This window comes from Hymenobacter sp. BT188, from assembly GCF_014333585.1.
Classification (GTDB): domain Bacteria; phylum Bacteroidota; class Bacteroidia; order Cytophagales; family Hymenobacteraceae; genus Hymenobacter.
This window is the reverse complement of the sequence record NZ_JACSCW010000005.1, coordinates 57,672-114,259: the sequence shown is the minus strand read 5'-3', so window position 1 is coordinate 114,259 and position 56,588 is coordinate 57,672. Positions and strand designations below refer to the sequence as shown.

Below are 56,588 nucleotides of genomic sequence, written 5' to 3'. Positions count from 1 at the left end.
AACCTCGCAGCTACCTGTTTGATGCTATGCATCTTACTCTCCGCACACATGTAGCGCAGCCGCCCGCTCAGGTTATGGCCGGTTTCACCCGCGAGCTATTTCTGCAGCTAGCCCCCCCGTTTCCTCCGATGCGCCTGCAGCGCTTCGATGGCAGCCGCCGGGGCGACCAAGTGGAGATTGAACTGGGTGTTGGCCCCATCAGCCAACGCTGGACCAGCCTGATTACCGACGACGGCGTCCTGCCAGATGGCACCCATTATTTCGTGGATGAAGGCCAGCAGTTACCGGGACCCTTGCGCTTCTGGCGCCACCGCCACCTCATGCAGCCCGCCCCCGACGGCGGCACCGAGATTATTGATGCCGTAGAATTTCGAACGGCCTCGCCGGTGCTGGATGCGCTGCTCTACCCCGTGATGTGGGCGCAATTTGCCTGGCGCAAACCTATTTATCGGCGGCTGTTTCGGTGAGGAATAATACGTATCTAAGCTGGGCAGCAGCCCACTTGTCTACCCTTTCTCGCTACTCATCGTAAGGGTAGACAAGTGGGCTGCTGGAAATTGTCGGCTAACTCGTGCTTTCGTAGTTCCCTTATAAAGCAACGCTGAAAGCGCCCTGAGTGATAGTTTTCGTGAGGGATGGATTGATATTGCCCGTGCCTGTAAAGGTGAAAGTGCCCTTTGTAACGGCGCTGTCAGGGTAGAAACAGTAATGGAGCCGTTGGTCGAGCGGCAGAGGCCATCGCCGGAGTGCGCCGCATACACATTCCAGCTATTCGGCGCCAGAGTATAAGTTCCTAGCCTTTTAGGCATCCGCAAAGTTATCCCTGCGCCCCCCCGGGAAGCGTCCAGGCTTCCTTCAACTGTAATATCAGGGCCGTCCGTCGTCTGCATGGCGAAAGATGTCGACGCGGTTCGGTCATCAACGGTCCAGGTGAGGATTGTTTGATTGGAGGGTGCCGGGTCCTGACGGAAGCAACCGATCAGAGCGGTCAGCAAGAGTGCTTTTGGTGCAGCAGTCCGGAAAAAGCGCTGGGTAAACGTCATATAAGTAAAGGCTACCAGAACAGTAAGACATCAGTCTCGATCAAACTAAATAAAACGGGTTCAAGCATTCCATCCTAGCAATTGCCTAACACCTTGGTAAGATAGCTTCTACCGGCGGTGGTGAGCTAAAACTCCGCACGGCTCCACGGTCATTCGATGCGCTGCTGTATTGGTTTCTGTAGACGCCAGCCCATTTACGGCGGCTGTTTCGGTGAAGGGGCCGAGTTTGACGTACTTTTGCCCCCCAGCACTCTTTTATTCCTCGCCGCCATGCCCGCCATCGTCATCCTCAAACCTGGTAAAGATCAATCCTTGCGTCGCCTGCATCCGTGGGTATTTTCGGGCGCCATTGCCCGCATGCAGGGACAGCCGCAGGAAGGTGAGGTAGTGATTGTGCACGCTTCCAATGGCGAACAGTTGGGCGTGGGCCACTATGCACCGGGCTCTATTGCGGTACGTATGCTGGGTTTTGGCCCCGAGGCTACAGAACCAGATGCCGCCTTTTGGGAGGGTAAGCTGCGAAATGCTTACCAGCTGCGCCAACGGTTGGGGCTTACCACTCAAGGCAACAATTCTTCTCAGCCGACTGCCGGAAAATCCCTACAGTCGGCGAAAGCCGACGCTACCGATGTGTATCGCTTAATTCACGCGGAGGGCGACGGGCTGCCGGGCCTGATTGTGGACGTGTACGGCGATGTAGCTGTATTGCAAGCTCACAGTGCAGGTATGTACTTGGCACGGCCGCAAATAGCTGAGGCATTGAAGGCCGTATTAGGCGACAAGTTGCGCGCCATCTATGATAAGAGCGCCGAAACAGTACCGGCCAAAGCTGCTCCTGAGGCGAAGAACGGTTATTTACTGGGCTCTTCTACTGGCACCGAACATCTGGTACACGAAAACGCCCATCCCTTTGCCGTAGACTGGGAAACCGGTCAGAAAACGGGCTTTTTCATCGACCAACGCGACAACCGCGACTTGCTGGCCCGCTACTCGGCTGGCCGCCGTGTACTGAATACGTTTTGCTACACGGGGGGCTTTTCGGTGTATGCTCTGCAAGCCGGTGCCACTTTGGTGCACTCCGTGGATAGCTCCAAGCGCGCCATCGAGCTAACCGAGCGCAACGCGGCCCTCACCGGATTGGAAGATAAGCACGCGGCCTATGCCCAGGATGTGTTCACATTTATGAAAGCCAGCGAGGAGCAATACGACCTCATCGTGCTCGATCCGCCTGCGTTTGCTAAGCACCTCTCGGCCCGCCACAATGCCCTGATGGGCTATAAGCGTCTGAACGCAGCCGGCCTGCGCCGCATCGCGCCGGGGGGCATTTTGTTTACCTTCAGCTGCTCGCAAGTAGTTAGCCGCGAGCTATTTCAGGGCGCCGTGCTGGCGGCAGCTATTGAGGCGGGCCGGCAAGTGCGGGTTCTCCATCACCTTACCCAACCCGCCGACCATCCAGTAAGCTTGTTCCACCCGGAAGGTGAGTATCTGAAGGGCTTGGTGCTGGCGGTGGAGTAGGAAAGGCAGAAGAGATTTATTGCAAAATTTCAAGCTAAAGAGCATGAAAACATAGATAGAATTATCTATGACGTAAACATATGCCATAGTATGTCGTATATTTGCGTCATACTTCATGGTTCCTTTATGACTTACGCCAAAACCACTGCCTTCACAGCGGAACAGCAGCAGCTAGCCCGCATAGCAAAAGCTTTGGCGCATCCGGCACGCGTCGCTATTATTCAGTTGCTGGCTTCTAAAAGAACCTGCATTTCCGGCGACATCGCGGCGGAGCTACCATTGTCGCGCACTACGGTGTCGCAGCATCTACAGGAACTCAAGGCGTTGGATCTTATTCGGGGCGAGATTGATGGCCTCACCGTTTGCTATTGCCTCAATACCGAACTGCTACGCCAGGTACATCAGCAATTCACAGCCTTTTTTGTCGAGGCGACGGCCACGGATAGCTGTGCGCCGGGTAGTGCTTGCTGCTAGCTTTTACTTCATTTCTAACCTTTCTGCACTTATGGAAACTGCTGTTTTTCCCCGCATGCACGTCTCGCTGTACGTGTCTGACCTGACCGCTACGGTCAACTTTTACACGGCTTTCTTTGGGCAGCCAGCCGCCAAAATTCGGCGTGGCTACGCCAAATATGTGTTAAATAAGCCGTCGTTGATTATCTCCTTCGTTGAAAATCCCGACCGTGTGGCCAGCAACTTTGGTCACTTGGGCTTCCAGGTCGAAACGGTGCAGGAGATGGAGCAACACTTGGAAGTAGCGCGCAAAACTGGCCTACTGCCCCGCGAAGAAATGGGCACCAGCTGCTGCTACGCCAAGCAGGACAAGTTCTGGGTAAACGACCCTGATGGCGTGGAGTGGGAAGTGTATTACTTCCACGAAGACGCCGAGTTCAACGACCCGCGCTATCAGGAAGAATATGACCAAGCCAACGGCAGCAGCAGTCAATGCTGCATCGCGTCGGCCGCCAAAGCCGCGACGGTTGCGGAGGAAGTGCTGACTACCGCACCTATGGCCTTCACGTTGGTAGACGCTACGCCGGCAAACTCAGGCGCAACGGCCTGCACACCGGGCGGCGGTTGCTGCTAACGCGACCAGATAATACCAGTCTTACTATGACATCTACTGCACTTTCACCCCAAGAATACATCCGGCAGCATAACCTGATCGGCATTCGCGCTGGTCAGGAGCGTCCTTCTTTCCTTAACATCTGGATGGTCGTGGTCGATGACCGCATTTTTGCTCGATCGTGGGGATTAGCTGAAAAAAGCTGGTTCACTACCTTCATGGCCGACCCGCTCGGTGCCATTCGCTGCGGCGACCAGGTAGTGCCCGTGCGGGCCGTAGTCCCCACCGATTTGCTGCAGCTGAATGAGCGCATAAGCCAAGCCTACCTCGATAAGTACGACTCGGGCGCCAACTCTCCCTATGCACAAGGCATCATCCAGCCTGAGCACGTGGCCCACACCGTCGAGCTTGTGCCGCTCTCCCCTAATACACCTTCAGCAACCTGATTCTGGGGGGCTTTTTCTGGTTGTCCTGATGAACACCATAGTATGAAAACCTATCAGCCTCCCATTTCAACTCCTGCGCCCCAAGCGGTAGCCCGGAAAAAGCTTTCGGGCCTCGATAGAGGTCTGACACTCTGGATATTCCTGGCTATGGGAGTGGGCGTGGCGCTAGGTTACTTTATGCCAGGTGTGGAGCGGGCCGTCGACTATTTTACGGTCGGCACCGTGAACGTGCCCATCGCCATCGGCCTGATTCTGATGATGTACCCGCCCCTGGCCAAGGTGAAATATGAGCAGCTGCCCACCGTTTTTAAGAACACCCGCATCATCGGCCTGTCGCTGGTGCTGAACTGGCTGGTGGGGCCGCTGCTTATGTTTTTCCTGGCTATCTGGCTGTTGCCCGACAAGCCCGAATATATGATGGGTCTGATTCTGATTGGCATTGCCCGCTGCATTGCTATGGTGCTGGTATGGAACGACTTGGCCGATGGAAGCCGGGAGTATGCGGCCGGGTTAGTCGCTCTAAATTCCATCTTTCAGGTGCTTTTCTACTCGGTGCTTGCGTGGCTGTTTATCACCGTGCTGCCGCCGTATTTTGGGCTGAAAGGCTACGCCGTAAACATTGGCATCTGGGACATAGCGCAGAGTGTGCTCGTGTATCTGGGTATTCCGTTTCTGGGGGGCTTTTTATCGCGCCTGATACTGCGCCGCCTCAGGGGCGACGCCTGGTATGAGCAGGTATTTATTCCCGCCATCAGTCCCATTACCTTGATTGCCCTGTTGTTGACTATCGTGGTCATGTTTAGTTTGAAGGGCGAGCTGATCGTGCGGATTCCCCTGGATGTGCTGCGCATAGCGCTGCCACTGGCGTTGTACTTCGGCATCATGTTCGTCGTCAGCTTTGTGGCCGGCAAGTGGCTAGGGGCCAATTATGCCGAAAATGCTTCCATCGCCTTCACGGCCACCGGCAACAACTTCGAGCTGGCTATTGCCGTGGCTATCGGCGTGTTTGGGCTGAACTCGGGCCAAGCGTTTGCCGGCGTCATCGGGCCGCTGATTGAGGTGCCGGCCCTGATTGCTTTGGTTAATGTGGCGTTCTGGTTTCGCCGCCGCTGGTATGCCGGCCGAACGGTGACCCTACAAGCTTAATTTTCGTGTTGCGGAGCAGAAGATTTTCCACCATTCGCAATGAACAAATCCATATTCCACGTCGCCAACATGGACTGTTCCGCCGAAGAACAGCTCATTCGGATGAAGCTGGGGGGAAATGAAGCCGTGGAAGGGCTGCATTTTGACTTGCCGGGCCGGCAGCTGACCATTTTTCACACTGGTGCCGTGGAGCCTTTGGCGAAAACGCTGGAAGGACTTCGGCTAAACAGCGCTCTAATCGCGACGGTGGACGCTGGCCTAACTGATCTGACCGAAGATGCGCCCGCCGACCGACGGCTGCTTTGGACGGTGTTGGGCATCAACTTCTTCTTCTTTGTGCTGGAAGCCCTGACTGGCTTTCTAGCCCACTCTCTAGGCTTGCTAGCCGACGCCCTGGATATGCTGGCCGATGCCCTGGTATATGGCCTGGCCTTATATGCCGTCAGCCGGGTCGTACGCACGCAAAAACGAGTGGCTAAGCTCAGCGGCTATTTTCAGCTTGCCCTGGCCGTGGGCGGTCTGGGCGAGGTCCTGCGGCGCTTTGCGGTCGGGGAGCAGGAGCCGGACTTTGGCCTGATGATGGGCATCTCGGCGTTGGCCCTAGTGGGCAACTCAGCCTCGCTGTATCTGCTGCAAAAGTCGCGTAGCCAGCAGGCGCATATCCAAGCCAGTCAAGTGTTTACCTCCAACGATGTAATTGCCAATATAGGGGTAATTGTGGCTGGAGGGCTCGTGTATGTTACTGCCTCTGCTTGGCCTGATCTAGTCATCGGCCTTGTGGTGTTCGCGCTGGTCGCGCGCGGAGCCTTCCGTATTTTTCAACTCGCTAAGTGGACTGTTCATCAGTGATTCAATTGTTTTTCAACCAAGACCACCATGCCTGATAAGAAAAACGTGTTGGTGCTGTGCACCGGCAATTCCTGCCGCAGCCAGCTTATGCACGGCTACTTAACCCAAAGTCTGGGCGAACAAGCCAATGTGTACAGCGCCGGCATCGAAACCCACGGCGTGAACCCCAAAGCCATTCAGGTGATGCAGGAAGACGGCGTGGATATCAGCCACCACACCAGCAACCATGTATACGAGTACGCGGCCGTGCCTTTCGATTACGTTATTACCGTCTGCGACAACGCCCGCGAGGCGTGCCCGGTGTTTCCATCTTCCGCCACCATGCTGCACCACAACTTCCCCGACCCCGCCAAGGCCACCGGCACCCATGACGAAATTCTGAACCAGTTTCGGGCCGTGCGCGACCAGGTAAAAACGTACGCTCAGGATTTCACGCAGCGCTATTTCAGTTAATTAATAGCACTCAACAGCCACACATGAACTCCCTTTTTCGCGACGTACTGGTGATTGGAGCGGGGCAGAGCGGCCTGGCGGTGGGCTACTATCTGCGCCGGACCGGTTACTCGTTTGTACTGCTCGACGACCAGCCCCAGCCGGGCGGTGCCTGGCCCCACGGCTGGGACTCGCTGCGGCTGTTTTCGCCGGCCGACGCCAGTTCGCTGCCGGGCTGGCTGATGCCGCGCCCCGCTGATAACAGCTATCCTACCCGCGACGCTGTAATCGAGTACCTCACTCAGTACGAGCAACGCTATGAACTGCCGGTACACCGCCCGGTGCGGGTAATTGCCGTGCGACGCGACGCGGTAGGGTTTGCGGTAGAAACTGATCAGGGCACCTGGCACACGCGGGCAGTGGTCTGTGCCACCGGATCGTGGTCCAATCCTTACATTCCGAGCTGTCAGGGGCAGTCGGATTTTCGTGGCCTGCAACTGCACTCGGCCCACTACCACACACCAGCGCCTTTCGCCGGAAAGCGGGTGCTGGTGGTTGGCGGCGGCAACTCGGGTGCGCAGATCTTAGCTGAAGTATCGCAGGTTGCCCAAACCAAGTGGGTAACAGAGCATGAGCCCCGATTTCTGCCGGACGACGTGGACGGCCGGGTACTGTTCACGCAGGCCACCCAGCGCTACCAAGCCCAGGGCGGTGCTGCGGCAGCGCCCCCGCCTTCTTTAGGGGACGTGGTAATGGTTGATCTGGTCAAAGAGGCCCGAAAACGGGGAGTGCTGCAGGCAGTGCGGCCGTTTGTTCGATTCACCCCGAATGGCGTTATCTGGTCTACCGGTGAAGCCGAAGCTTTCGATGCTGTGATCTGGTGCACCGGCTTCCGCCCGGCGCTGCCATTCCTGGCGCCCCTGGGCGTGCTACAGCCCGATGGTCGCGTGGCTACTGAAGGCACCCAGGCCACCGCGCTGCCGGGCCTGTGGCTGGTAGGTTATGGCAGCTGGACAGGCTTTGCCTCCGCCACACTAATTGGAGTGGGGCGTTCGGCCCGGGCGACTGTGACGGAAATTCAGCACTTTTTGACAACTTGGGCTCCTTCCTAATTCTTCGCTCCTATGAATTGCGACGTACCCGCTCTTTGGCTGGCGCATAAGGATGCGCTCCGCAACTACATCCGTAAACGTGTGCCCGACGAGGCGCAAGCCGCTGACTTATTGCAGGATGTGCTACTGAAGGTGTACGGCTTCTGTCAGGCGCGCTCCGGGGTGGCCAATATCCGCTCGTGGCTGTTTCAAATTGCCCATAATGCCATTGTGGATGCCGTGCGCAAAAATCGTCGGCTGCAACCGCTGGATGAAGGGTTTGATGTAGAGGCTGAATCTGAAAGCGAAGCCTATCAGGAAGCCGCAGATTACATTCTGCCCATGATTCAGCTGCTGCCTCCGGCTTATGCCGAGCCCTTGCGCCTGGCTGATGTGGAAGGTGTTAAGCAGCAGGATATTGCCCGGCAGCTAGGCCTGAGCTTGTCGGCCACGAAGTCGCGGATTCAGCGGGGGCGGGAGATGCTACGTGATGTGTTCACCGAGTGTTGTGTGCTCGAAATTGATGCGCAGGGACACTTGCTGGGCTTCGCGATTCGAAGTGATTGTGGCTCCTTGCAGACCTACAAACAGACGTTAGAAAAAAAGTAAAAAAGGCTGCGTCTTTTGATCGGGCTGGTCGTCATGACGGGGAATTTAATTTCTAACCCCACATAAACCGACCATGAAACGCTTCCACGTCAACGTCCGCATCAAAGACCTCACTGAATCGGTAGCCTTTTACACAGCACTTTTCGGCATGGCTCCCACCGTCTTGAAGGACGATTACGCCAAGTGGATGCTGGAAGATCCGCGCATCAACTTCGCTATTTCGCTTCACCCCGAAAATGCTGGCATTGAGCACCTTGGCATTCAGGCCGAAAGCCCTGAGGAGTTAGCTGAAGTATATAGTCGCCTCAAAAATGCCAAGTCTGCTATCCGCGAGGAAGGCAAGTGCACGTGCTGCTACGCCAAATCGGAGAAAAGCTGGATTACGGACCCCCAGGGCGTCGACTGGGAGGCTTTCTACACGTTTGGTTCGGCTACGGTGTACGGTGAAGGCCAGAATGCCCGACCCATCGCCCAGCCGCAAAATGCTTCAGCAGTGTAAAAAAGCCCCCCAGCCGACTTTGTGCACCACCGGATGCGCTTTGGTGAACCCAAAGGCAGGAGTGTTGAGTTAAGATGGGTGTATTTGGTTCTGCTCACTAACAATTCTGGTGTAGTAGTGGTAGAGTTCAGCAGCGTGCCTCGCCAACGTAGGTGGAGCGTGCTGCTGAACAGCTATTTTTAGGCCCATCAGGGCTACGTACACACCCAATTGGCGTGAAGCAAACCAGCATAAAAAAGCGTACATCCGCTTCTTCTCTCAAGCAACCCGCTGCCATTATTGGGGCGGGCATTGCCGGTATTGCTACGGCCGTGCGGCTGGCGCTCAAGGGGCACGCCGTCACGGTATTTGAGGCCCAGGAGTCGTTTGGGGGCAAAATGTACCAGTTTGAGCTGCCCGGCGGCTACCGTTTCGATGCGGGCCCATCGCTGTTTACTCTGCCCCAACTGGTAGACGACTTATTTCGGCTGGCTGGGCGCGACCCGCAGGACCACTTTCGCTACGAGCGGCTTGATCCCATCACGCACTACTTTTTCGCCGACGGCACGCGCCTGAAAGCCTGGGCCGATGAAGAAAGGTTTGCCGCCGAAGTAGAAGAAAAATTGGGTGTGCCCGCCGCCGACGTGCTGAGCTTTCTGCACCGCAGCGCCTCCGCCTACGAGGCCACGGAAAGCACATTTCTGCATAAATCGCTGCACAAAGCCGCTACGTATCTCAGCCCCGAAGTGCTGCGGGCGGTAGCGGCGCTGCCGGCGCTGGGCCTCACGGGCACCATGCACCAGCGCCACGCTAAAGCCTTCAACGACCCGCGCCTGGTGCAGCTTTTTGACCGCTTCGCCACCTACAACGGCTCCGACCCTTACCAGGCGCCCGCCACCCTTAGCCTGATTCCGCATTTAGAGCACGGAATTGGAGCTTTTTATCCTGTGGGGGGCATTTATAGTATTGCCCAAAGCCTTGTAGGTCTGGCCGAAGAGCTGGGAGTGGAGTTTCGCTATAATGAGCCCGTGGAAGAAATCCTGACCGCCACGAGTCGCGTTACCGGCGTGCGCACGCCCCAGGATGTGTATGACTTTGGCTTGGTAGTCAGTAATATGGACGTGGTGCCTACCTACCGCCGGCTGCTACCGAGGCAGCCCGCGCCCGAACGCACGCTCAGCCAGCCGCGCTCTTCCTCGGCCCTTATTTTTTACTGGGGAATCGCCCACGAATTTGCTGAGCTGGACCTGCACAACATCTTTTTTTCGCAGGATTATCAGCAGGAATTCAAAGCCATTTTCGAGCACAAAACCGTCAGCGCTGACCCGACGGTGTACGTAAACGTAACGTCCAAAAAAACGCCCCCCGACGCGCCTGTGGGCCACGAAAACTGGTTTGTGATGGTGAATGTGCCCCACCATCAGGGCCAGGATTGGGATGCACTTATTGCCCAAACCCGCCGCGCCGTGCTTGATAAAATAACCCGCACGTTGGGCGTTGCCGTAGAACCTCTCATTCGGGCTGAGCGGGTCTGGGACCCGCGTGGGATTGAGAAGCGCACGTCGTCTTTTGGTGGCGCTTTGTACGGCAGCAGCTCCAATAATGCGCTGGCGGCTTTTCTACGTCATCCTAACTTTTCACGTCAACTTGAGGGCTTGTACTTTTGCGGCGGCAGCGTGCATCCCGGCGGCGGCATTCCGCTTTGTTTGCTCTCGGCCAAAATAGCGGCTGAGTTAATCAAGGGCTAATAGTAATGGTTTGAAAGAGCGCCCGTTGCTTCTGAAAAACAACCAATGCCAGCCAATTGCCGCTATTAGGTTTTAATTGATAATTTCCTTCTCTGTGTCTTTTTCCGAATCCACGCAAAGCTTGCCCATCGCGCCGCCTACGGGCACCGATCCGGAGCAACGCCGTTTGCGCATAGCGCAGGGCATTCTGCTCCTGTTTCACGTCACGGGCTTTCTGGGCCTGGCGCTTTCCCAGGATCCCAGCTTTTTCCTGCAGTTTACACCCCTCACTCTGCTGCTAACGGCGGCGCTGCTGCTGGCTTTTCACCCCGATCATAGCCCCACATTTATCTGGTTTAGCTTGGTGGTGATGGTGGTCGGCTTCTTTGTGGAAGTGGTAGGCATCAACACGGGCTATATATTTGGGCAGTACACCTACGGCGATACGCTGGGCTTAAAGCTATTGGGTGTACCGCTGCTGATCGGGGTAAACTGGTGGATATTAACGTATTGTACTGGTGTGCTGGCTCGCTACCTACCACTGCCCAGCATTGGGCGCGCAGTGGTGGCGGCCCTGCTAATGGTGGGCCTCGATGCCTGTATTGAACCTATGGCCGGCCCGCTGGATTACTGGCAATGGCAATACGACCTGATTCCGCTACTCAATTTTAAGGGCTGGTTTATCATTTCATTTATTTTACAGATTTATTTCAACCGCACTCAGTTCACTAAACGTAATGCACTCGTGCCGTTTGTGTACCTATTGCAGCTACTATTCTTCTTCGGATTAGGGTTGGTGAAATAGAAGGATAAAAGTTAGAAATCATCTTGTTAATTAAGGAATGCGCGCGTCTGGCGCGCTTTTCCTATGGCTATAGTATGTTACAGACTTTTAAGAGCAATCTGCTGAAAGAGGCCCAGTTAGTGTTTGCCCGCTACGGCGTCACTCGACTATCTGAAAGCGAGTTGATAGAGGCTCTGCACGTAGCGCCAGCTACTTTCTATGGCATGTTTCGCGACAAGAACGACTTAGTCGTGCAGGCCATGGCCTACGATTTAGAGCGGCAAAAACAGGAGCATCAGGAGTTGTTTGCTAATTTCTCGACGCCCGTTGAGCGCCTATTGGCTGTGTATGCGCATGGCTTCAACGAGATAAATAAGGTGACAGGCAGCACCTTGCTCGAGATTCAGCACCTGCATCCCAAAGCCTGGACCATGATGCAAGATCATTTAAAAAACTACGGCTTTCTGATGCTCCGAGACCTCATACAGGAAGGAGTGCTTCATCAGCAGCTGCGTCATGATATTGATATTGAGCTGGTAACCAAAATATTAATGCAAATGCTGAACATGGCTTTAGACCATGAGCTTTTTCCCCCCGACCAATACACCCGTGCAGAAGTGATGCGTAGTGGGTTCTTCTATTATATACGGGGTCTGTGCACCGATTCGGGCCTGCGCCTGGTGTCTCAGCACTTTGCTAAGCTGTAAAAAGCCCCCCAGCCAATAGCGGGCAGTGGTGCAAAGCCTCATGTAATCAGCGCCTTAACCCGGTTGTATGCAAAACATTATCTTCTTCGGCGATAGCCTCACGGCTGGCTACCAACTACGCGCCCACGAAGCTTTTCCAGCCCTGATTCAGCAGCGCCTTGATGCGCTTAAGCTGCCTTATAAAGCGCTGAACTATGGCGTGAGTGGTGATACCACGGCGGGTGGCCGGCACCGCGTGGCCAGCGTGCTGGCCCGGCAGCCCGTCGGTGTGCTTGTGCTAGCGTTGGGCGCAAATGATGGCCTGCGCGGCATTCCGGTTCGCGAAACCACCCAGAACTTACAGGAAATCATTGACCTAGTAAAGCTCAAGCACCCCGAGGCCAAAATCGTGCTGGTGGGTTTGGAGTTTCCTTTCGACCTGAGTGCCTTTGGTAGCCACCAATACGGTCGCTACGCCGCTGAATTCAAGGCGTCTTTCCGCACCCTAGCCGATAAAAACAGCGTGGCCTTCGTGCCGTTTCTGCTGCAAAATGTGCTCGGTGTGCGTGCCCTGAATTTGCCCGATGGCGTGCACCCCAACGCCGAAGGACATAAAATTCTGGCGAATAATGTATGGGCTATCCTGCAAACGGTTCTCGTCTGAGCTGCTGATTGACTAATTAAAAAGCCCGTCATGCAGAGCGGCGCGAAGCATCTCGCGTGCTGATGCAGAAGTAGTAACTGTCATGCTGCGCTTGCCGAAGCATCTCTACACGAGTAGTAATCTCAACGAACCGGTAGAGATGCTTCGACAAGCGCAGCATGACGGTATTCTTGGTTGAGTTTAGTAGTCCAACGTCAGCACGCGAGATGCTTCGCGCCGCTCTGCATGACGAGCTTGTAATATGTGAGCGTAGTTCTAAGATATAAGAAAGCCCCCCAGAGTACCTCTGGGGGGCTTTCTTTTGCTTTGATTAATTGTTGATTACGCTTTGTACATCAATTCATAATACTCCGTAGCCATGCGGTTCGATTCGAATTCTGGCTCAACTTCACGCATACCGGTTTTTACTACTTCCAGGAATTTCTCGGGCTGGTCGTAGTAGAGCGGCACAATCTCGTTTTCCAATACGGTCAGCAGGCTGTCGGCTTCGAAGTCGTCCTTGTCGTGCTCAGGGCGGTTGAGCTCGGCGTGGGGGATGATAAAGCCGTTTTCGCCGTGGCGCACAAACTCTGGGATCCAGCCATCGGCGATGCTAAGGCTGGCGCTGGCGTTCATGGCGGCCGTCATGCCGCTGGTGCCCGAGGCCTCACGGGGGAAGCGGGGCGTGTTCAGCCAGATATCCGAACCTTTCTTCATGGCCGCTGATAAAGACAGCTCATAACCAGTGAGTACCGCGCAGTTTTTGAACGGGCGGGTTTGCCGGATGATGTCGTTGAAGAGGTTGATGGCGCCATAGTCTTTCGGATACGGCTTGCCCGCCCAAATAACCTGCACTGGCCGATCAGGGTTGGAAATCAACTTCTGAAAGCGCTCAAAGTGACGCAGGATCAGGTCGGCGCGCTTGTAGCCGGCAAAGCGGCGGGCCCACACTACGGTCAGGACCTCGGGGTCGAGAAGGGTACCAGTTTGGTCGGCTACAATGTCAAACAGCTGCTTTTTCAGCTCACGCTTACGGGCTTTTAGTGCCACGTCATCGTTGGCTGCCAGCGCCTCATGCAGTTCCTGGTCGCGCCAGTAGGTGCCGTTTTGGGAATTGGTGATGGGAATGATAGGGCAGATGCCCGCATTTTCGCCCCACATCTGGTTGGCCACAATGCCGTGCACTTTCGATACGGCGTTGGCTTTGCGCGAGAAGCGTAGGGCCGTAAGCGTATAGTTAAGGCGGTCATTTTCTACACCGGCCACGCGGGTTACTTCCTCGGCGGACACATTGCCGAAGAAGCTCATTTTGGCGAGCAGCTTCATGTCGTGCTCCTCGTTGCCGGCCAGCTCGGGCGTGTGCGTGGTAAACACCAGGCGCTTCTGTACTTCTTCCAGCTTGCGGCCGTGCTTATCGTAGAGATAAAAAGCCAGCGGCAGACCGTGGCCTTCGTTGAGGTGATAAGTGTCAACCTTCACGCCTAGTTCATCCAACAATTTGCCACCGCCCACACCCAGCAGAATGGACTGCGCCACGCGGGCCGCCGTATCGGCGTCGTAGAGGTGGTGGGAAATGGTGCGCGAGATAAAGTCGTTTTCCGGAATATCGGTGGTAAGGAAGAACATGGGGGCCGTGCCGAAGGTATCGGGGGCCAAATACATGGCCTTCACTTTCACCTCTACATCGTGAATGATGATGGGGAACACGAGGCCAGTGTCTTCTAGGAAGGAATAATGCTTCTGGCGGAAGTCGGCGCGCATGGTTTGGTCCTCGTTGCGACCTTGGTCGTAGTAGCCGAACGACCATAAAATGCCAATGCCAACGAGGTTCTGCTTTAGCTCATAGGCCGAGCGCATATGCGAGCCGGCCAGGAAGCCGAGGCCACCGGAGTAAGTTTTGAGGGCCTGATCCAGGGCAAATTCCATGGAGAAATACGCGGCCTGGGGGGCAAATTCGGGGGCGGGCGTGTACGGGTTGAATTTGAATGCCATAAGGGGAAAGGTCGGAATGAAATGGTAGGGGGCGGGCCAAGCTCGGCCTTAGCGGCGGCCAAGGTCAGCATTTCGTTTCAAAAAAAGCGGGAGCCGAATCAAATATTCGGCTCCCGCTGTAAAGCAGGATCGGGAGAAGAGAAGGAGTTACGAGTGACTATGCTCTAGCTTCTTGAGCTTTTTGTGGGTCTTTTCGGATATGTGCAGCTGGCGCTCCACCGCCGTACGGATGGCAGCGGGCAGGGTTTTGTCGTCGAGGGCATCCTGGTAGGCTTTGAGGGCCCATTCTTCGCCGTACACGTTGGAGCCCAGAATGGCTTTCTCATCGGAGCCAGTGATAAGGGCTTTCGCGTCCATCCAGCCGCGGTAGAATTTGCCTTTGAGCGTGGTGCCGGTTTCGGGCTCGCCGCCCAGCTTGCGCAGGTGGCCGTTCAAATCCTTTGAGAATTGTTGGCTCTGACTGACGAGTTGCTTGTAGTAGCCTTGCAGTTCGTGGTCCTTGGTTTCCTCCACCGCTCTTTTGTAGCCTTCGATCCGGTCATTTACGAAGAGCAGCAGTTCTTGCAAAGTGTCGATGCTGTTGTTGGTTTCGGTAGCCATAGTGTTGAGTAGTAAGGGTAAAGAATAAGTTAGTGCCCGATGAATCAGGTAGAATTAGCAAACGAGGAAGCGCAGAAAGGGTTGGTGTTTTAAGGGTAGTTGTTACCCTAAAAGAGAAGCATAATTCGCTCATAAATAGGATTTAGTAACTAAAACATAATTATGTCATTACACTTTGCCCTGCACTAAACCGGTACTTTTACCCGACAGCTCTTCTTTCCCATCCTTATCTCCGTCTATGAAACTATCACGCGTACTCACCGCCGCGCTGCTGGCCTTATCCGTAGCCTGCGCCAAAGTAGAAGACCTTAGCCCACAGGCTTCTACCGTCACGACTACCAACACGCCGCAAGACGTAAGCTCGGCCGGATTTCCCGAAACCTTCGAAACGGGTACCAAAACCGCTTACACCACTGGTTCCGTCACGCTCGGTTCGGGCTCCTGGACGCTGAATGACGCCCTTATCGGCAACACTACCGCCGATGCCAAAAGCGGCGCCCAATCGGCGCGGGTACGTAATGTGGGCTCGCTCACCATGAACTTTGATGCCACTACCGGCGCTGGCGCTGTGAGCATCAGCCACGCCAAGTACGGCACCGATGGCACCAGCACCTGGGAGTTGTGGGTATCGGTGAATAGCGGCGCTTACACCAAAGTAGGATCTACTATCACCACCAGTAGCAGCGCGCTGCAAACGGCCACATTCGCCGTGAACCGGAGCGGTAATGTGCGCCTGCAAATTCGGAAAGTGTCGGGTGGCACCTTCCGCATCAACTTAGACAACATTGCCGTGGAGCAATACGGCACCACTACCACGCCGCCACCGACCACGGGGGGCAAAAAGTTCTTGTTTGACGGCTCGCACGGCGAGCTGGCCGGCAATGCCGACTGGGTGCTCGACGTAGAAAACGGGGTTGCCGTGCGCTTCCCCTCACCGGCCCAAAGCGGCATCACGAGCACTACTCCCGAAACCTACTGGACGGGCGCTATTTCGGCTTGGGGAGTGGCACTGGCCAAGCTCGGCCACCAAGTAGAGCAGCTGCCAGTGGGCGCGGCTCTTACTTACGGCAATACTTCCAACCCGCAGGACTTGGCCAACTACAGCGTTTTTGTAGTCGATGAGCCGAACGTTCTGTTTACGGCGGCGGAGAAAACGGCCATTGTGCGCTTCGTGCAAAATGGCGGCGGTCTGTTCATGATTTCCGACCACGACATCTCCGACCGCAACAACGACGGCTACGATTCGCCGGATATATGGAATGATTTGATGGCGAACAACTCGGTGCAGGCTGACCCCTTCGGCTTCAAAGTAAACCTGGATAACTTCTCCGAAGATAGCCGCAACGTACGCGTATCCAGTACCAATACTATTCTAAATGGTTCGCAAGGTGCTGTTAGTCAGCTGTCTTTCCACAATGGCGCCAGCATGACCCTGAACCCAACGGCCAACTCTACCGTGCAGGGCCTCATTTGGCGCACCAACTCTACCCAGGGCAACAACCTGGCAATGGCCGCCAGCAGCACCTTTGGCACCGGCCGCGTGGTTATTGTTGGCGACTCATCGCCCGCGGACGACGGCACCGGCTCGCCCGGCAACACCGTGTACTACGGCTGGACCGAAAACGCGAGCCACTCGCGCCTGCACATGAATGCCTCACTGTGGTTGGCTAAGCTACAGTAACCTATAGCTTTACATTGCTTAAAAAAGCCCCCCAGCCTAGGTTGGGGGGCTTTTTTCTTAACTTAACAATGCTCGCAAAGACCTCCATCAATACTAGAGTACTTTCCGAATGTGCTTACCTTGCCACCCCACTCATGCCTATTCCTACTAACCCTATGAGATTTTTTCGCGTTTTGCTTCTCCTCACGTCTGGTTTGCTGACGGCTACCTCAGCTGTTGCCGTGGCCACGCCCGAGGTAGCGTCTATCACTGCATCGAAGAAAAAAGCCGGCCCCATCACCCGTATCGACCCCACGTTTTGGTGGGTGGGCATGAAGAATCCGAAGCTGCAATTGCTGGTGTATGGTCCAAAAATAGGCTCTAGTAAAGTCAGTCTGAAGTACGACGGCGTGACTCTGGATGGCACCCAAAAGCTGGAGAATCCGAACTATCTGCTCGTCAATCTGACCATAAATGCCAACACCAAACCGGGCAAGTTGCCGCTGGAGTTTCAGGGCGAGCGAAAGATCAAATACGAGTACGAACTGCGCGCCCGCAGCACGGAAGCCGGACGTATTCAGGGCGTTACGAGCGCCGATTTCGTGTACCTGCTCATGCCCGACCGCTTCGCCAACGGCGACCCGAAGAACGACGTGGTGAAAGGCACCATGGTGAACCGCGTAGCGCGCGACTCCATGTACGCCCGCCACGGCGGCGACATAAAAGGCATTGAAAACCACTTCGACTACCTCAAAGAGCTGGGTGTCACGGCTATCTGGCCCACGCCCATCGTCGAAAACGACATGCCCAAGGCCAGCTACCACGGCTACGCCCTCACCGATTATTACGCCGTGGACCCCCGCTACGGCACCAATGAAGACTACGTAAACTTTGTGCGTAATGCCCACCAAAATGGGCTGAAGGTGATTCACGATGTGGTGCTCAACCACATGGGCAGCAAAAACTACCTCTATTTGGATCAACCGGCCAAAGACTGGTTTCATCAGTGGCCCACCTTCACGCGTGGCAACTACCGCGACGGCACCGTGAACGACCCCTACGCTTCCGCCGAGGACCGCAAGCTGTTCAATACCACGTGGTTCGATACCACCATGCCCGACCCAGCCCAGGAAAACCCGCTAGTGGCTACCTACCTGATTCAGAACTTTCTGTGGTGGGTAGAATACACCGGCCTCGACGGCTACCGCATTGACACGTACCCATATTCGGAGCCAAGCTTTCTGATGAAATGGGGCAAGGCTATTCAGGACGAATACCCGCAGCTGGGGATGTTTGGCGAAACCTGGGTGCAATATGCCGAAGGCGTGTCGCAGCAGGCATTTTGGTCGCGCAATGCCTTTCCGGCTGTCAATGGCTTCAAGAGCAACCTGAACGGCGTCACTGATTTCATGCTGTATTACTCCATTCAGGATGCGCTAAACAAGGAGCCCGGCTGGTCGGAAGGCATTTCAAAGATCTACTATACCCTCCAAAGCGACTGGCTGTATGAGAATCCGAATCGCAACGTCATCTTCCTCGACAACCACGACCTGAGCCGGATTTTCTCGGTGCTGGGCGAAGACGTGAACAAGCAGAAAATGGCCCTCACTTGGCTGCTGACCTGCCGTGGCATCCCGCAGCTCTACTACGGCACCGAGATTCTGATGAAAAACTTCTCCAACCCCGACGGCCTCGTGCGCGCCGACTTTCCAGGGGGCTTTCCCGGTGATAAGGAGAACAAGTTTACGGCCGCAGGCCGCACAGTGCCTGAGCAAGAGGTATTTACGCTGGTAAGCAAGCTGGCCAACTACCGCAAGGCCCACCCGGCTTTGCACAGTGGCAAGCTCATGCACTACATTCCAGAGGATGGCGTGTACACCTACTTCCGCTACAACGATAAGGGCGAAACGGTGATGGTAATGATGAACGCCAACAAGCAGGAGAAAACCGTAGATGGGGGGCGTTTTGCCGAACGCCTGACCGGCTTTACCTCTGCCACCAACGTGGTTTCGGGGGCTACAATAGCGGACTTGAAAACGTTGCGTATTCCGGCGCAAACGGCTTGGGTACTGGAGTTGAAGCGGTAGCTTGTGGAGGCCGCCGCCCGCCGAAGGCGCTGATATTTACATGGCAAATCGTTAAGAATAAACCTTAATGTTCTGTATCTTGAAACTTCCATCTTTCGAGGGGTCAAGGAGTTACAGGGAAAGTATGCTTCTTCAGCGCCTTCGGCGAGTTCAACTTAACAGAACCATATGACCGACCTCACCGATAAAGTTGCCATCGTCACGGGGGCCAGCCGGGGCATCGGCCGGGCTATTGCGTTGCTGCTGGCTATGCAGGGGGCCAAAGTGGTGTGCGTGGCCCGTTCCGCCGACGATCTGCTCGATGTAGCCCACAAAATCAACGGCTTAGCCGTACCCGCCGACATATCAGATGAGGATGATGCCCAAAACATCGTTGAAGTAGCCCTGCGCCACTACGGCCGCCTCGATATGATTATCTGCAACGCGGGTGTGGGCAGTTTCAACTTGCTCGAAAACGTGGATTCCGCCGAGTGGGACCGTATTTTTAGAGTAAATGTGAAGGGCACCTTTTTGGTGTGCAAAGCCGCCGCGCCTCACTTCAAGTTGCAAGGCTACGGCCACATCGTGGGCATTGCTTCCGATGTTTCGAAGCGCACCTTTGTCACGGGCGCGGCATATGGCGCCAGCAAATATGCTCAAGATGCCGTACTCAGTGCCCTGCGCAAAGAAATGCGTCCGCATGGGGTTAAAGTCAGCACCATCTATCCGGGCCTGGTCGATACGTACTTCAACGATTCTCACCCCGGCGGCCCAGAGACGGAGAAAACCCACCTCCGGCCTATTGATGTAGCCCAAGCCGTCCGCTATATCCTGGAAGCGCCACCCCATGTTGTGGTCGATGAGTTAATGCTCCATCCCCTAACCCAAGATTATTAAAGGCTTGATAGTCTGTGGTATAATTTGACTGTAAAGCAGCAGCATGTCTTACTGCAAGAGTTGAGCTTATCAACTTTATATAGCAGCAACTATCTATCTTCCTATCTTGCCTCTCTATGATGCATAAACTTCTACCTATTGCCGCTTGTGCGCTGGCATTAGCCGCGTTCCAGCTTTCTCCTCCGACATCTTCCGTTTCCGTGACCAATACCACTACGCTACCGGACCCAAATACCACCGACGAAACTCCGCAGGATAACAAGCTCGTTATCTATCAGTTACTGCCTCGCCTGTTTGGCAACAAGAAGACCGTGAATAAGCCCTACGGCAGCAGCGCCGAAAACGGCACTGGCAAGTTCAATGATATTACGGCGCCCGCTCTGCAAGCCATTCGGGAAATGGGCGTTTCGCACGTGTGGTACACGGGCGTTATCGAGCACGCTACCATGTCCGACTTCACTAAGTACGGCATCCCGCTCGACGACGCTGATGTGGTAAAAGGCCGCGCCGGCTCGCCCTATGCCATCAAGGACTACTACGACGTGGACCCCGACCTGGCAGTAGATGTAAAAGACCGCATGCGAGAGTTTGAAGCCTTGGTGAAGCGCACCCACGACAACAAGCTCAAGCTTCTTATTGACTTCATTCCCAACCATGTAGCCCGCACTTATAAGTCGGATGCGAAGCCGGTGGGTGTGGTAGACTTGGGCGAAAAGGACGACAAAACCAAAGGATTTGCCCCCCAGAACAACTTCTATTACCTGCCCGGCAAACCGTTGGTTGTGCCTGCTTCCTACAATCCGCTGGGGGCAGCGGCAGGGCCAAAAGAAGACAAGAAGTTCGCGGAGAACCCCGCCAAAGTAACCGGCAACGATGTGTTTTCGGCCACGCCAAGCGTCAACGACTGGTTTGAAACCATTAAGCTTAATTACGGTGTCGACTACCAGAATGAGCGCAAAAAGCATTTCGAGCCCGTACCCGACACGTGGAAGAAGATGCGCGACATCCTGATTTTCTGGGCCAAGAAAGACGTGGATGGCTTCCGGTGTGATATGGCCGAAATGGTGCCTATCGAGTTCTGGGCCTGGGTAATTCCGGAGGTGAAAAAGGTAAAGCCCGACCTGGTTTTCATCGCCGAAGCCTACGACCCCAGAGTATACAAGCAGTACATCGCGCAGGGAAAATTCGACTTCCTCTACGATAAGGTAGGCCTCTACGACGGCTTGCGCCGCCTTATGCGCGGTGAAGGCAACACCGACGACATCACCAAGGTCTGGAAGGAGGAAAGCCGCGGCTTCAGTTCTAACATGCTGCGCTTTCTGGAAAACCACGACGAGCAGCGCATCGCCTCGCGTGATTTTGCTACCGACCCGCGTACGGCTATTCCGGCCATGACGGTATCAGCTACGCTGGCCACTGGGCCTATAATGCTTTACTCGGGGCAGGAAGTAGGCGAGCCGGGCCGGGGCGCTGAGGGCTTCAGCAGCGAGGATGGCCGCACCACCATCTTTGACTATTGGGGTGTGCCCGAGCACCAGAAATGGATGAACGGCGGCAAGTTCGATGGCGGCCGACTCAGCGCCGAGCAGCGTCAGCTTCGCGGCTTCTACTCGCGCCTGCTCAACCTTACGGCCAGCTCCGACGCCATTCGGCGCGGTAAGTTCTATGAGTTGCAGGATGCCAACAACCTCAGTAAAGAGTACGACCAAAAACAGGCCTACAGCTTCCTGCGCTACACCGATAAGCAGAAACTACTGATTGTCGTTAACTTCAGTCGCGACAAAACCATGCAGCCGACCATCATCATTCCGAAAGAAGCGATGGCTGCCATGGGCCTGAATACGCAGCAGCAGTTCACCTATACCGACTTGCTCAACGAAGCTCCTCCCACTGACAATCTCTATTTGACATTGGCCCCGCTCAGCGCCTACGTGTTTGAGATTAAGCCCAAGCAGTAGCAATACCTCTCCTCCTTCATGATTAGGACACAGAAAGGAGAAAAAGGAGTTTTTGAACTAACTAGTACGCCCCACCAAACCTCCCACCCATCATGGCAAGCAGCCCCGTTGTAGCCGCCCCAAGTGCCCGCGAAAAACCCCGCCTGAGCTTCTGGCAAATCTGGAATATGAGCTTCGGCTTTCTGGGCATTCAGTTTGGCTTTGCGCTCCAGAATGCCAACGTAAGCCGCATCTTCGAGACGATGGGGGCCGACGCCGACAACATCGCCTTTCTGTGGCTGGCCGCCCCGGTCACGGGTATGCTGGTGCAGCCAATCATCGGCTACCTCTCCGACCGTACTTGGAGCCCGCGCTGGGGCCGTCGGCGGCCATTCTTCCTGATAGGGGCCATTTTGGCTTCGCTGGCGCTGCTGGCCATGCCCAACGTAACCGCCCTGTGGATGGCCGCTGGTATGCTCTGGATTATGGACTCCAGCATCAACATCAGTATGGAGCCTTTCCGTGCGCTGGTTGGTGACTTGCTGCCTTCGGAGCAGCGCACGACAGGTTTTGCCGCCCAAACGTTCTTTATTGGCATAGGAGCCGTGGTAGCATCGTCGTTGCCGTGGATGTTTACCAATTGGTTTGACGTACCAAATACGGCGCCTGCCGGCCAGATTCCGCAGTCAGTGAAGTATGCGTTTTATATGGGCGGGGCGGCCTTTTTCCTGGCTGTGCTCTGGACGGTGCTGCGTACGCGGGAGTATCCTCCCGAAAATATGGCGGAGTTTGAGGAAGAAAAACGACGCAACGCGGGCTTTTTCAATGGCGTGCGGGAGTCCTTCGCGGGTATTTTTGCCATGCCCAAAACCATGCGTCAGCTAGCACTGGTGCAGTTTTTCTCTTGGCTGGCTTTATTCTCCATGTGGATTTATACTACGCCTGCCGTTACCAGCCACATCTACGGCACCACCGATGCCACGTCCAAACTCTACAACGAAGGCGCCGACTGGGTGGGCATTTGCTTTGCCGTGTATAATGGCGTGTCGGCCATTGCCGCCCTGTTGCTTCCTTACCTAGCTCGGGCTACCAGCCGCCGCTTCACGCATATGCTGTGCTTGGTAGCGGGCGGAGTGGGGCTGATTTCAATCTATTTTATTCAGGACCCGAATATGCTACTGCTCTCCATGCTGGGAGTAGGTGTTGCCTGGGCCAGCATATTGTCAGTGCCATACGCCATGCTGGCCGGTGCGCTGCCGGCCAACAAAATGGGCTACTACATGGGCGTGTTTAACTTCTTTATTGTGATTCCGCAGGTAGTAGCTGGCCTGATTCTGGGGTTTTTTACCAAGAATGTATTTGACGGTGAATCCGTCTATACGCTCATCTTGGGGGGCGTTTCTATGATTATCTCCGGCCTACTTACCCTGCGTGTAGATGACGCAGATGACATACGCGTCCCGACCACGGAGCCTGTCGCCCTCACTACGCCGGCCTACGACGCGCCGGTGGAAACCGATCCGCGACTATAAGAGCGTCTGCCCAAAAAAGCCCCCCAGAAGCTTTGATAGGCAGCTGGGGGGCTTTTTTTATGAAGTTGAAGCTAACGGAAGCAGTACAACCTGACGTAGAAGCTCCGTATTAGTACGTGAATATCAGACGTTAAAATCAGCATTTACCCAGCAACGTTAGTCCCAAAACCGACCGTATTCCTTTGAGTTATCCGGCCGCATTCCTGCCCTGCGCAGTTGAGCGCGGCCTATTTTATTAAAAGGGTCTTTTATGGTAATTGCTGCGGTTTTCTTTGGGTTGTTTTTCGGTTTATGTGCGCTGATTCTGCTCCGCGTGCTCCGCGTACAGCACATTGCTCCACTGGGCGCGGCGTGTCCGAAAGTGAGTATTCTGATTGCCGCCCGCAACGAGGAAGCTACCATTGAGCGTTGCCTCACCTCCCTCACCCGCCTCAACTACCCAGCCGAACAGCTCGAAATCCTGATCGGCGACGATGCTTCTACCGACAATACCATGGGCGTTGTACAACGCTTTATTGCGGATAAACCGCAGTTTAGGCTGCTTCCTATCCGGCACCGGCTGGGTACGGCCAAGGGCAAAAGCAACGTGCTGGCTCACCTGAGTCGGGCGGCCACCGCGGATATTTTTCTTATTACCGATGCCGACATGGCGCTGGCGCCCGATTGGGTCCAGACCATGCTGGCGGCGGCTCCTGCTGGCGTGGGCGTCGTGACGGGGGCCACTACGGCCGACGGCAGCTTGTTTGGCCGTTTGCAGGGCCTCGACTGGCTGTTTGGCTTGAATATCATTCGCTTGCTCACCGAAATGGGCCAACCCGTAACCGCTGTGGGCAACAACATGCTCGTGACCCGCGAAGCCTACGAATCGATTGGGGGCTACGAGGCGCTGGCGTTCAGCATTACCGAGGACTTGCAGCTGTTTGCCCAAATAGTAGGGCAGGGGTGGGGATATCGTAATCTTATGGACCCACGCACGCTGGGCGTATCGGTCCCCCAACCAACGGTAATGCACCTGCTGCGTCAGCGGAAGCGCTGGATGAAAGGCGCCACGCGCTTGCCCTGGCAGCTATCTGCTCTGTTTAGTTTGTACGGCCTGTTTTATATGGTGCTGTACTGGCCGGGCTTCCTGGCCCCGTCACTGATTGTCAGCTTGTTTGCTGCCAAGCTAGTGTTACAGACGCTATTCCTGCATATCACCTTGCGCCAGGTCGGACGCCGCGAAACGTTGGCGGTGCTGCTGCTTTACGAGCTGTACCTGTCCGTAATGTCGGTGGTCGTGCTGACTTATACGCTGTGGCCGAGCTACATACAGTGGAAAGAACGGCGCTACCGTTGGGCAGAAGGTTAGGCCTTACTCCAATCAAACGGCGCTGATTACACGTTTGAAAACCGCGCTGGGGGGCAAATTTTCGGCCTTGGCCTAGGCTCCACCCATATGCAGCCACTGCTGCGCGGGCTGCTCTTCGGTAAACACCTGAATGGCAGCGCTCTGCTGAACGGCCACCGAATAAGTTGGCTCCAGCAAAGCCAGGCGCTCCCGAATAAGCTCGCTATGATAAGGCGTTACCAAGTAAGCAATACGGCGCGGAACATGCGGTAATGCCGCTCCCATTCGGCTCCGAAACTCAGTTAAAACCCAAGCAAATTCTTCGGCCGATGCCAGCCCGCGGCTGCGCAAATCGACCAGCCACCGCCCCGCGCTGGCCGAACGCGCCAGATGCAGCGCAGCCGTATATCCCTGCTGATGCTCGGCCGTGGATACGGGCCGCGTCCAACGCAGAAAAAGCAATTGTAAATCGGGCCGGTAAGAAAGACGTAAAAAGTCGAGGTCGAGGGAGAGCATAGCGCCAAATAGCCTGCGAAGATACCTTCATATCCGCGCTTGTCCGCTCTCAACAGCCATAACCCTTTAAAAGATTATGCTCTCTTGACAGGAGCGCTTCTGCTTTGGATTTCGCTGAATAAGCTCAGTCGAAACGGTGGGAATAGGCTGTGAGCTACAGTAAGTTGCGGGTGAAATGCCCCCCAAAGTAGTCTTATTTGGAGAAGGTGGTAAAAAACAGGTAATCTTGGATCGGAGTACGTGCGTCCTAACGGTAAAGCACTGTGTCTTTGCTCACCATTCCCTTTTTCTCACACGCAGTAAGAAGTACTTTTTATGACCCCAAAATCATTTTGGCTGCTAGGCCTGGGCCTCACACTGGCGATGAATCCAGTGGTGGCTCAACAAACCCCGGCACCTAAGAAAACCACCAAGCCAGCGGCCGCAACCGGCGGTACTAAGCTGGTGGAGAAAGTTGCCCGCAAAGGCACTGAGCTGGTGATTCCTTACGAGAAATACCTGTTGCCTAACGGCTTAACTCTACTCGTGCACGAAGATCACAGCGACCCGCTGGTACACGTTGACGTAACGTACCACGTAGGTTCAGGGCGAGAAGAAATCGGAAAGTCGGGCTTCGCTCACTTTTTCGAGCACATGATGTTCCAGGGCTCCGACAACGTGGCCGACGAGCAGCACTTCAAGACCGTGACGGCTTCGGGCGGCACGCTTAACGGCTCAACCAACCGCGACCGCACCAACTACTACGAAACTGTACCCAGCAATCAGCTCGAAACGGCCCTGTGGCTGGAAGCGGATCGTATGGGCTTCCTGCTTGATGCGGTAACCCAGCAAAAGTTTGAAGTACAGCGCTCTACCGTGAAAAATGAGCGCGGTCAGAACTACGACAACCGCCCTTATGGCTTGGCCGGTGAGAACGTATCTAAAAACCTGTACCCTTACGGCCATCCGTACTCGTGGATGACCATTGGCTACCTGGAAGACCTGGACCGCTCGGACGTAAATGACCTGAAAAACTTCTTCCTGCGCTGGTACGGACCCAACAACGCCACAATTACCGTCGGTGGCGACGTGAAGCCCGCTGAGGTAGTAAAATTGGTGGAGAAATACTTCGGCTCTATTGGCCGTGGCCCGGCCGTGGAAAACATGAAGCTGCCCGCGCCGAAGCTCACCGCTGACCGCTACGTAAGCTATCAGGATAACGTGCGCTTCCCGATGCTGCAAATGGTATTCCCCAGCGTACCGCAGTACCACCCCGACGAAGTTGCCCTCGATGCGCTGGCCGAAATTATGGGGCGGGGCAAAAACTCCTTGCTCTATAAAAACCTAGTGAAGAGCCAGAAAGCCGTGCAAGCGTCGGTTTCTAACCGCTCTTCAGAGCTGGCCGGCGAGTTCGGCATTACGGCCCTGAGTTTTCCGGGCAAAGGCTTGGACAGCATGGAAGTAATTGTGCGCCAGACCCTGGCCGAGTTTGACAAGACCGGCGTGAGCGACGAGCAAATACAACGCTTTAAGTCGAGCACTGAGGCTGATATAGTGAATAGCCTAGCCAGCGTCAGCGGCAAGGTGTCGCAACTGGCGGCCTACCAGACGTACACGGGCAACCCGAACCGCTTGACCGAGGAATTGAAGCGCCTGCGCGCTCTGACCAAAGCCGATGTGGTGCGCGTGTACAATCAGTACATTAAGGGCAAGAAAGCGGTAATTCTGAGTGTCGTACCGAAAACAGCGCCTAACCTGCTAGCGAAGGCCGACAACTATACCATCTCGAAAGAAGGCTATAAGGCTCCGGCTGATATCTACAAAGGCCTGACATACGCCAAAGCGACCGATACGTTTGACCGCAGTAAGCAGCCCAAGAGTGGTACTAACCCGGTGGTGCAGGTGCCCGCTGTGTGGCAGGAGCAGTTTAAGAATGGCCTGCGCGTGATGGGTACCCGTAACACGGAGATTCCCTCGGTGACCATGCTGCTGACCATTCGCGGTGGCCACCGCCTAGAGCAAGCTGACCGTACCAAAGCAGGTATTGCATCCTTGACAGCGGCTATGCTCAACGAAGGCTCCCAGAAATACACTGGGGAAGAATTTAGTGCCGCCCTCGACCGCTTAGGCAGCACCGTGCAGGTTAGCGCCGGTGCCGACAACACGACGGTGTATATTCAGTCGTTGACCAAAAACCTGGACCAGACCATGGCCTTGGTGGAAGAGCGCCTGATGCGCCCGCGCTTTGATGCCGCCGACTTCGCTCGCATCAAAAAGCAGACCCTGGAAAATATTGCCAACCAGAATACTCAGCCCGTGGTCATTGCTGATAAGACCTACAGCCGCTTGCTCTACGGTAACGATGATATCATGAGCATTCCTGTTAGCGGCACGCAGAACTCGGTGCAGAACATCTCTCTGGAGGACGTAAAGCAGTTTTATGCCAAGAACTATGCGCCGAACATCTCCCATTTGGTAGCTGTCGGGGATGTAGATCAGAAAGCGCTGCTGCCGAAGCTGAGCTTCCTGGAGAACTGGAGCCGCAAAGAAGTGGCCCTGCCTGCGGCGACGGTAGCCTCCAAGCCCGACAAGACCAAGCTCTACTTTGTCAACAAGGACGGCGCGGCCCAATCGGAAATTCGCATTGGCTACCTGGCCCTGCCTTACGATGCGACGGGTGACTACTACAAAGCGTATTTGTCTAACTACATTCTGGGGGGTGCTTTCAACTCGCGCATCAACCTGAACCTGCGTGAAGACAAAGGCTACACCTACGGCGCCCGCTCGGGCTACTCCGGTAGCCGCTACGCTGGACCATTTACGGCCGCTGCTGGCGTACGGGCTGATGCTACTGCTGCTTCCGTCAAGGAGTTTGTAAAGGAGATTGATGATTACCGTAAAAAAGGCATTACCGACGAGGAACTCGCCTTTCTGAAGTCATCGGTAGGGCAAAGCGATGCGCGTCTCTACGAGACGGGGCAGCAAAAAGCGGCGTTCCTGGGTCGCTTGCTCGAGTATGATTTGAGCCCCGACTACCTGAAAAAGCAGACCGAGATCTTGCAGAACCTGACCAAAGAAGACGCGAAGGCCAGCGCCGAGAAATACCTGCCCTTAGAAAGCATGGTGCTGGTGGTAACCGGCGACAAGCAGCAACTGCCCGAACTCCAGAAGCTAGGCTACGAGGTCATCGAGCTGGACCTGGATGGCACCCCCGTCAAAGCGGATATGTCCGCTTCCTACAACGTGGTAGCGCCCGCGGCCCCCGAAGAAGCTCCTGCTACCGACAAAAAGGCCAAGCGGAAGATGAAATCGGAGGACGGTAAGAAGATGAAAATCAAGGAGAAGCGCGAGAAAGCTAAATAATCCCGAAGTTTCTTCAATCGCAAAAAAGCCCGATTCCACATGGAGTCGGGCTTTTTCGTGTTGAGGGAAATGGGCGTTCTTTGCGATACGTACTTTTGGCTGGCTTACAAGCTTCGCCTTGTTTAGCATTGTGCCTCTTCAGCAGAGCTATAATAATATATAAGTCAACAAAAAGAAGATCTTGTATTATAGATCTGATTATGCTTTTTACTTCCTACAGTGCCGGATAATCTGGAAGAACTTACGCGCTTTGAGGAGTTATTTCGGCGTAATTACCCGCTTCTATGTCAGCGGGTGCAGCGCATCACCCGCGACTTATCTGTGGCCGAGGACATTGTGCAGGAGGTATTTGTGAGCTACTGGAACAGTGAGCAACGGCTGAGTATTCAAGCCCCTGAAGCATATCTCTATAAAGCCGTTATTAATAAGGCGCTTAATGCAGTAAGCATACAAAAGCGGCGTAGCGTGCTGGCTATACAGTATGGAGCCCAACAACCCCTCACGACTAGCTCCGCCGATCAAGCTTTGCAGTTGGAAGAGCTTCAGCAGCAATTGGATCTCGCACTGGCTACGTTGCCGCCCATGTGCCGAAAGGTATTTCTGCTAAGCCGCTACGAGGAGATGAGCCACCAGGAGATTGCTGACTTTCTGGGTATTTCGCCCAATACCGTGGATAATCATATTAAAAAAGCACTTAGCATTCTTCGACAGGCGCTGCTGAATTGGCTGCTTTTATTCCTTGTTAGCTGAATAAATAAGGGTAAAAAATCTGTCTGGGGGGCTTTTTAGTAATAAATAATAAAATTTTTGCGGAGCGAGTAGCGGTGCGGTGGCTTTCACTGGTCATAGAAGCAGAGACCACCTAAAAGGCCTTTCTCGGCGCAGTAGAGAAGGGAGAGAGTGGTTTCATTAACCGTTTACCATCTACTCATTTGGATACTTACTACTGGGACCTGGCAGCCCGTGAGTTCGCGAATACGGCTACGCTGGCCGAGCAACAGGAGCTACGGCAGTGGCGAGCAGCGCAACCAGCCCACGAAACCCAATATCAACAGCAGAAACAGCTTTGGGAGAAAACTGCGTCACCCATCGCTGGGGCAATAGATGTTGATGCAGCCTGGCAGCAGGTAAGTGCTAAGATTCAATTACAACCTGAAATTGAGCCGGCAGCCCCTAAAGTGATACCGCTGTACTCGTATGCGATGCGGATAGCAGCTTCGGTGCTCGTGCTAATAGGTCTTGGCTGGTTCATGTATGGCTACTTCTTCTCCAGTGCTGCTATGCAGGTGGTAAGGTCAGGGAAGAAGCGGATGGAAATCGTGCTGCCGGATAGTAGCCGAGTATGGCTCAATGAAGGCAGCACACTTACTTACGCAAGTAAGTTTGATAAGTCGGAGCGCTCAGTGAAGCTAGAAGGGGAAGCCTTTTTTCAAGTGCGTCGCAATCCACAGCAGCCGTTTGTTGTCGAAACGGGGCCAGCCACAACGAAAGTGCTGGGTACTTCTTTCAATCTGCGGGCTTACCCAACCGACGGGGCAGTTGAGTTGACAGTGGCTACGGGTAAGGTGGCCTTCACCAGTAAGCAGGGCACGGCAGCGATTGTAACACCGGGCTATGGAGCGGTGCTGGAAAAGCAAACTAATCGAATTACCAAGAGGCGCGTGGCCGATGAAAATGCTTGGGCCTGGCAGTCGGGGCAGCTACGGTTCGCTGGCCAGCCGCTCAGCGAGGTATTGCCGGCGCTGGAGCACTACTATGGCGTCACAATTCGGCTCTCGGATACGGCATTGGCAACCTGCCGCTTCACGGGCACCTTCAATCGTGCGCCCTTAAAAGAGGTGCTGCAAGTGTTGGAAGCCACTCTGCAACTGCGCTATACCAAGCCAGTCGCGCAGGTTTATCAGCTCCGGGGGCCCGGCTGTCAAAATCGCTAGTTAAGCTATAACAGGTTTTTATCACTTTATGAGAAGACATCTACTGTGTAGTGTCATTGGCTGGATAGCCGTGATAATCTCGGCTCTTGGTCAAACTTCACCACTGGATCAACGCGTATCAGTGAAGGCGACTGACAGCTCGGTTCAGCAAGTACTGACGGACTTGGCCACAACGTATCACCTAAGCTTTTCCTACGCGCCCGACCTGCTACCCCTACAACGGAAGGTGAGCTTGCAGGCCGAACAGCAGCCCTTGCGGCAAGTGCTCGACCAACTATTTCAAGGCTCCGGTATTCGCTATCAACTTATTGGTCCGCAGGTGGTGCTACAATTTGCCCCCCAGATTAACCCTAATAAGGTAAAGAAGGGAATAACCATCAGCGGCCACGTGACCGATAACACCTCGGGCGAAGCCTTGATTGGCGCAAGCGTTTTGCTGGCCGGGGAACTGACAGGTGGCGTTAGCGCAAACACGTACGGGTTTTATTCCTTACGCCTACCCGCCGGTCCGGCGCAGCTGCAGGTGCGCTACCTGGGCTACGCCCCGCTGGATGTGCCGCTCGGTACGATTCGGCGTGATACGGTGATTGCTTTGCAACTGCAACCCCTGGCGCGGGAACTGGCCGAGGTACAAGTAACAGGTGAGCAGGCTACTGATTTGGACCAGGCAAATAGACTGTCGTTGCGCGGTGCGGAGCTCAAGCAGCTGCCTCGCCTGATGGGGGAGGCGGATGCTGTTAAAGCCTTGCAATTGCTGCCGGGAGTGCAGGCCGGCCGCGAAGGCTCTTCCGACTTGAGCGTGCGGGGCGGCGGACCGGAGCAGAACTTAGTATTGCTGGATGGCGTGCCGGTGTACAACGTGTCGCATCTGCTAGGCACGTTTTCGGTCTTTAATCCGGATGCCGTAAAAAGCGTGGACCTGATCAAAGGAAGCTTTCCAGCGCAATATGGTGGTCGGTTATCCTCGGTGGTAGACGTACGATTGAAGGAGGGTAATAACCAGCAGTTTGGCGGCGAAGGAGCGATTGGTCTGATATCCTCGAAGCTATTGCTGGAAGGACCTATCAAAAATGAGAAGACTTCATTCTTGCTGGCGGCACGGCGCACTAACCTCGACTTGCTGACCGCCACTGCGGCGGCTCTCAGTGGCGAGGCGCTGAGCAACTACCACTTTTACGACCTGAACGCAAAAGTGAATCATACCTTTTCACCCAAGGACAAGGTTTTCCTGAGTGTGTATGGTGGCCAAGACAAGTTTTCGGATAAGCAGAAATTTGGCGACGCCAATCAGGTCGAAAAGCAGAAGTTTGCCATGCGCTGGGGCAATGTAACCGGCGCCTTGCGCTGGAATCACACCTTCAGCCCGCGGCTGTTCAGCAACGTTACGCTCATTCACAGCCGGTACAGTTTCGGTCAACGGTCGGAGCTTACGCAGCAAGTGAGCGAGCTTCAAATCAACCGCTCTTCCGATTATAAGTCCAGCATTATCGACTGGGGGGCAAAAGTGGACGCTGATTATTACGTGAACGCCCGACACAGCGTACGGTTTGGGGCTAACTACACCTTGCACGCATTCAGCCCCGAAGCCTTTGTGTTGAAGACGGGTGGTCTCACGTTTACCTCCAATGCATTCTCCCGCATCCGGGCCCAGGAAGTATATATCTACGCCGAAGACCGGGTGCAGCTAAGCAAGCGAATGCAAGCGAGCATCGGCCTGCACGCATCAGGCTTCGGGGTGAATGGCACCTTTTACTCTTCCTTACAGCCGCGCCTAGCCGTTGGCTACAAGGCGGCCAGCGGCTTTAGCTTGCGTGCCTCTTACGTCACGATGGCGCAGTATCTACACCTGCTCAGTAACGTCTCAACGGGCAACCCCACGGATATTTGGGTGCCGGCCACCGACAAAGTGAAGCCGCAACGCTCGTGGCAAGCTACCTTGGGTGCGGCCACGAACGTAGGCACTCAGTGGGAGCTGACCTCCGATGCCTATTACAAGCAACTACGCGACGTAACGGAGTTTAAAGACGGCGCTGATTTTATTTCTGATTTCTTTAGAAATGGCCCCCAGACCAACTTTGCTAATCTGGTTTCGGCACCTTATGAAGAACGCCTTGTCAGCGGGAAAGGCTGGAGCTATGGCTCGGAGTGGCTGCTACGCAAGCGCCAAGGCAAAACCACCGGCTGGCTAGGCTACACACTGGCTTGGTCGTGGCGGGAGTTGCCGGGTATCAACTTCGACCAAAAGTATCCTTACAGCTACGACAGCCGCCACAGCCTTTCCCTGGTGGCGAACCACCAACTCACGGAGCGCCTAACACTGGGGGGCAATTTTATGTATCGTACGGGCTTCGCGACGACACTGCCCACTACTTCTTATCAGGCGTATAATGAGCCGATCTATCAGCCGGGCACTAGCACGCCATCCGTGCAGACGGTGGACTACATCGGGGAGCGCAACAACTATCGGCTGGGTGCCTATCACCGCCTGGACCTGAGCCTGACGCACACCAAGAAAAAAAAGTGGGGCGAGCGCACCTGGAATGTATCGGTGTACAATGCCTACAATCGCAAGAACCCCTACTTCGTGCGCCTCAGCAATGCAGTGGCTGGCAGTAGCACGCCTCGGCGCCTATATCAGGTCTCTCTGTTTCCTGTTTTACCTTCCTTTAGCTATGGCTTTACTTTCTAATAAAGGGCAGATGAGCCGTTTGATTGGCCTGAAATATTGGCTGCCGGCGTTGGTTATGACGCTGACGGGCTGCGAAACGATAGTAGAGCTAGAGTTGCCAGAGCCAGAGCCGCTGCTTGCAATTAACAGCGTCATAAATCCGGATAGTGTATTCTCAGTCGATGTCAGCGCCAGTCAGAGTCTCTTTGCTGGTCAAGCTTATGCGCCTATCGAAAATGCTATTGTGGAGGTGTACCAAGGCGGACAATTCATTGGAAATCTGCAACAGGTGAGCAACGGACGGTATCGTAGTACCGAGCGCCCACAACCATTACAGCCCTACGAATTGCGGGTAAGTGCGCCTGGCTACCCTAGCGCCAGCGCAACGACGGAGCTTCCCGCTTCGCCGGAATTAAGCGAGATTAGTGCCACTAAAGTGCCGTCGTTAGACTCGGATTTTACTATTGTAGAGGCCTCTTTCGTGTTAGCCGACGACCCAGCCCAGGAGAACTTCTACTACATCCAAGCTTATACTCCGGATATAGATAGGTTTAATAAGAACAAGCCGTATAATCGCTCTGTAAGCATAAACCTGCTCTCGCCTTTCGAGGCGGAGTTTAGCATGGAAACCCGGTCTTTTTTTAGTGATCGACTCTTTAATGGCCAGTCGCTGCGGCTGCAATTCCGTCTGGAAAACAGCGCCGATAAAACAACCTACGTGCGCGTGGCTCGCATCTCGAAGGCCTATTATGAGTACGTACGGGCGTTAAAAAAGCAATCATACGGCGATAATGTGCTGACAAGTCCGGGACCTGTAGCTAACAATATCCAAAGTGGACTGGGTTTGTTTGGCAGTTACTCAGCTAGCGTAATTGCTGTCAAACCATGATTGCAAAGCTTTCTAAAGTAGCACCCGCCTCGTATTTGCTATCTCTTGATAGCTTCATCACTCTCTTACACTAGCTTGCCAGCAGCATCTCCGCCACTTGGCGACCTGTAGCCAGCGCCGCATTCTGGGAAGGATAGGCCGCGTAGTCACCACAACGGTACAAGCCCTCGGCCACCCTTAGCTCCTGCTGTGGCGTCTGACCCGCCGTATATACAGGCAGCGCATACGGAATATGATAAGTGCGCAAATGCTGCCACTGAGCCGCTTCGGGGCCAAACCAGGCTGTCAGCTCCTGGCGTAAGCGCTCGGTGAGTGTGTGCTCGTCAAGGCCGTGCTCGCCGTGGGTGCTCACCGATACTAAAGTGCGGCCCTGGGGGGCAATTTCGGGCGCTATGTCGCTGGGAAAGCTGACGTTGTGCGCGAGGCAATTGGAGGCTGCATTCAGCCGGAGCAGGCCATCGCCGCGACCAGGGGAGCGGTCGGCCGAAAAGTAAGTGCAAGTGGTGCGCCGCCAGGCTAAAGTTGGCGCGGTGTGCGGACTGGGGGGCAAAAGTTGGGCGGAAGTCTCACCATCGGTAGCTACCACTACGGCGCTGGCTGCGAAGGTTTCGCCGCTGCTGAGCTGCACAAAATTGCCCCCCACGGCCTCCACCAGCGCGTTCAGCCGCACGCTGCCGGCAGGCAGGCGGGCCGCTAGCTGCTCAGGAATCTGCTGAATGCCGCGGGCCGGCACCACGGCTTCGCCAATGACAAACTGTTGAAAGACGAACTCGAAGAAATTGCTGGCCGTGCTCAGCGAACGGTCGAGGAACACACCACCGAAAAAGGGTCGAAAAAATGAGTCAATTATTTGCTCGCTCCAGCCATAGCGTCGCAGAAAGGTGAGCGTGTCGGTGGCGGGGCGCGCTAATAGCTGCTGGCTGGTTTGGGTGCGAACATCTAGTGCCAACTGCACAATCCGCAGCTTATCGGTGAGGGAGCCAATGGGTGAAGTTAGCGCTGAAAAAGCAGCTAGCGGCTGCTGTAAGGGGTTTTGTAGGGTTGTTTCCTGGCCATCGGCCAGACGAATCACTGCCCCGGAGCGGAAGGCCCGTAAGTCGGCCGCGCCATAGTCGAGCAGGCGCTCTACTTCCGGGTAGCGCGTGAGCAGCACCTGAAAACCCCGGTCAAGCCGGAAGCCTTCGGGCGTGACGTCGGTTCGGACCCGGCCGCCCACTGCATCGGCGCCATCCACTACAAGCACCGGTCGACCAGCGCGGTGCAGATAATTAGCGCAAGCCAAGCCGGCCAGGCCAGCACCAATGATAACAACAGGGGCAGAAGTAGACATAAGTGGTTGAAAAGTAATGCGGGGGGCAAATTTGCCTATAAACTAAGCCTTAGCTAAAAACTACCCTCAGCGTCAAAAAGAGTCGTGGCACCACACCGCCTAAAACAGCTTGGGGCGCGGCTTCATGATTTTGCGGGTTTTCATGGTGTAAAACTCCGCTACGCCGGTGCGCTGTAGCTGCACCCGCCAGACGCCCATTGGCTCACCCAGCCGAAACCCCATGGACTTATCCGCTGGGTACCGCTGCTTAATCAAGGCGTAATCGGCGGCGCTTAGGTCTTTGCCTACTTCCCCGTGGCAGCGCAGGCACTGCTGGTCGTTGAGGATAATAGGTCGCTGGTAGCTAAACTGCTCCGTGTTGAGCCGACTAACCAGCCGGGCAGTGTCGGGCCGGAGCTGGCTGGGGGGCAAATCTGCTTGGTTTTGTGGGTTGCGCGCCCGCTGACTCAGGCGGCGCGGCGTAGCCTCCAGCACCTTGGCCAATGAATCGACGGAAACAAACGTTTCGGGGCGACAGTAGGGGAGGGCCGCCGCTACGCCGCCGTTGGCCAGCTTTACGGTTAGCACGCGGCGCAGCTCCCGGTCAGCGTGGGCCGTGAGCGAGTCGCCGGCCCAGCGCGTGGCGCGCAATAAGTCGGCGGGCATAATGCGCTTCACCGCCATGTTTTCCAGCTTGATGGCGATTTTCTTCCCGTCTTTGATGTGCTCAATCTGATCGGCGCTACAGGCGCACAGCAGTCCGGAAAGCAGCAGAAAAGCCCCGGCAAGCGGGCGAAAATCATAGCGCATGAGCAAAAAGTAAATAGGCACAGCAAAGAAAGGATAACCAGCGCACTAACTACCCGCTACACCGCCTCCAGGTTTCGCCGGTACTTTTATCGGAGCAAAAACTCCTGCAAAGCCGCGTAGTCAGGCTCCAGCAGGATGCTGTGCTTGGGCTGGCTCAGCAAGCCCTGCACGGCCGCCGGCACCGGCACCACCTGCCCGATTACCGGCTCGACCACTTCCGGAAACTTAACCGGGTGCGCGGTTTCCAGGAAAATGCCCTGATCAGCGGGATGCTCAGCCAGATAATCTTTCAGGGCCTTGAACGCCACCGCGCCGTGAGGGTCAAGTAAATAGCCCGTTTCCTGATACACGCGCCGGATGGTTTCCTTCGTCTGCTCGTCGGAAATAATGGCCCCACTTATCAGTTGGCTGATAGCGGCGTGACGCTGTTCAAACAGCTCCAGAATCCGGCCGAAGTTGCTGGGGTTGCCTACGTCCATCGCATTGGAAAGCGTAACGACGGCCGTGCGGGCGGTAAAGGTGCCCGTGCGCAGGTAGTCGGCTACGGCTGAGTTGGCGTTGCAGGCCGCCACAAAGTGCCCGATGGGCAGCCCCGACGCGTGAGCGAGCAGGCCAGCGCAGATGTTGCCGAAGTTGCCGCTGGGCACCGCCACCACCGGGGGGCTTTTTTGCGTCCATTGTTGCAGGGCGTAGCAATAATAAAATTGCTGAGGTAGCCAGCGGGCCACGTTGATGGAATTGGCGGAGGTCAGCTGCCGGTGCGCCGCTACCTGCGGGTCAAGGAAAGCCTGCTTCACAAGGCGCTGGCAGTCGTCGAAGTTGCCGCGCACTTCCAGGGCCGTGATATTCTGGCCGAGCGTGGTCAGTTGCAGCTCCTGCAGCGGGCTTACCTTGCCCGATGGATACAGGATAACGACTTCCACGCCTTCTACGCCCAGAAACCCATCGGCTACGGCCCCGCCGGTATCGCCGGAAGTGGCTACGAGCACAGTAACCGGCTCTTTTTGCTGCCGCGAAAAGTAGCCCAGACAGCGGCTCATAAACCGCGCCCCCACGTCCTTAAATGCCAGCGTGGGGCCGTGAAACAGCTCCAGCGCGGCAATCCGCTCGGTCACGGGCACCAGCGGAAACTCGAAATCCACGGTTTCCGCGCAGATTTTTTGCAGCACGTCTTCCGGGATAGTATCGCCCACGTAAGGCCGAATGACCTCAAAGGCTACTTCAGCCTGCGGCATTGTAGGGAGGTTGCGCAGCAGCTCGGGAGCGAATTTGGGTATTCGCTCCGGAAAATAAAGCCCCCCGTCCGGTGCCTGACCGGCAACGGTAGCGGCCTGAAAATCAACGGCTGGCGCTTGCTTGTTAAGGCTGTAGTAACGCATACTGTAGGAAGAAGTCAGTTGGCAGTGAGCGATGCTGAAGCAGAGTCTGAACTCAGATGCTAGTGCGTAAAGCGCACGCCGATGGGGTTAATAGTGCTGACGTGAATATGAAAGTCAACGTTGAGCTTCTCATATACCGCCCGCATAGCTGCCGCCACCGCCTGGGCCGTGGCCTCCGTTTCGCTCAACATAAAAATGGACGGCCCGGAGCCCGAAATTCCGCCACCTAAAGCTCCGGCTTCCAGACTACATGCCTTCACGGCCGCAAATCCCGGAATCAAAATACTGCGGACCGGCTCAACTATTATATCTTCTAGCGAGCGGCCAATCAATTGGTAATCTGACTTTAAAAGGCCAGCTACCAGCCCACCCACATTGGCCCACTGCCGGACGGCGGACTTCAGCGGCACTTCCTGCTTCAGAATCTGGCGGGCATCGGCGGTGCGTATCTCAATCTGTGGGTGCACCACCGTCACGTGCAGGGGCGGCGCCGACAGCGGCACGATATCCAGCGGGTCGGTGGAGCGAATAAGCGTAACGCCGCCGTAAATGGCCGGCGCGATATTGTCGGCGTGCTGGGCACCAGAGGCTACTTCTTCCCCAAACATAGCGAACTGAACCAGCTCTTCCAGTGAAAAAATGCCCCCCAGCAGCTTGTTGGCACCCACTACGGCCCCCGCCGCGCTGGCCGCGCTGCTCCCGATTCCGCTGCCCGGCAGAATGGCTTTGTTGATGCGCACCTCGAAGCCCGTGCCCGCAGGCGCGGCCTTCAGCAAAGCCAATAAAGCCGCTCCGGCCACATTGCGCGCGGGTTCGGTGGGAAGCTGGAAGTCATCCTCATGCGTAATCAGTACGCCCGGCTGGTCAGTGAGGCGCATGTGCATGGTGTCGTAGGGGGCTTCCAAGGCAAAGCCCAGTATATCGAACCCGCACACCATATTGGCCACGGTGGCCGGCGAATACAGCGTCAGAAAATCAGTCATAAAGAGGATGTAATCCCAAGCTTTAGTTTGGGCGATGTAGCGCGAACTTTCAGTTCGCGTTTCGTTGAACAAGTCGTTGAAAAAGCCCCCCGTGCAAGTCGTTCAACGAAACGCGAACTAAAAGTTCGCGCTACATTGCCATGACGCCCAAGCTACCTACGCCCGCGCGGCCCGGATGATATCAGCGAAAACGCCCGAAGCGGTGACATCGGCGCCCGCGCCGGCTCCTTTCACCACCAGCGGCTGCTCCGAATACCGATTGGTAAAGAACAGCACCGCGTTGTCTTTGCCCTGCAACACGTAGAAATCATGGCCCGGCGCCACGCCTTGCAACCCAACACTGGCCTGCCCGTCGGCGTAGCGCGCCACAAACTTCAAGCGCTGGCCCTGAGCCGCTGCCGCATCGTACAAGCTACGGAAGTGCGCTTCGTGCACGGCCAGCTGCTGATAAAACGCTTCCACATCGCCTTCCAAGCAAGAGGCCGGCAAAAAAGACTCGTTGTGAATATCAGCCAGCTCCATTTTCTGACCGGCTTCACGGGCCAGGATCAGGATTTTGCGGGCCACGTCGGTGCCGCTGAGGTCCAGGCGTGGGTCGGGCTCCGTGTAGCCTTCGGCCTGCGCCTGCCGAACTATATCGGCGAAGGGAACGGTGCCATCGTAGTGGTTGAACACGAAGTTGAGCGTGCCGGATAGCACCGCTTCGATGCGCCGCACCTCGTCGCCGCTGCGCAGCAGGTCGTTGAGAGAGCCGATGATGGGCAGCCCCGCGCCTACATTGGTTTCAAACAGGAACTCCGCGTTGAATTCCTGGGCTAACTCTTTGAGGTGGGCGTAACTCGCATAGGCTGAGGAGCAAGCCACCTTATTGCAGGCCACCACCGCCACACTTTTCTCCAGCAGTGCCGCATAAATCTGCGCTACCTCGGCGCTGGCCGTTACATCCACAAAGACGGTGTTGCGCAGATTCAGCTCGTGAAGCTGCCGAACGACCTCCGCTAAATCAAGCGGCTGCCCTTGCTCCAGCGCCGCCTGCCAATCGTCGAGCGCAATGCCACCGTTTTCGGTCAATACAAAGCGCTGACTGTTCGCTAATCCGACCACGCGCAAATTCAGCCGAAGCTTCTCGCGCAGCCATTCCTGCTGGCGGGCCATTTGCTCCAGTAATTTGCCCCCCACGTTGCCCACACCCGCCACAAACAGGTTTACCTGCTTCGCCGTAGCCTCGAAAAACGCCTCGTGCAGCACGTTGATGGCCTTGCGCACATCAGTGGCCCGAATGACGGCCGATATGTTGCGCTCCGACGAGCCTTGGGCAATAGCGCGGATATTCACGCCATTCTGGCCCAATGCGCTAAACATGCGTCCGCTGATACCGGGGTGATTGCGCATGTTATCGCCTACCAAGGCCACAATAGCCAGGTCGTTTTCGCAGCGCAGCGGCTCTACTTTGCCAGTTGCTCTTTCAGTGGTGAATTCCTCATCTACAGCCTTTTGCGCCAGTTCGGCATCGGCGGCGCGGACCGCCACGCAGATGGAATGCTCCGAGGAGCTTTGGGTAATTAGTATCACGTTGATGCGCTGCTGGGCCAGTGCCCCGAACAGCCGCCGCGAGAACCCCGGAATGCCTACCATGCCGCTGCCCTCCAGGTTGAGTAAGGCCAGCTGCGCAATGCTCGACAGGCCCCGCACGACATCCTTATTGGCCGGCGGATTCACTTCTACCAGCGTGCCTTCGTCCTGGGGGGCAAATGTATTCTTGATCCAGAGCGGTATGCCCAGGCTTCTTACTGGCTGAATAGTAGGTGGATACAATACCTTCGCCCCGAAGTGCGACAGCTCCATGGCCTCCTGATAGGAAATACGCGGGATGGGCCGGGCCAGGGTTACCAGGCGCGGGTCGGCGGTCATCATGCCGCTGACATCCGTCCAGATTTCCAGACGCTCCGCCGCTAGTGCCGCCGCAAAAATGGCGGCCGTATAGTCGGAACCGCCGCGGCCCAGCGTGGTCGTTACGCCCCGCGCATCGCTGCCAATAAAGCCCGGCACTATATACAGCTGATTTGGCTGCGCCGCCACAAACGCCTGAATCTGCTGGTTGGTCGTCTCGCTATCGACTGTTGCGAAGCCGTGGCGCGAATCGGTGCGGATAAGCTGGCGGCTGTCTTGCCAGCAATGTGCTACGCCCTGCGTTTTAAGATACGCAGCCAGCAGCCGCGACGACAATATTTCGCCGAAGCTCATCAGCCGGTCGAGCGTGCGGTCGGATAACTCACCCAAGGCAAATATGCCGTCGCAGATGCTGTCCAGCTCATTGCAGTGGGTTTTGACCAAGCTCAGCACCGCACTTTGCTCCGCAATAGGCAGTAAATCCCGCACCACGCCTAAGTGTCGGTCTTCGAGGCGCTGCAACTGCGTGCGATAGTGCGTCGAGCCCGCCGCGGCCAGGCGTCCGGCTTCAATCAGGGCATCGGTAGTGCCGCCGAGGGCCGATACCACAACCACGGTAGTCGTGTGCTGGGCAGCGGCTTCGACGAGTTGCGCGACGCGCTGAAGATTGGCCGCCGTAGCCACCGACGTACCTCCAAATTTGAGAACCTGCATAAGACAGAAGCTAAAGGACACGAAAAAGCCCGTCGGGACCGGCTTGGCTTCGGGTCAGGAAGCGGCCGGCGACGGGCTGCGAAACATCAAGGCAAGGAGAGGTAGCGCAGCCCGTCTAGCGGGTTGTAATACCTGTTGTATAGCTAATGGTGGGCGCGGGAAAAGAGCCCCCCAGAGCAGAAAATGAGTAATTCGAATTAGAAAGTGCGGTCATCGGTGCAGACTTACAGCTGTAAAGTAAGGATTTTCTGGAAAGGATAATAGCGAATGAGCTTTACATCTTGAGAAAAGAAGTAGGCCAGTGCCCTATTGCCGTGCTTGCGTTCATAGCGCAATGCAACTTGTCGTGCGCGTGGCCTGTTTGTTTTCAGTACCTTTGTAGTCCCAATATAATTCTCTGAAGGCAAGATGCTAGAAAAACTGGAGGCCATTCGCCAACGCTACGACGACGTGAATGAGCAGCTAATGCAGCCCGAGGCGATGAGCGACATGAAGCGCTACAAATCCCTCAATAAAGAATACAAAGACCTTGGCCGCATTGTAGCTGAGTATCGCAGATACCAGGAAGTACTCTCTAATATTGAGGGCGCCCGCGCAGTTATATCCACGGAAAAAGACGAAGATTTCCGCGAGATGGCGAAGGCCGAGCTCGACGAGCTGCTGCCCGAGCAGGAGCGCCTGGAAACCGTTATCAAAGATCTACTGCTGCCCAAAGACCCCAACGATTCCAAGGATGTAATCATGGAAATCAGGGCCGGGGCTGGTGGCGACGAGGCGGCCATTTTTGCTGGCGACTTGCAGCGGATGTACATGCGCTACGCCGAAAAGCAAAACCTGCGCATGGATCTGATTGACGCCACCGAAGGCACGAGCGGCGGCTATAAAGAGATTATCCTGTCGGTGAAAGGCGAGGACGTGTACGGCAAGCTTAAGTTTGAGAGCGGCGTGCACCGCGTGCAGCGCGTACCCGCCACCGAAACGCAGGGCCGCATTCATACATCGGTAGCTTCTATCGTGGTAATGCCCGAGGCCGAGGAACTGGACGTGGAAATCGACATGAACGATGTGCGCAAGGACCTGTTCATGTCGTCGGGTCCTGGCGGACAGTCGGTAAACACGACTTACTCAGCTGTGCGCCTCACTCACTTGCCTACGGGCTTAGTAGCTCAGTGCCAAGACCAGAAATCGCAGCTCAAGAACTTCGATAAAGCCCTGCAAGTATTGCGCTCACGCATTTACGAAATTGAGCTAGCCAAGAAAAACGAAGCCGAAGGCGCCCAGCGTAAAAGCATGATTGGCGGCGGCGACCGTTCCGACAAGATTCGCACGTACAATTACCCCCAGGGTCGGGTCACAGACCACCGCATTGGTTACACGGTATATAACCTAGCCAGCGTCATGGAAGGCAACATCGACGATTTCGTGGAGCAGCTGCGGATTGCCGAAAGCGCCGAGCGTTTGAAGGAAGGCGTATCGTAAAATTGTAAAACGAAACCCATTGGCTAGTGCTTTCAAAGAGAGAGTACTAGCCAATGGGCTTTTCTTTTCTAAGTATACTGAAGCAGTTTATTACTATTTATTTATCAATTGATTCGTGCGCTTATTTCTTCCGATACCGCTCATTCTATTCAGCTTCGCAGCCCTGCTGCTCGGCTGTGAGCCTAAGGAAGAAATTGTAACGCGCGACTCCAGCGCCCGCTTGGAGTTTTCGGCCGATACGCTGCTTTTCGATACCATTTTCGTGCAAACGGGCACCGTCACGAAGCGTTTGTGGGTGTATAACCGCAACCGGCGGGCCGTGCAGGTGGAGCAAATTGCTCTGAAAACTGCCAACTCACCCTATACTTTAACTGTTAGCGGCGCTTCCGGACCATCGACACAGGATGTGGAGATTCGGGGCCGTGATAGTTTGCTATTGCTGGTGAAGGCGAAACTAGGACCGGGAGCAGAAAACACCCCGTTTCTGGTGGAAGACCAAGTGCAGTTTCGCACCAATGGCAATGAGCAGCAAGTAGCGCTGGTAGCTTACGGTCAAAACGCTTACTTCCACACGGCCGAAACGCTGGCTTGCAACACCGTCTGGCGGAATGATAAACCCCACGTCATCTATGATTTCGTGCGGGTTGATGCTGGATGCACGCTCACCATTGAGGCCGGCGCCCGCGTGTATGTACACGCCGGGTCGGGAATTGTGATTAAGGGGCGCTTGCTGGTAAACCCGGATTTGGCCCCCAGCGAGGAGCTAAAGCCCGACGACCCCCGCTTCGTGCGCTTCGCCGGCGACAGGCTGGAAGCGGCTTACCGCGAAATTCCTGGTCAGTGGCGCGGCATTCAGTTTGATGCTACAAGCCAAGGCAACGTGGTTCGCTACGCCGAAATCAAGAATGCTGGCTTTGGCTTGCTGGTGTTCAACCCTGAAAACCGTCAGCCTCGGCCTAATGTGCTGGTGGAGAACACGATTATCAAGAATATCTCCGGAGCCAGCCTCAATTTTGCCAGCGGTAGCGCCAGCTTTGATGGAGCTGGTATTCTAAGCTTTTCCGGTGACTTTACCTTGCGCAATTGCCTGCTCACCAACTGTGGGGAGTTTGCGGTTCGCGGCTTGCAGGGGGGCAATTTTGCGCTCAACTTCTGCACTATCGCCAACTATACTCGCGGCTTTCTGCGGCCGAACCCTTCTTTAGCTTTTTCCGATGTGCTAACGCTTGCTAATGGTCAACCTGGTCCGTCAGTTTTGCCGAGGGTAAGTATTTTGAATTCGATTGTGTGGGGTGATAATACAGATGAGTTAGGCTTTGAAAACGTAAGCCGCTACGCGAATCAGATCACGGTTCGTAATAGCCTGCTCCGTACTACTGCTTATCAAGGCGCTAGTAGCGCTACTCAACCAGGTTTTGGTGGCACTGGCACCGATAATATCTTTAATACAAACCCAAAGTTCTACAGTTCGCCCGACCGGCCTCGTGGCAATCGTTTCGATTATCGCCTTGATACGCTCTCGCCGGCCAGCAATCGTCCTCTGCTCGCTCCTTTGCTCGCCCGTGACTTGCTCAATAAGCCCCGTGCTACCACTACTCCTGACTTAGGCGCCTACGAGCGCCAGAATCCGTAGTTTGTTTTATGATTTGGTTTCAAAAACGTCTGCGCCTACCCGCCGTGCGGCGAGGCTTCCATCTCATTACAGACTTGCTCACGGCTGAATTGCCAGAGCTGGAAGGAATTGAAGTGGGCACAGCGCATTTTTTTATCCAGCATACGTCCGCCAGCCTGAGCATCAACGAAAACGCGGACCCCACGGTACGACAAGACTTCGAGTCGTTCTTTAGTCGCATAGCGCCCGAAAACGCTCCCTACTTCCGCCATACGCAGGAAGGCCCCGATGATATGCCGGCCCACCTGAAAGCGGCGCTTCTGGGCACGACCGTAAGCGTGCCCATCACCGATGGGCGGTTAGCGTTGGGGACTTGGCAGGGAATTTATTTGGGTGAGCACCGCAACGACGGTGGGCGTCGGTGGGTAGTAGCTACGCTGATGGGAACGGTCACCAAGTAAGTAGGCCACACAGCTTTTATTTACTAGAAGACAGATTTTACAAAAAAGCCCCCCACTTCTCAAATGGGGGGCTTTTTTGTGTAGTACTAAATAGCCGCTTACGGATTGATCGTCTCGATGGTGCCGTCGGGCTTGCGCTTCAGCTCGGTTACTTTCACGTTGCGCAGCCAGGTTTTGCCTGATAGTTCGGTGTCGTGGTAGAAGATGTACCACTTGCCGTCAACCTCCACGATGGAGTGGTGAGTTGTCCAGCCTTCGACGGGGTTCATAATGACGCCCTGATAGGTGAAGGGGCCATAGGGGGAGTCGCCAGTGGCATACACGAGCAAGTGCGTGTCGCCGGTTGAGTAGGAGAAGTAGTACTTGCCGTTGTATTTGTGCATCCAGCCGCCCTCAAAGAAGCGGTGCTTGTTGTCGCCCGACAAAAAGGGCTTACCATCTTTGCCTACAATCTTTACTTCCTTTACGGGCTCCGCGAGGCTTATCATATCGTTGCTCAGGCGCGCTACCCGCGGACCCACGGCCTCCTCATTCGGGGCGGGCTCCTGTTCTTTGGGCTTGCTGGCGTCGTATTTACCGGTGCGCCAGCGCTGGAGCTGGCCGCCCCAAATGCCCCCCACGTACATGTACGACTTGCCATCCGTATCCGTAAATACAGCTGGGTCAATGCTTAAGCTGCCTTCCATGGGCTTGGGCTGCGCCTTGAAGGGGCCAGTTGGCGATTTGCTGGTAGCTACGCCAATGCGGAAAATATCCTGCTTATCCTTTACCGGGAAATAGAGGTAATACGTGCCGTTTTTGAACGCCGCATCCGGCGCCCAAAGCTGTCGTCCGGCCCAGGGAATATCTTTGATATCCAGCGCTATGCCGTGGTCCGTGACCTTGCCGCCAATGCTGTCCATGGACAGAATATGGTAGTCGCGCATGGCAAAATGGTCGCCATTGTCGTTCTCCGGCATGCCCGTTTCAATGTCATGCGACGGATAAATATAGATTCGGCCATTAAACACGTGGGCTGATGGGTCAGCCGTATAGATGTCCGAAATCAGCGGCTTATTCAGGTATTTCTTCGAGCCAGTAGAATCGGTGGAAGCAGTAGCGGTGGAGTCGGCTGGAGTAGTTTCCGATTCGCTGGTGGAAGTGTTGCTTTGGCAAGCGCTGCCTACTGCCAGTGGAAGCAGGCAAACAAGCGTGCGCCACGATGGTAACAGGAACTGGGGGGCTTTTTTCATAGATGGTGGTTTGGCCGGAATGGAGAGAGTAGTAGTGAATATGCGTACGGAAGCAATGAACCGGCAGTATAACAGTTCCTGCTACTATGGCAAAGAAAACCAAATCTAACGTGTAGGGCTTGCGCGTAAAGCCACTGAAAGCCAACGCTCAAATTTTGCCTCCCCGCACTAATTCAGTACACGTCCGGCCGCCGAATAGCGCAACGTATCGAACAGCACCAGCTTTTGCACGCCTTTCACCTGATAGTCCAATAAGTGCCCATCGGTGGTATGCATCACCACGCGCTTCTGCGAGAAGAACAGCGGATTATCCTGAGTAAGGGTGGCCGTAATTTCCCGGGCCACTGCTGGAGTGGCAACGGCCGACAGAACCGTGATGCGCTCCACAGAGTTGTCAATGCCAGTTTTGCGGCTATAAGTGCGCAGCAGCGTGTCGCCCTTGGCCGCCGAATCGACGGCATAGGCACCGCGCAGCGCTGGCTTGTTGATATCCGTCTGGTAAAAGATCTGAAGCTCCTTGCTCCAATCTACTTCGGGCACACGCGTCGTCTCCATTTGCCCCCCACGTAACTCCACGCGCTTTTCCACGGCTGGATTGCGCCGTGTTAGCTCCTGCGTTTGGGCATCCAGAAAACCCTTGATATCGAAATACATGGGTTTGCGAGTCTCCTTCGCCGGAGCCGGGCCCACCGCTTCCGATCCACAAGCCGAAACTAGCGCAAGTAACCCCAGCAGCCAGCAAGCCTTATGCATTCGCAGTACTTGTGGCAGCAGGTTGCAGCAGCGATTGTCCGGTCATTACGGCCGGTTGCGGAATGCCCATCAGAGCCAACACCGTAGGCGCAATGTCGCCGAGCTTGCCATCGGCCAACGTACCACGGTACGTTGTATCTGCCAGGATGCAGGGGACTAAATTGGTGGTGTGCGCCGTATTGGGAGTGCCGTCGGGGTTAATCATCATGTCGGCATTGCCGTGGTCAGCAATTATGATGCAGGCGTAGTCACTGGCTAACGCAGCCTCTACTACATCTTTAGTGCATGCATCTACGGTTTCTACCGCTTTCACTGCCGCCGCAAATACGCCAGTGTGGCCCACCATATCAGGATTGGCGAAGTTGAGCACTACAAAATCGGCTGATCGGGCCTGCATTTCCGGCACCAGGGCGTCGCGCAGGTCATAGGCGCTCATCTCCGGTTGCAGGTCGTAGGTAGCTACCTTGGGGGAAGGGCGCATAATGCGCGTTTCGCCGACAAACTCCGTTTCGCGGCCCCCGGAGAAGAAAAACGTAACGTGCGGATACTTCTCTGTTTCAGCTATACGAATCTGAGTTTTGCCCATTGCGGCTAATACTTCGCCCAACGTGTTATCCAGATTATCCTTCTCAAAAATGGGCGTTACGCCCGTAAAAGTAGCGTCGTAGTTGGTGAGGGTAAGGTAATGCAGGTTGAGCCGGTGCATGTTGAAGGCATGGAAGTCCTGCTGGGTAAGCGCCAGCGTAATTTCCCGGCCCCGGTCGGTGCGGAAATTAAAGCAGATAACGACATCACCTTCCTGAATAGTGGCAATAGGCTGACCATCGGCGCCTACTTTCACAATGGGCATAAGGAACTCATCTGTCACGCCCTCCTTATAGGAGTCGAGCATGCTCTGAATCAGGTTTTGCGACGGTGTGCCTTTGCCGTTTACCAGCAAGTCGTACGCTACTTTAATCCGCTCCCAGCGGTTGTCGCGGTCCATAGCGTAGTAGCGCCCTACAATGGTGGCAATCTTGGCGCTATTCCGCTCCAAGTGCTTCTCCAGGTCATTAACGTAGTTTACACCGCCTTTCGGATCCGTGTCACGACCGTCGGTGAAGGCGTGAATAAACACTTTGTGGACATCGGCGTCATGAGCCAGGGTGCAAAGGGCTTTCAGGTGCTCGATATGCGAGTGCACGCCCCCATCGGATAGCAGACCCATAAAGTGCAGATTCTTGCCATTGGTGCGCGCGTACTCAAACGCCTTTTCCAGCGCGGGAATGGTGCCCAGCTTTCGCTCCCGGATAGCTTTATTGATCCGCACTAAGTCCTGATAAACCACGCGGCCGGCCCCAATATTCATGTGGCCTACTTCCGAGTTGCCCATTTGCCCATCGGGCAAACCTACAGCCTCGCCTGAGGCCTGAAGACGACTGTGCGGAAAACGTTGAAAAAGGGAATCAACGAACGGAGTTCGAGCGGCATCAATGGCCGAAACAGCTTTGTTTTGAGCCAGACCCCAGCCATCCAGAATAACGAGCAACACCTGTTTGTTCATGCCTGCAAAGATACGGATAGCGACCTTAACCCTATATTGTGTTCTTCCAGGATCTTTTCAATTAACTTAGGACTGGTGCAAATTAGTGGGGGAATAAATCAATTTGTTGTCTCTTGGCATAGTTTTGGAGTTAACTCTTTCGTACTTTTCCTGTATATGAAACGCAAAGTCTTTCGGGCTTGCCTGCTAGTTTGGCTAGGACTACTTTCTGTAGCTAGCTATGCACAAAGCGAAGCCTTTGGGGCCGTAAAAGGCGCCATTCGCAATGGTTCGGCCCAAGAATTAGCCCCTTATTTAGGTCCGAAAGTGGAATTAGGTTATGATGGCGATAAGAAAAGCTACAGTGCTGCTGAAGCCGAATCAGCCCTCAAAGCTTTTTTCACTAAAAACCCTCCAACCGCTTTTGAATTTATTCATCAGGGAAGCAGTAATGAGGGAACAAAGTATGCCATCGGTAAATACACAGGCAAAGCGGGTACATACCGCGTGTTTGTGAAGATGAAGCCCGGTAGTGGTTCACCCACCATCGACACGATTGACTTCACTCAGGAATAACGGTCGGGCAACCGGCATAGTATAGCCAGACAAAGAATTTTTTATATGAAACGAATACTACTCCAGTTCTGCGCCATTCTGTGGTTTGCTTTGCTGGCTGTTGGAGTACAAGCGCAAGGAGAGTCACTGGGGGCTGTCAAGGGGGCAATTCGTAATGGCTCGGCCCGCGACCTTTCCCAATTCTTTGGTCCTACTGTAGAGCTTGCCTTCGATGGTGACAAGCAAAGCTATAGTGCTACCCAAGCGGAGTTTGTGATGAAGGATTTTTTCGCCAAGAACTCGCCGGCCAGCTTTGAGTACGATCACCAAAAGACCAGCGCAGAGAGCATCCAATACGCTGCTGGTAAATACATTGGTAAAACAGGTTCTTACCAAGTGTTTGTGCAAATGAAGCCGATCGGTGGTGCTTTAGTTATTGACTCCATCAATTTCACAAAAGAGTAAAAGCATAGGCAGACGCCCTGACTACTAAGCTCTAGCTATGCATTTCAAGCCCAGCATCCGACCGATGCTGGGTTTTATGCTTTAGTACGAGTTTACCAGTTTACAGCGGACATATACGAAGAGAGGTTAGAGCAGAGGCTTTGTCAGGTGCTTTTTCTATTTTTGCACCGTGCAAAACGCTCCCTACCTCACCCCTGAAGCCATATCCACGTTTATTCGCACGGCCCTGGCCGAAGATGTGGGCGACGGCGACCATTCTTCTCTCGCTTCCATCCCGGCGGATGCTCAGAATCGGGCGCATTTATTAGTGAAAGATGAAGGTGTGCTGGCTGGTGTCGCCTTGGCGCACCACATTTTCCGCGCCGTCGATCCTGACCTGCGGGTAGAGGAGCTGCTGAGCGATGGGGCCCGCGTTCAGAATGGGAATATCGCTTTTCGGGTGGAAGGACGCTCACAGAGTATTCTGACGGCTGAGCGGCTGGTGCTCAATTGTATGCAGCGCATGAGCGGCATTGCCACCCACACGGCGCATCTGACCAGCCTGCTAACTGGCACCCGCGCCCAGCTACTCGATACGCGCAAAACCACTCCTAATTTTCGACTGTGTGAGAAATGGGCTGTCCTGATTGGTGGAGGTGTAAACCACCGCTACGGCCTGTTTGACCAGATTATCCTGAAGGATAACCACGTTGACTACGCCGGCGGGATTCGGGAGGCTATTGAAGCGACGCATGCTTATCTAAAGCGCACAGGTCGTCAGTTACCCATTGAAATAGAAACCCGTACCCTCGCCGAAGTACAGGAAGCACTTGATACGGGCGGCATCGACCGTATTATGCTCGATAATATGCCCCCCAGTCAGCTGCGAGAGGCTGTAACGCTTATCGGGGGGCGTTTTCCTACCGAAGCGTCGGGTGGCATTACGGAGGATACGATTGCCACAGTGGCCGCAACGGGCGTCGACTTTATTTCCGTTGGGGCACTTACTCACTCACTCAAAAGCCTGGACTTAAGTCTTAAAGCGTACTAAGTGGTTGTCGGAGCTGCGCATGGCCAGTAGCCAGAGCAGCCACCCGTAGGTTAGCCATTTACTCATTTAGCAATTCCAATTACTCTAATGCAGCAACCAAATCAACGGGGCTTCCGTCAGGCGCAAGGAGCCGCGCCGCTGGCCATCCGTACTAAAAAATACCAGCTGAACACCAACACCTACACCCGCATGGCCATGGCACAAGTGTGGAAAAAAGAGTGGTGGTACGCGCTTATTCCGTTGGCCATTGGGCTGTTTCCGGCCCTCATCTGGCCTTCTTGGTGGTGGATAGGTCTGGCGGTGCTACTGACCGTGCTGTTTGTGCTGCTCCGCTCGGCTCAGATTACGAGCGTGACGCAGATGGAGCAAAGCAAGCCGCTTTTTGAGCGTTTTAACTATGAGATTGATCAGCGCCAGATTCTGCTTCGCCTAAATGAAAAGCAGGGCATGAACCTGAGCTGGGACATGATTGGGCGGGCCAAGCGCGATGCTGAAGGCTTCACAATGTGGCTGCGCCCCGGCGAGGCGCCCGATGAGGTGACTGGCTGGCGCCGCTGGATTGCGCGCACCTTTGATGTGCCCGTTTTCTTGCTGCTGCCCCTGCGAATTTTCAATTCGCCCAATGATATAAAGCTGTTTGATGCCATGCTGCGCCGCAAAAACCTGCTGCCCGCAGCACCAGCAGCGGCCGCTGATGCACCAGCGGCGTAACATTTGCCCCCCAGGGTCGGTAATCCGTACTTAGCTGAATGGCTTGCTGGCTGACTGTTCAGATGAAGCAGGCAGCGAGGTAGCTTTTCCAGCACTTACTCATTAAGCACATATTAGTTTAAACCCATGAATAAGAATTTGTTGCTCGCTGGCGTGGCCAGTCTCGCTTTATCAATGTCTGCTTGTAGCAGCGAACCTTCTTCCTTCCGCCCCGACAAGCAAGTGTCGTTCGACCAGGTAGCGCCGGGTTCACGTACGTCCGACAACTTCGACCAAGGCACGGCCTACGAAACCAACCAGGCAAAAGGTGCCGCTATTCCGAAGCCAGTTAGCTCGGCAGTAGAAGGTGTAGACGGCAAGCCCAAGCCTTCGGCAGAAGCCAGCATCTCGGCTAACGCCGAGGAAGCGATGCGCACCAATAGAAAAGAGGAAGCCGCCAAAATCAACGCTAAGCCCAGCCAAGCCGATACTATGGCAAATGGGAGTGAGATTCAGCGCTAAGCTTTTAAGAAGCTTTCATTTAGCGACTTAGCAATAGCCGCCGTTGGCATCGTGCCAACGGCGGCTATTGCTTTACCTGCTGGTCTCACCTCCTGTGGGGGCAAATTTCTTGCTTACAGCAACCTGGCGGAAGGAAAGTCAGCTTAAGAAAGCTATTTTATCTGTAACATTGTTGCAAATATCTTTGCTCAATACTCCGCCTAGGCGATAATCTGGCCACAGGCTTCTCCTTTCATCCCATTCATGTTACAGCCTGCCCTTGAGTGGTTTATCAGTTGGTTTGACTCTCCTTATTACCATCTGCTGTACCGCGACCGTAATGAGGAAGAGGCGAAAGCTTTTATTGATGCTTTGCTGTCGCATCTGCGGGTTAAGCCAAATGCGAAACTGCTCGATTTGGCGTGTGGCAAAGGTCGGCACTCGATGTACCTGAGCCAGAAAGGCTATGAGGTTACTGGCGTCGATCTGTCGCCGGAGAGCATCACGTATGCGCAGCGGTTTGGGCATGAGCGCCTGCACTTTCACGTGCATGATATGCGCAACCCACTCCCGTTTGGGGCGTTCGATTTCATCTTTAACCTGTTTACCAGCTTTGGCTATTTCGCTCAGGAAACGGAAAACATCGTGGCGCTGCGCTTCGCGGCGGATGCCTTGCGGCCGGGGGGCAAAATGGTGATTGATTTCATGAATACGGAGCGCACGTTGCGCGAACTGGTACTCGAGGAAGAGAAAACCGTTAGCGGTATCACCTTTCACATCAGCCGCCGTCTCGACGATGGGTTTATCGTCAAAACGATTCGCTTCCAGGATGCGCTGGGGCAAGAGCAGCAATTCGAGGAGCGGGTTCGGGCACTGAGCCGGGACAACTTTGAGGAGTATTTTCAGATGGCCGGTCTGCGCTTAGCCGAAGTGCTAGGCGACTATCAGCTAGGCTCGTACAACGAAGCGCTCAGCCCCCGCATGATCTTTATAGTAAAGAAATAAAGTTGATGAACCGATAACAGGCGAGCTTATTCTGCTTGGTTATCAGCGCCATCACTGCCTACCTAATTAACACAGTACCCATGTGGATTGCCGTTCTGCTACTATTTTTAACCGTGTTGGGCGCGGGTCTGCTCACTCGCCTGCTGCCCACGGCCCGCACTACGTGGATAAAGCCTTTGCTGGCTTTTAGTGGAGCTTACCTCTTTACGCTTACCATTACTCACCTGCTGCCTGAGGCTTTATTGCTGGTGCCCAACGATGAGATGCACCGTATCGGCTACTATGTACTGGGGGGCTTTTTTGGGCAACTTTTATTGGAGGTTTTCTCGCAGGGCGTCGAGCATGGCCACATTCACCACAATACGGCGCATGATGGGCAGGTACCATTTCTGCTCTTGTTCTCGCTGGTAATCCACTCTTTTCTGGAAGGCAGCATCCTGGTTAAGCAACCGGAAGCCACACCTAGCAACGAGAACTTTTATGCTATTCTGGGGGGCGTAGCCCTACACCACATTCCGGCCGCTTTTGCCCTGATGGCGGCGTTGCTGTTGCGCCTACACAGTTTTAAGCGGGCACTGCCATATCTGGTGCTGTTTGCGCTGGCCGCGCCCATCGGCATTGTAGTAAGCAACTACGTGGTGCTAGAGGAGCTGATGACCGGCGGCTTATATGCCGCGCTGCTGGGCTTAGTGGCGGGTAATTTTCTACATGTGTCGACCACCATTCTTTTTGAAACCAGCCCTGAGCACCGTCTCAATTGGCCCAAACTTGGTGCTACGCTCGCCGGCCTGCTGTTGGCGCTGGCCATCGACGTCTAGCTAGAGCAGTAACGGCCGCTATAGATCCAGCAGCGGGCCGGATTTGTGCAGAAAATACTCCAGCTGCGCGACGCGGGCGCGCTGCTGGGCTAGCTCGGCCTGGAGGTTCAGCAGTCGCTCACGCATAGCCAATACAATGTCGATGCCTTCCGCGCTCAGGCCCAGCTCATGGTGCAATCGGGCCAGTCGGGCCAGGTCGTCGGGCTCGGCGCGGAGCGTATCGGGCGTATCAGCCGGATGCAGCAGGCCTAGGTCTACAAACTCCTGAAGGTCAGGCTCACTCAGGCCGTAGCGGATGGCGCAGTCGTGGAAGGTAATAGTGATGATGGACGACGTTTCCATAGCAGATAGTAAATAGCGGGTGGTAACGGCAAATGGGTATTATATCATGACGCTTCGCCCCGAAGCTGAGCCAGCTGCCGAAACAACTCCTTTTCTTTATCCGTGAGGTGCTGAGGCAAAGTCAGATCCAGCCGCAGGTACAAATCGCCGAACTGGCCGGGCTGCTTATAAATGGGAAAGCCTTTGCCCCGCAGACGCAGGCGCGTGCCGTTCTGTGTTTCAGGCTTCACATTAATCTTAACCGGCCCCGACAGCGTATCGACTACCTGCTGACCACCAAGCAGCGCGGTATAAATGCTCACCGGCACATCCAGCGTCAGGTCGGCGCCGGTGCGGGTGTAGCGCGGGTCGGGGGCTATGCGGAACGTAATGTAGAGCGAGCCGGCCGGGCCGCCGTTGCGGCCGGGCGCACCCTGGTCGCGCAACCGGATGGTCTGGCCATCTTCTACGCCGGGCTGAATGTTGATGCGCAGCTTTTTGCCATTGACGGTGAGCGTACGTGGGCCGCCTTCGTAAGCCTCGGCCAAGGTCAATTCCAACTCAGCCTGATAGTCCTGGCCGGCGCTGGCTCGCGCAGAATGCCCCCCAGCGCGGCCTTCGCCCCCCATACCGCCAAAAATGGAGCTAAAGAAATCGGAGAAGTCGGCGTTGCCAAATGGGTCGCCTCCACCGGCCTGCCCGTAGCCGCCATAGCCACCGGGCTGCCCATACTGCGACCAGTCAAAGCCACCCCCACCGGCGCGGCCCGCGCCGGCAGTTTGTTGGTAGCGCTGCCAGTCGGCACCTAGCTGGTCGTATTTGCGGCGCTTCTCCTCATCGCTAAGCACTTCATTGGCTTCGTTGATCTCCTTAAACTTGCGCTCCGCCTCCGCATTGTTCGGATTTACGTCGGGATGGTACTGACGGGCCAGCTTGCGGTACGCCTTCTTGATCTGGTCGGTAGTAGCCGATTTATCCAATCCCAGCGATTTGTAATAATCCTTGTAGTCCACTTCGTGTGTTGGTGAAGGTTGAGTGCTGAATTTTAACTGAATAGGCTACTTCGGCTCTTAGATGTCAACTTACGAACGCCGGCAGCCTGATGTAGTATTCAACTTACAGCAAGCCGCTTACTTTTTCAGCGGATCGTGACCCCAGTTCATCAACGAATAGCGCCAACGTGAGTGCTCCACGTCTTTTTCTGGCCCTTGAGCCAGATGCCTACTAATGTACGAGTGAACCTTGTGCATGTGGGCTTCATCGGCCTCCGTCATATCTGCTTTTTTCTTGTTCAGGATCTCAATAATACGCTCGCCCGACTTATGGCCGATGCTGGTGCCGTCGCCGCTGTCCTGGCCCACCGAGTTGGATTCCTCCGTGCCAAGCCATTTTTTTAGCTCGGTTGCGGTCATATTCACTTGCGCCTTAAAATCGGCGTAAATATTGTTTGATGCTTTATCGGCCGCCATATGAACTGCTGATTTAGAGGATGAAAGAAGGTGCCACTGATGTGGCTATTTTTCTTTTCTAACGCGCTTGGCTTACGGTGGGTTGCTGGCTTGTATTGGTGCACACCCAGCGGTTGCCTCTTGAATTCGCTTTACTTATATCTCCCACTCTCCATCCCTCTTTTCTCATGAAATTACGTGGTATCGTGCTTCTGGCTTTCGCCTTAACTACCAGTGCTGTAGCCGCTTCGGCTCAAACAAAAATGCCCCCCCGCAAGGCTGCAACACCTCGTCCGAAGCCAGTAGCGCCCGGCGTGGCTACTATGAAGGATGGCGTGATGATGAAGGAAGGCAAAGTGCTAGTGACCCAAATGGGGCGTACTACACCGCTGACGCAGGAAATGAGCCTTATCAATGGCACCAAAATAACGCCGACCGGCACGATAACTACGCCTGCCGGCGTGAGCACTCAGCTGACGGAGGGCGATATTGTTTCGCTGAGTGGCCGTATTACCACTAGTGCTCAAAAAGCAGCGCAAGACAGCCTTCTCCTCGTTAAAAAGGAGGACCTCAAGAATAAAGGCAAGAAAAAGAAACGCTAGGCTTAGTCTACTAATCCACACAGTCGGGCGGCTCAGACCAGTAGGGTTGGAGCCGCCCGACTGTGTTTAGACCTGGGTGTAGTCCAGCAAAATCAGCGTGGCCTCGTCATCGTCGCGGGCTTCTACTACCTCGTCCATCACGTATTGGATTTCCGCATCGGTCCAAGCCTGGGCTTCGGCGGCTTTCACAAACGCAGCCAGCGCTACAAAGCGACTTGATGCAGCAGGTACAGTCCAGCGTACTTTTTTGCGAATTCTCATGCGAGACAAATAGAAATATTCAGGTAAAAAAGCCCCCCAGCTTAGCGTGAGGGTGCTGTCTTTACCACTTTCACCTTTACTGGAACCACCCCAGCGTCAATCAAGTCAATTTTGCGGGCGGCTTTGCGCGACAAGTCAATGATGCGGCCTTTCACGTGCGGTCCGCGGTCCGTCACGGTTACTTTCACTGAGCGGTTGTTGCGCGTGTTGGTTACGCGCACCACCGTACCGAAAGGGAGCGTGTTGTGGGCGGCCGTCATCCTGTTGGGACGATATACCGTGCCGCTAGCCGTTTTGCGGCCATTAAATTTGTTGGCGTAATACGAGCCCTGCCCGCTCTGGGTGAACGTATTAGCGCCACCGGCGCAGGCGCTCAGCAGCCACGGTAAGCTTAGCAGCCAGCAAAAACGACGAAAGGAAAAGCGAGGCATAAGCAAATATAAATGACACAAAGCTGGAGCTTACACTCACTCCGGCTTTTCGGGAATGCGCATGGCAAGCAGCATGGCAAAGTTTCCCTGAAATACGTTGAAATCGACCGGGCCGCGAATACCTGGCACGTGCGATTCGTCGCTGTGCTGCCAGATAATCCATTTGTCGCGGGGCAGGAGGGGCTTTTCCACTTCGTAATGAGCCAGCCACAAGGGATACTTATCGAAGTGACCAGCTAGGTGCCGCTTGTAGAAATTGTAGTTGGTATACAGAATAGGGCGCACACCGTAGTGCCGCTCTATCAGGCGCAGCCAGGTGGCTACGTTGCGCCGCATCACGGCCACGTCGTGAAATTTGGGATCTTCCACATCGAGCACGGGGGGCAAATCGCCAGCCTTTAGGGGCACGTTGCGTACAAAAAGATCAGCTTGCTGGGCGCCG

General features: G+C 55.1%; 54 protein-coding genes (1 of these 54 only partly in view). 37 read left to right on the top strand and 17 right to left on the bottom strand.

Features of this window, described 5'->3' with window-relative positions; genetic code table 11:
* Positions 1–26: 26 nt before the first annotated feature.
* The 15 genes from H8B13_RS15280 (at position 27) to H8B13_RS15210 (ending at position 12,536) form a co-directional block, all read left to right on the top strand.
* Positions 27–467, top strand: coding sequence for an SRPBCC family protein (locus tag H8B13_RS15280; RefSeq protein WP_187311693.1), 441 nt, complete (start codon positions 27–29; stop codon positions 465–467).
* An 846-nt stretch (positions 468–1,313) separates the two neighbouring features.
* Positions 1,314–2,558 carry a class I SAM-dependent rRNA methyltransferase gene (locus H8B13_RS15275; protein ID WP_187311692.1) on the top strand — a complete coding sequence of 415 codons (1,245 nt, stop codon included), beginning with the start codon at positions 1,314–1,316 and terminating at the stop codon, positions 2,556–2,558.
* A 126-nt stretch (positions 2,559–2,684) separates the two neighbouring features.
* On the top strand, positions 2,685–3,032 hold the full coding sequence (locus H8B13_RS15270; protein WP_187311691.1) for an ArsR/SmtB family transcription factor: 348 nt from the start codon (positions 2,685–2,687) through the stop codon (positions 3,030–3,032).
* Between the two features lie 31 nt (positions 3,033–3,063).
* Positions 3,064–3,645: an ArsI/CadI family heavy metal resistance metalloenzyme gene (locus H8B13_RS15265; RefSeq protein WP_187311690.1), complete on the top strand. Its 582-nt coding sequence runs from the start codon at positions 3,064–3,066 to the stop codon at positions 3,643–3,645.
* Positions 3,646–3,671: 26 nt separating this feature from the next.
* Positions 3,672–4,070 (top strand): DUF2255 family protein, encoded by a 399-nt coding sequence (locus tag H8B13_RS15260; RefSeq protein WP_187311689.1) that lies wholly within the window; start codon positions 3,672–3,674, stop codon positions 4,068–4,070.
* A 42-nt stretch (positions 4,071–4,112) separates the two neighbouring features.
* A complete protein-coding gene (gene arsB, locus H8B13_RS15255; protein WP_187311688.1) occupies positions 4,113–5,216 on the top strand; it encodes an ACR3 family arsenite efflux transporter in 1,104 nt (367 codons plus the stop codon).
* Positions 5,217–5,255: 39 nt separating this feature from the next.
* Complete coding sequence (locus H8B13_RS15250) at positions 5,256–6,065, top strand: cation transporter (protein ID WP_187311687.1); 810 nt, start codon at positions 5,256–5,258, stop codon at positions 6,063–6,065.
* Positions 6,066–6,092: 27 nt separating this feature from the next.
* Positions 6,093–6,518, top strand: a complete 426-nt coding sequence (locus H8B13_RS15245) for an arsenate reductase ArsC (RefSeq protein ID WP_187311686.1) — start codon at positions 6,093–6,095, stop codon at positions 6,516–6,518.
* Positions 6,519–6,541: 23 nt separating this feature from the next.
* The gene (locus H8B13_RS15240) at positions 6,542–7,609 is read left to right on the top strand and encodes an ArsO family NAD(P)H-dependent flavin-containing monooxygenase (protein ID WP_187311685.1); all 1,068 of its coding nucleotides are present in this window, start codon (positions 6,542–6,544) and stop codon (positions 7,607–7,609) included.
* A 12-nt stretch (positions 7,610–7,621) separates the two neighbouring features.
* The gene (gene sigZ, locus H8B13_RS15235) at positions 7,622–8,197 is read left to right on the top strand and encodes an RNA polymerase sigma factor SigZ (RefSeq protein ID WP_187311684.1); all 576 of its coding nucleotides are present in this window, start codon (positions 7,622–7,624) and stop codon (positions 8,195–8,197) included.
* Between the two features lie 73 nt (positions 8,198–8,270).
* On the top strand, positions 8,271–8,696 hold the full coding sequence (locus tag H8B13_RS15230; RefSeq protein ID WP_187311683.1) for an ArsI/CadI family heavy metal resistance metalloenzyme: 426 nt from the start codon (positions 8,271–8,273) through the stop codon (positions 8,694–8,696).
* A gap of 215 nt (positions 8,697–8,911) precedes the next feature.
* Positions 8,912–10,423 carry a 1-hydroxycarotenoid 3,4-desaturase CrtD gene (crtD, locus tag H8B13_RS15225; protein ID WP_315985149.1) on the top strand — a complete coding sequence of 504 codons (1,512 nt, stop codon included), beginning with the start codon at positions 8,912–8,914 and terminating at the stop codon, positions 10,421–10,423.
* A 94-nt stretch (positions 10,424–10,517) separates the two neighbouring features.
* Positions 10,518–11,207, top strand: a complete 690-nt coding sequence (locus tag H8B13_RS15220) for a carotenoid biosynthesis protein (protein ID WP_187311682.1) — start codon at positions 10,518–10,520, stop codon at positions 11,205–11,207.
* 74 nt (positions 11,208–11,281) lie between these two features.
* Positions 11,282–11,893 carry a TetR/AcrR family transcriptional regulator gene (locus tag H8B13_RS15215; RefSeq protein ID WP_187311681.1) on the top strand — a complete coding sequence of 204 codons (612 nt, stop codon included), beginning with the start codon at positions 11,282–11,284 and terminating at the stop codon, positions 11,891–11,893.
* Between the two features lie 67 nt (positions 11,894–11,960).
* Positions 11,961–12,536 (top strand): arylesterase, encoded by a 576-nt coding sequence (locus tag H8B13_RS15210; protein ID WP_187311680.1) that lies wholly within the window; start codon positions 11,961–11,963, stop codon positions 12,534–12,536.
* A 321-nt stretch (positions 12,537–12,857) separates the two neighbouring features.
* Here the strand turns inward: H8B13_RS15210 and glgP are convergent, their stop codons facing one another.
* On the bottom strand, positions 12,858–14,507 hold the full coding sequence (gene glgP, locus H8B13_RS15205) for an alpha-glucan family phosphorylase (RefSeq protein WP_187311679.1): 1,650 nt from the start codon (positions 14,505–14,507) through the stop codon (positions 12,858–12,860).
* Positions 14,508–14,654: 147 nt separating this feature from the next.
* Positions 14,655–15,107, bottom strand: a complete 453-nt coding sequence (locus H8B13_RS15200; RefSeq protein ID WP_187311678.1) for a ferritin-like domain-containing protein — start codon at positions 15,105–15,107, stop codon at positions 14,655–14,657.
* A gap of 238 nt (positions 15,108–15,345) precedes the next feature.
* Here H8B13_RS15200 and H8B13_RS15195 point away from each other — a divergent pair, with 238 nt between their 5' ends.
* The 6 genes from H8B13_RS15195 (at position 15,346) to H8B13_RS15170 (ending at position 24,547) form a co-directional block, all read left to right on the top strand.
* Positions 15,346–16,788, top strand: a complete 1,443-nt coding sequence (locus H8B13_RS15195; protein WP_187311677.1) for a hydrolase — start codon at positions 15,346–15,348, stop codon at positions 16,786–16,788.
* 155 nt (positions 16,789–16,943) lie between these two features.
* Entirely contained in the window at positions 16,944–18,854 is a 1,911-nt protein-coding gene (locus H8B13_RS15190; protein WP_187311676.1) for a glycoside hydrolase family 13 protein, read from the top strand.
* Positions 18,855–19,022: 168 nt separating this feature from the next.
* Complete coding sequence (locus H8B13_RS15185) at positions 19,023–19,730, top strand: SDR family oxidoreductase (RefSeq protein WP_187311675.1); 708 nt, start codon at positions 19,023–19,025, stop codon at positions 19,728–19,730.
* 119 nt (positions 19,731–19,849) lie between these two features.
* A complete protein-coding gene (locus H8B13_RS15180) occupies positions 19,850–21,688 on the top strand; it encodes an alpha-amylase family protein (RefSeq protein ID WP_187311968.1) in 1,839 nt (612 codons plus the stop codon).
* Positions 21,689–21,780: 92 nt separating this feature from the next.
* Complete coding sequence (locus H8B13_RS15175; protein WP_261990405.1) at positions 21,781–23,199, top strand: MFS transporter; 1,419 nt, start codon at positions 21,781–21,783, stop codon at positions 23,197–23,199.
* A 250-nt stretch (positions 23,200–23,449) separates the two neighbouring features.
* Positions 23,450–24,547, top strand: coding sequence for a glycosyltransferase (locus H8B13_RS15170; protein ID WP_187311674.1), 1,098 nt, complete (start codon positions 23,450–23,452; stop codon positions 24,545–24,547).
* 72 nt (positions 24,548–24,619) lie between these two features.
* On the opposite strand, the gene H8B13_RS15165 is transcribed toward H8B13_RS15170, so the two are convergent.
* Positions 24,620–25,042, bottom strand: a complete 423-nt coding sequence (locus tag H8B13_RS15165) for a hypothetical protein (protein WP_187311673.1) — start codon at positions 25,040–25,042, stop codon at positions 24,620–24,622.
* A 315-nt stretch (positions 25,043–25,357) separates the two neighbouring features.
* Here H8B13_RS15165 and H8B13_RS15160 point away from each other — a divergent pair, with 315 nt between their 5' ends.
* The 5 genes from H8B13_RS15160 (at position 25,358) to H8B13_RS15140 (ending at position 33,875) form a co-directional block, all read left to right on the top strand.
* Positions 25,358–28,384 carry a M16 family metallopeptidase gene (locus H8B13_RS15160; protein ID WP_187311672.1) on the top strand — a complete coding sequence of 1,009 codons (3,027 nt, stop codon included), beginning with the start codon at positions 25,358–25,360 and terminating at the stop codon, positions 28,382–28,384.
* A gap of 219 nt (positions 28,385–28,603) precedes the next feature.
* Complete coding sequence (locus tag H8B13_RS15155; protein WP_187311671.1) at positions 28,604–29,134, top strand: RNA polymerase sigma-70 factor; 531 nt, start codon at positions 28,604–28,606, stop codon at positions 29,132–29,134.
* 182 nt (positions 29,135–29,316) lie between these two features.
* On the top strand, positions 29,317–30,318 hold the full coding sequence (locus H8B13_RS15150; RefSeq protein ID WP_187311670.1) for a FecR family protein: 1,002 nt from the start codon (positions 29,317–29,319) through the stop codon (positions 30,316–30,318).
* Between the two features lie 28 nt (positions 30,319–30,346).
* The gene (locus H8B13_RS15145; protein ID WP_187311669.1) at positions 30,347–33,007 is read left to right on the top strand and encodes a TonB-dependent receptor; all 2,661 of its coding nucleotides are present in this window, start codon (positions 30,347–30,349) and stop codon (positions 33,005–33,007) included.
* A complete protein-coding gene (locus tag H8B13_RS15140; RefSeq protein WP_187311668.1) occupies positions 32,991–33,875 on the top strand; it encodes a DUF4249 domain-containing protein in 885 nt (294 codons plus the stop codon). The genes H8B13_RS15145 and H8B13_RS15140 overlap by 17 nt, the downstream gene beginning before the upstream one ends.
* Positions 33,876–33,945: 70 nt before the next feature.
* Here H8B13_RS15140 and H8B13_RS15135 read toward each other — a convergent pair whose 3' ends face one another.
* The 5 genes from H8B13_RS15135 to thrA all read right to left on the bottom strand — a co-directional run bounded on the left by H8B13_RS15135 (position 33,946) and on the right by thrA (position 40,960).
* Entirely contained in the window at positions 33,946–35,205 is a 1,260-nt protein-coding gene (locus tag H8B13_RS15135) for a protoporphyrinogen/coproporphyrinogen oxidase (protein ID WP_187311667.1), read from the bottom strand.
* Positions 35,206–35,304: 99 nt separating this feature from the next.
* Positions 35,305–35,994: a DUF3365 domain-containing protein gene (locus H8B13_RS15130; protein ID WP_187311666.1), complete on the bottom strand. Its 690-nt coding sequence runs from the start codon at positions 35,992–35,994 to the stop codon at positions 35,305–35,307.
* A gap of 86 nt (positions 35,995–36,080) precedes the next feature.
* Positions 36,081–37,373 carry a threonine synthase gene (gene thrC / locus H8B13_RS15125; protein ID WP_187311665.1) on the bottom strand — a complete coding sequence of 431 codons (1,293 nt, stop codon included), beginning with the start codon at positions 37,371–37,373 and terminating at the stop codon, positions 36,081–36,083.
* A 59-nt stretch (positions 37,374–37,432) separates the two neighbouring features.
* Positions 37,433–38,356, bottom strand: a complete 924-nt coding sequence (locus tag H8B13_RS15120) for a homoserine kinase (protein WP_187311664.1) — start codon at positions 38,354–38,356, stop codon at positions 37,433–37,435.
* 156 nt (positions 38,357–38,512) lie between these two features.
* Positions 38,513–40,960, bottom strand: coding sequence for a bifunctional aspartate kinase/homoserine dehydrogenase I (thrA, locus tag H8B13_RS15115; protein WP_187311663.1), 2,448 nt, complete (start codon positions 40,958–40,960; stop codon positions 38,513–38,515).
* A 408-nt stretch (positions 40,961–41,368) separates the two neighbouring features.
* Here thrA and prfA point away from each other — a divergent pair, with 408 nt between their 5' ends.
* The 3 genes from prfA (at position 41,369) to H8B13_RS15100 (ending at position 44,512) form a co-directional block, all read left to right on the top strand.
* On the top strand, positions 41,369–42,439 hold the full coding sequence (gene prfA / locus H8B13_RS15110) for a peptide chain release factor 1 (RefSeq protein ID WP_166073832.1): 1,071 nt from the start codon (positions 41,369–41,371) through the stop codon (positions 42,437–42,439).
* A gap of 115 nt (positions 42,440–42,554) precedes the next feature.
* Positions 42,555–44,072, top strand: coding sequence for a hypothetical protein (locus tag H8B13_RS15105; RefSeq protein WP_187311662.1), 1,518 nt, complete (start codon positions 42,555–42,557; stop codon positions 44,070–44,072).
* Positions 44,073–44,080: 8 nt separating this feature from the next.
* The gene (locus H8B13_RS15100; protein WP_222841442.1) at positions 44,081–44,512 is read left to right on the top strand and encodes a secondary thiamine-phosphate synthase enzyme YjbQ; all 432 of its coding nucleotides are present in this window, start codon (positions 44,081–44,083) and stop codon (positions 44,510–44,512) included.
* A gap of 98 nt (positions 44,513–44,610) precedes the next feature.
* Here H8B13_RS15100 and H8B13_RS15095 read toward each other — a convergent pair whose 3' ends face one another.
* From H8B13_RS15095 to gpmI, 3 genes are all read right to left on the bottom strand, one after another.
* Positions 44,611–45,744: a glycoside hydrolase family 43 protein gene (locus H8B13_RS15095; RefSeq protein WP_187311661.1), complete on the bottom strand. Its 1,134-nt coding sequence runs from the start codon at positions 45,742–45,744 to the stop codon at positions 44,611–44,613.
* 168 nt (positions 45,745–45,912) lie between these two features.
* Positions 45,913–46,497 carry a hypothetical protein gene (locus H8B13_RS15090; protein ID WP_187311660.1) on the bottom strand — a complete coding sequence of 195 codons (585 nt, stop codon included), beginning with the start codon at positions 46,495–46,497 and terminating at the stop codon, positions 45,913–45,915.
* The gene (gene gpmI / locus H8B13_RS15085) at positions 46,490–48,040 is read right to left on the bottom strand and encodes a 2,3-bisphosphoglycerate-independent phosphoglycerate mutase (protein ID WP_187311659.1); all 1,551 of its coding nucleotides are present in this window, start codon (positions 48,038–48,040) and stop codon (positions 46,490–46,492) included. Before gpmI ends, H8B13_RS15090 begins: the two co-directional genes overlap by 8 nt.
* Here gpmI and H8B13_RS15080 point away from each other — a divergent pair.
* The 7 genes from H8B13_RS15080 (at position 47,990) to H8B13_RS15050 (ending at position 53,083) form a co-directional block, all read left to right on the top strand.
* Complete coding sequence (locus H8B13_RS15080; protein WP_187311658.1) at positions 47,990–48,595, top strand: DUF4783 domain-containing protein; 606 nt, start codon at positions 47,990–47,992, stop codon at positions 48,593–48,595. The genes gpmI and H8B13_RS15080 overlap by 51 nt on opposite strands.
* A gap of 45 nt (positions 48,596–48,640) precedes the next feature.
* Complete coding sequence (locus H8B13_RS15075; RefSeq protein ID WP_187311657.1) at positions 48,641–49,039, top strand: DUF4783 domain-containing protein; 399 nt, start codon at positions 48,641–48,643, stop codon at positions 49,037–49,039.
* 169 nt (positions 49,040–49,208) lie between these two features.
* Positions 49,209–50,069, top strand: a complete 861-nt coding sequence (gene nadC, locus H8B13_RS15070; RefSeq protein WP_187311656.1) for a carboxylating nicotinate-nucleotide diphosphorylase — start codon at positions 49,209–49,211, stop codon at positions 50,067–50,069.
* Between the two features lie 87 nt (positions 50,070–50,156).
* On the top strand, positions 50,157–50,780 hold the full coding sequence (locus tag H8B13_RS15065) for a hypothetical protein (RefSeq protein ID WP_187311655.1): 624 nt from the start codon (positions 50,157–50,159) through the stop codon (positions 50,778–50,780).
* A 126-nt stretch (positions 50,781–50,906) separates the two neighbouring features.
* The gene (locus H8B13_RS15060) at positions 50,907–51,281 is read left to right on the top strand and encodes a hypothetical protein (protein ID WP_187311654.1); all 375 of its coding nucleotides are present in this window, start codon (positions 50,907–50,909) and stop codon (positions 51,279–51,281) included.
* A 243-nt stretch (positions 51,282–51,524) separates the two neighbouring features.
* Positions 51,525–52,265 carry a class I SAM-dependent methyltransferase gene (locus H8B13_RS15055; protein ID WP_187311653.1) on the top strand — a complete coding sequence of 247 codons (741 nt, stop codon included), beginning with the start codon at positions 51,525–51,527 and terminating at the stop codon, positions 52,263–52,265.
* Positions 52,266–52,345: 80 nt separating this feature from the next.
* Positions 52,346–53,083, top strand: a complete 738-nt coding sequence (locus H8B13_RS15050; RefSeq protein ID WP_187311652.1) for a ZIP family metal transporter — start codon at positions 52,346–52,348, stop codon at positions 53,081–53,083.
* Between the two features lie 18 nt (positions 53,084–53,101).
* On the opposite strand, the gene H8B13_RS15045 is transcribed toward H8B13_RS15050, so the two are convergent.
* The 3 genes from H8B13_RS15045 to H8B13_RS15035 form a co-directional block, all read right to left on the bottom strand.
* On the bottom strand, positions 53,102–53,425 hold the full coding sequence (locus tag H8B13_RS15045; RefSeq protein ID WP_187311651.1) for a chaperone modulator CbpM: 324 nt from the start codon (positions 53,423–53,425) through the stop codon (positions 53,102–53,104).
* 44 nt (positions 53,426–53,469) lie between these two features.
* Positions 53,470–54,417 carry a DnaJ C-terminal domain-containing protein gene (locus H8B13_RS15040; protein WP_187311650.1) on the bottom strand — a complete coding sequence of 316 codons (948 nt, stop codon included), beginning with the start codon at positions 54,415–54,417 and terminating at the stop codon, positions 53,470–53,472.
* Between the two features lie 117 nt (positions 54,418–54,534).
* Positions 54,535–54,873, bottom strand: coding sequence for a DUF3140 domain-containing protein (locus H8B13_RS15035; RefSeq protein WP_187311649.1), 339 nt, complete (start codon positions 54,871–54,873; stop codon positions 54,535–54,537).
* A gap of 167 nt (positions 54,874–55,040) precedes the next feature.
* Here H8B13_RS15035 and H8B13_RS15030 point away from each other — a divergent pair, with 167 nt between their 5' ends.
* Positions 55,041–55,454: a DUF6799 domain-containing protein gene (locus H8B13_RS15030; protein ID WP_187311648.1), complete on the top strand. Its 414-nt coding sequence runs from the start codon at positions 55,041–55,043 to the stop codon at positions 55,452–55,454.
* 66 nt (positions 55,455–55,520) lie between these two features.
* Here the strand turns inward: H8B13_RS15030 and H8B13_RS15025 are convergent, their stop codons facing one another.
* The 3 genes in view from H8B13_RS15025 to H8B13_RS15015 are tightly spaced (at most 41 nt apart) and all read right to left on the bottom strand, a layout consistent with a single transcriptional unit that may run on beyond the window.
* Positions 55,521–55,715, bottom strand: coding sequence for a hypothetical protein (locus H8B13_RS15025; protein ID WP_187311647.1), 195 nt, complete (start codon positions 55,713–55,715; stop codon positions 55,521–55,523).
* A gap of 41 nt (positions 55,716–55,756) precedes the next feature.
* Positions 55,757–56,146: a septal ring lytic transglycosylase RlpA family protein gene (locus H8B13_RS15020; RefSeq protein ID WP_187311646.1), complete on the bottom strand. Its 390-nt coding sequence runs from the start codon at positions 56,144–56,146 to the stop codon at positions 55,757–55,759.
* Between the two features lie 36 nt (positions 56,147–56,182).
* Positions 56,183–56,588 carry the final stretch of a glycoside hydrolase family 25 protein gene (locus H8B13_RS15015; protein WP_222841441.1) on the bottom strand. Its footprint extends 446 nt past the window's final position, so the window shows 406 of its 852 coding nt (coding positions 447–852); the start codon falls outside the window, past its right edge; its stop codon occupies positions 56,183–56,185.

Excerpts from the sequence above, each read along its gene's own strand:
- H8B13_RS15280 (WP_187311693.1), top strand. The coding sequence starts at position 27 with ATGCATCTTACTCTCCGCACACATGTAGCGCAGCCGCCCGCTCAGGTT.
- H8B13_RS15275 (WP_187311692.1), top strand. The coding sequence starts at position 1,314 with ATGCCCGCCATCGTCATCCTCAAACCTGGTAAAGATCAATCCTTGCGT.
- H8B13_RS15270 (WP_187311691.1), top strand. The coding sequence starts at position 2,685 with ATGACTTACGCCAAAACCACTGCCTTCACAGCGGAACAGCAGCAGCTA.
- H8B13_RS15265 (WP_187311690.1), top strand. The coding sequence starts at position 3,064 with ATGGAAACTGCTGTTTTTCCCCGCATGCACGTCTCGCTGTACGTGTCT.
- H8B13_RS15260 (WP_187311689.1), top strand. The coding sequence starts at position 3,672 with ATGACATCTACTGCACTTTCACCCCAAGAATACATCCGGCAGCATAAC.
- arsB (WP_187311688.1), top strand. The coding sequence starts at position 4,113 with ATGAAAACCTATCAGCCTCCCATTTCAACTCCTGCGCCCCAAGCGGTA.
- H8B13_RS15250 (WP_187311687.1), top strand. The coding sequence starts at position 5,256 with ATGAACAAATCCATATTCCACGTCGCCAACATGGACTGTTCCGCCGAA.
- H8B13_RS15245 (WP_187311686.1), top strand. The coding sequence starts at position 6,093 with ATGCCTGATAAGAAAAACGTGTTGGTGCTGTGCACCGGCAATTCCTGC.
- H8B13_RS15240 (WP_187311685.1), top strand. The coding sequence starts at position 6,542 with ATGAACTCCCTTTTTCGCGACGTACTGGTGATTGGAGCGGGGCAGAGC.
- sigZ (WP_187311684.1), top strand. The coding sequence starts at position 7,622 with ATGAATTGCGACGTACCCGCTCTTTGGCTGGCGCATAAGGATGCGCTC.
- H8B13_RS15230 (WP_187311683.1), top strand. The coding sequence starts at position 8,271 with ATGAAACGCTTCCACGTCAACGTCCGCATCAAAGACCTCACTGAATCG.
- H8B13_RS15215 (WP_187311681.1), top strand. The coding sequence starts at position 11,282 with ATGTTACAGACTTTTAAGAGCAATCTGCTGAAAGAGGCCCAGTTAGTG.
- H8B13_RS15210 (WP_187311680.1), top strand. The coding sequence starts at position 11,961 with ATGCAAAACATTATCTTCTTCGGCGATAGCCTCACGGCTGGCTACCAA.
- glgP (WP_187311679.1), bottom strand. The coding sequence starts at position 14,507 with ATGGCATTCAAATTCAACCCGTACACGCCCGCCCCCGAATTTGCCCCC.
- H8B13_RS15200 (WP_187311678.1), bottom strand. The coding sequence starts at position 15,107 with ATGGCTACCGAAACCAACAACAGCATCGACACTTTGCAAGAACTGCTG.
- H8B13_RS15195 (WP_187311677.1), top strand. The coding sequence starts at position 15,346 with ATGAAACTATCACGCGTACTCACCGCCGCGCTGCTGGCCTTATCCGTA.
- H8B13_RS15190 (WP_187311676.1), top strand. The coding sequence starts at position 16,944 with ATGAGATTTTTTCGCGTTTTGCTTCTCCTCACGTCTGGTTTGCTGACG.
- H8B13_RS15185 (WP_187311675.1), top strand. The coding sequence starts at position 19,023 with ATGACCGACCTCACCGATAAAGTTGCCATCGTCACGGGGGCCAGCCGG.
- H8B13_RS15180 (WP_187311968.1), top strand. The coding sequence starts at position 19,850 with ATGCATAAACTTCTACCTATTGCCGCTTGTGCGCTGGCATTAGCCGCG.
- H8B13_RS15175 (WP_261990405.1), top strand. The coding sequence starts at position 21,781 with ATGGCAAGCAGCCCCGTTGTAGCCGCCCCAAGTGCCCGCGAAAAACCC.
- H8B13_RS15170 (WP_187311674.1), top strand. The coding sequence starts at position 23,450 with ATGGTAATTGCTGCGGTTTTCTTTGGGTTGTTTTTCGGTTTATGTGCG.
- H8B13_RS15165 (WP_187311673.1), bottom strand. The coding sequence starts at position 25,042 with ATGCTCTCCCTCGACCTCGACTTTTTACGTCTTTCTTACCGGCCCGAT.
- H8B13_RS15160 (WP_187311672.1), top strand. The coding sequence starts at position 25,358 with ATGACCCCAAAATCATTTTGGCTGCTAGGCCTGGGCCTCACACTGGCG.
- H8B13_RS15145 (WP_187311669.1), top strand. The coding sequence starts at position 30,347 with ATGAGAAGACATCTACTGTGTAGTGTCATTGGCTGGATAGCCGTGATA.
- H8B13_RS15140 (WP_187311668.1), top strand. The coding sequence starts at position 32,991 with ATGGCTTTACTTTCTAATAAAGGGCAGATGAGCCGTTTGATTGGCCTG.
- H8B13_RS15135 (WP_187311667.1), bottom strand. The coding sequence starts at position 35,205 with ATGTCTACTTCTGCCCCTGTTGTTATCATTGGTGCTGGCCTGGCCGGC.
- H8B13_RS15130 (WP_187311666.1), bottom strand. The coding sequence starts at position 35,994 with ATGCGCTATGATTTTCGCCCGCTTGCCGGGGCTTTTCTGCTGCTTTCC.
- thrC (WP_187311665.1), bottom strand. The coding sequence starts at position 37,373 with ATGCGTTACTACAGCCTTAACAAGCAAGCGCCAGCCGTTGATTTTCAG.
- H8B13_RS15120 (WP_187311664.1), bottom strand. The coding sequence starts at position 38,356 with ATGACTGATTTTCTGACGCTGTATTCGCCGGCCACCGTGGCCAATATG.
- thrA (WP_187311663.1), bottom strand. The coding sequence starts at position 40,960 with ATGCAGGTTCTCAAATTTGGAGGTACGTCGGTGGCTACGGCGGCCAAT.
- prfA (WP_166073832.1), top strand. The coding sequence starts at position 41,369 with ATGCTAGAAAAACTGGAGGCCATTCGCCAACGCTACGACGACGTGAAT.
- H8B13_RS15100 (WP_222841442.1), top strand. The coding sequence starts at position 44,081 with ATGATTTGGTTTCAAAAACGTCTGCGCCTACCCGCCGTGCGGCGAGGC.
- H8B13_RS15095 (WP_187311661.1), bottom strand. The coding sequence starts at position 45,744 with ATGAAAAAAGCCCCCCAGTTCCTGTTACCATCGTGGCGCACGCTTGTT.
- H8B13_RS15090 (WP_187311660.1), bottom strand. The coding sequence starts at position 46,497 with ATGCATAAGGCTTGCTGGCTGCTGGGGTTACTTGCGCTAGTTTCGGCT.
- gpmI (WP_187311659.1), bottom strand. The coding sequence starts at position 48,040 with ATGAACAAACAGGTGTTGCTCGTTATTCTGGATGGCTGGGGTCTGGCT.
- H8B13_RS15075 (WP_187311657.1), top strand. The coding sequence starts at position 48,641 with ATGAAACGAATACTACTCCAGTTCTGCGCCATTCTGTGGTTTGCTTTG.
- H8B13_RS15065 (WP_187311655.1), top strand. The coding sequence starts at position 50,157 with ATGCAGCAACCAAATCAACGGGGCTTCCGTCAGGCGCAAGGAGCCGCG.
- H8B13_RS15060 (WP_187311654.1), top strand. The coding sequence starts at position 50,907 with ATGAATAAGAATTTGTTGCTCGCTGGCGTGGCCAGTCTCGCTTTATCA.
- H8B13_RS15055 (WP_187311653.1), top strand. The coding sequence starts at position 51,525 with ATGTTACAGCCTGCCCTTGAGTGGTTTATCAGTTGGTTTGACTCTCCT.
- H8B13_RS15050 (WP_187311652.1), top strand. The coding sequence starts at position 52,346 with ATGTGGATTGCCGTTCTGCTACTATTTTTAACCGTGTTGGGCGCGGGT.
- H8B13_RS15045 (WP_187311651.1), bottom strand. The coding sequence starts at position 53,425 with ATGGAAACGTCGTCCATCATCACTATTACCTTCCACGACTGCGCCATC.
- H8B13_RS15035 (WP_187311649.1), bottom strand. The coding sequence starts at position 54,873 with ATGGCGGCCGATAAAGCATCAAACAATATTTACGCCGATTTTAAGGCG.
- H8B13_RS15030 (WP_187311648.1), top strand. The coding sequence starts at position 55,041 with ATGAAATTACGTGGTATCGTGCTTCTGGCTTTCGCCTTAACTACCAGT.
- H8B13_RS15025 (WP_187311647.1), bottom strand. The coding sequence starts at position 55,715 with ATGAGAATTCGCAAAAAAGTACGCTGGACTGTACCTGCTGCATCAAGT.
- H8B13_RS15020 (WP_187311646.1), bottom strand. The coding sequence starts at position 56,146 with ATGCCTCGCTTTTCCTTTCGTCGTTTTTGCTGGCTGCTAAGCTTACCG.